This is a genomic window from Paenibacillus sp. FSL F4-0097 (assembly GCF_038593125.1).
Lineage (GTDB): Bacteria > Bacillota > Bacilli > Paenibacillales > Paenibacillaceae > Paenibacillus_AQ > Paenibacillus_AQ odorifer.
Map to the genome: position 1 here is coordinate 288,358 of NZ_CP151965.1, position 57,671 is coordinate 346,028.

The 57,671-nt window shown below is 45.9% G+C and carries 47 protein-coding genes and 1 pseudogene (2 of these 48 only partly in view); 31 read left to right on the forward strand and 17 right to left on the reverse strand.

What is annotated here, in order from left to right:
* The 3 genes in view from MHH86_RS01305 to MHH86_RS01315 are tightly spaced (each overlapping or abutting the next) and all read right to left on the reverse strand, a layout consistent with a single transcriptional unit that may run on beyond the window.
* A protein-coding gene (locus tag MHH86_RS01305; RefSeq protein WP_036687254.1) for a sugar isomerase crosses the window boundary here: on the reverse strand, window positions 1–132 show its beginning. The gene continues 1,416 nt to the left of window position 1, outside the view; only the first 132 of its 1,548 coding nucleotides appear in the window; its start codon is at window positions 130–132; its stop codon lies off the left edge, out of view.
* Window positions 107–1,234 carry a polysaccharide pyruvyl transferase family protein gene (locus MHH86_RS01310; RefSeq protein WP_036687256.1) on the reverse strand — a complete coding sequence of 376 codons (1,128 nt, stop codon included), beginning with the start codon at window positions 1,232–1,234 and terminating at the stop codon, window positions 107–109. The genes MHH86_RS01305 and MHH86_RS01310 overlap by 26 nt, the downstream gene beginning before the upstream one ends.
* Window positions 1,231–2,289, reverse strand: a complete 1,059-nt coding sequence (locus MHH86_RS01315) for a glycosyltransferase family 2 protein (RefSeq protein WP_036687258.1) — start codon at window positions 2,287–2,289, stop codon at window positions 1,231–1,233. Before MHH86_RS01315 ends, MHH86_RS01310 begins: the two co-directional genes overlap by 4 nt.
* A 220-nt stretch (window positions 2,290–2,509) precedes the next feature.
* Between MHH86_RS01315 and MHH86_RS01320 the strand changes: the two genes are divergently transcribed.
* The 4 genes from MHH86_RS01320 to MHH86_RS01335 all read left to right on the forward strand — a co-directional run bounded on the left by MHH86_RS01320 (window position 2,510) and on the right by MHH86_RS01335 (window position 7,980).
* Window positions 2,510–3,736, forward strand: coding sequence for a Zn-dependent hydrolase (locus MHH86_RS01320; protein ID WP_038568219.1), 1,227 nt, complete (start codon window positions 2,510–2,512; stop codon window positions 3,734–3,736).
* A 281-nt stretch (window positions 3,737–4,017) separates the two neighbouring features.
* Window positions 4,018–5,151, forward strand: coding sequence for an alanine dehydrogenase (gene ald / locus MHH86_RS01325; protein ID WP_076107330.1), 1,134 nt, complete (start codon window positions 4,018–4,020; stop codon window positions 5,149–5,151).
* 762 nt (window positions 5,152–5,913) lie between these two features.
* Complete coding sequence (locus MHH86_RS01330; protein WP_076147606.1) at window positions 5,914–7,176, forward strand: helix-turn-helix domain-containing protein; 1,263 nt, start codon at window positions 5,914–5,916, stop codon at window positions 7,174–7,176.
* A 75-nt stretch (window positions 7,177–7,251) separates the two neighbouring features.
* Window positions 7,252–7,980 (forward strand): protein-glutamine gamma-glutamyltransferase, encoded by a 729-nt coding sequence (locus tag MHH86_RS01335; protein ID WP_342479596.1) that lies wholly within the window; start codon window positions 7,252–7,254, stop codon window positions 7,978–7,980.
* A gap of 156 nt (window positions 7,981–8,136) precedes the next feature.
* Here MHH86_RS01335 and hflX read toward each other — a convergent pair whose 3' ends face one another.
* Window positions 8,137–9,402 carry a GTPase HflX gene (hflX, locus tag MHH86_RS01340; protein ID WP_036687269.1) on the reverse strand — a complete coding sequence of 422 codons (1,266 nt, stop codon included), beginning with the start codon at window positions 9,400–9,402 and terminating at the stop codon, window positions 8,137–8,139.
* A 527-nt stretch (window positions 9,403–9,929) separates the two neighbouring features.
* Between hflX and MHH86_RS01345 the strand changes: the two genes are divergently transcribed.
* A complete protein-coding gene (locus tag MHH86_RS01345; protein ID WP_038568234.1) occupies window positions 9,930–10,730 on the forward strand; it encodes a hypothetical protein in 801 nt (266 codons plus the stop codon).
* Between the two features lie 49 nt (window positions 10,731–10,779).
* Here the strand turns inward: MHH86_RS01345 and MHH86_RS01350 are convergent, their stop codons facing one another.
* Both MHH86_RS01350 and MHH86_RS01355 read right to left on the reverse strand, forming a co-directional pair.
* On the reverse strand, window positions 10,780–13,800 hold the full coding sequence (locus MHH86_RS01350; RefSeq protein ID WP_342479597.1) for a DEAD/DEAH box helicase: 3,021 nt from the start codon (window positions 13,798–13,800) through the stop codon (window positions 10,780–10,782).
* Window positions 13,797–15,443 (reverse strand): SWIM zinc finger family protein, encoded by a 1,647-nt coding sequence (locus MHH86_RS01355; protein WP_342479598.1) that lies wholly within the window; start codon window positions 15,441–15,443, stop codon window positions 13,797–13,799. The genes MHH86_RS01350 and MHH86_RS01355 overlap by 4 nt, the downstream gene beginning before the upstream one ends.
* A 409-nt stretch (window positions 15,444–15,852) precedes the next feature.
* Here MHH86_RS01355 and MHH86_RS01360 point away from each other — a divergent pair, with 409 nt between their 5' ends.
* Window positions 15,853–16,326, forward strand: a complete 474-nt coding sequence (locus tag MHH86_RS01360) for an Hsp20/alpha crystallin family protein (protein ID WP_076101144.1) — start codon at window positions 15,853–15,855, stop codon at window positions 16,324–16,326.
* Window positions 16,327–16,502: 176 nt separating this feature from the next.
* Window positions 16,503–17,507, forward strand: a complete 1,005-nt coding sequence (locus MHH86_RS01365) for a J domain-containing protein (protein ID WP_341032339.1) — start codon at window positions 16,503–16,505, stop codon at window positions 17,505–17,507.
* Between the two features lie 709 nt (window positions 17,508–18,216).
* On the opposite strand, the gene MHH86_RS01370 is transcribed toward MHH86_RS01365, so the two are convergent.
* Window positions 18,217–18,519 carry a hypothetical protein gene (locus MHH86_RS01370; RefSeq protein WP_342479599.1) on the reverse strand — a complete coding sequence of 101 codons (303 nt, stop codon included), beginning with the start codon at window positions 18,517–18,519 and terminating at the stop codon, window positions 18,217–18,219.
* A 162-nt stretch (window positions 18,520–18,681) separates the two neighbouring features.
* Between MHH86_RS01370 and clpB the strand changes: the two genes are divergently transcribed.
* On the forward strand, window positions 18,682–21,336 hold the full coding sequence (gene clpB, locus MHH86_RS01375) for an ATP-dependent chaperone ClpB (protein ID WP_342479600.1): 2,655 nt from the start codon (window positions 18,682–18,684) through the stop codon (window positions 21,334–21,336).
* Window positions 21,337–21,391: 55 nt separating this feature from the next.
* Here clpB and MHH86_RS01380 read toward each other — a convergent pair whose 3' ends face one another.
* Window positions 21,392–22,969, reverse strand: a complete 1,578-nt coding sequence (locus MHH86_RS01380; protein WP_342479601.1) for a glycosyltransferase — start codon at window positions 22,967–22,969, stop codon at window positions 21,392–21,394.
* Between the two features lie 434 nt (window positions 22,970–23,403).
* Here MHH86_RS01380 and MHH86_RS01385 point away from each other — a divergent pair.
* The 7 genes and pseudogenes from MHH86_RS01385 to MHH86_RS01415 form a co-directional block, all read left to right on the forward strand.
* Window positions 23,404–23,564: pseudogene (locus MHH86_RS01385) on the forward strand (peptidylprolyl isomerase); the annotation flags it as partial.
* Between the two features lie 127 nt (window positions 23,565–23,691).
* Window positions 23,692–25,308 (forward strand): ABC transporter substrate-binding protein, encoded by a 1,617-nt coding sequence (locus tag MHH86_RS01390; RefSeq protein ID WP_076141416.1) that lies wholly within the window; start codon window positions 23,692–23,694, stop codon window positions 25,306–25,308.
* 69 nt (window positions 25,309–25,377) lie between these two features.
* Complete coding sequence (locus MHH86_RS01395; protein ID WP_036687292.1) at window positions 25,378–26,328, forward strand: ABC transporter permease; 951 nt, start codon at window positions 25,378–25,380, stop codon at window positions 26,326–26,328.
* Window positions 26,329–26,332: 4 nt separating this feature from the next.
* Window positions 26,333–27,178: an ABC transporter permease gene (locus MHH86_RS01400; RefSeq protein WP_036687295.1), complete on the forward strand. Its 846-nt coding sequence runs from the start codon at window positions 26,333–26,335 to the stop codon at window positions 27,176–27,178.
* Window positions 27,179–27,193: 15 nt separating this feature from the next.
* Window positions 27,194–28,213: an ABC transporter ATP-binding protein gene (locus MHH86_RS01405; protein ID WP_076215534.1), complete on the forward strand. Its 1,020-nt coding sequence runs from the start codon at window positions 27,194–27,196 to the stop codon at window positions 28,211–28,213.
* Window positions 28,206–29,123, forward strand: coding sequence for an ATP-binding cassette domain-containing protein (locus MHH86_RS01410; RefSeq protein WP_280513446.1), 918 nt, complete (start codon window positions 28,206–28,208; stop codon window positions 29,121–29,123). The genes MHH86_RS01405 and MHH86_RS01410 overlap by 8 nt, the downstream gene beginning before the upstream one ends.
* A 33-nt stretch (window positions 29,124–29,156) precedes the next feature.
* Entirely contained in the window at window positions 29,157–29,606 is a 450-nt protein-coding gene (locus tag MHH86_RS01415; RefSeq protein WP_036687301.1) for a hypothetical protein, read from the forward strand.
* A gap of 94 nt (window positions 29,607–29,700) precedes the next feature.
* Here the strand turns inward: MHH86_RS01415 and MHH86_RS01420 are convergent, their stop codons facing one another.
* Genes MHH86_RS01420 through MHH86_RS01445 form a run of 6 tightly spaced genes read right to left on the reverse strand, consistent with a single transcriptional unit; the run spans window position 29,701 to window position 34,922 of the window.
* Window positions 29,701–30,570, reverse strand: a complete 870-nt coding sequence (locus tag MHH86_RS01420; RefSeq protein WP_036687304.1) for a metallophosphoesterase — start codon at window positions 30,568–30,570, stop codon at window positions 29,701–29,703.
* A 51-nt stretch (window positions 30,571–30,621) separates the two neighbouring features.
* Window positions 30,622–30,948 carry a multidrug efflux SMR transporter gene (locus tag MHH86_RS01425; RefSeq protein ID WP_038574002.1) on the reverse strand — a complete coding sequence of 109 codons (327 nt, stop codon included), beginning with the start codon at window positions 30,946–30,948 and terminating at the stop codon, window positions 30,622–30,624.
* An 11-nt stretch (window positions 30,949–30,959) separates the two neighbouring features.
* On the reverse strand, window positions 30,960–31,748 hold the full coding sequence (locus MHH86_RS01430; protein ID WP_036687306.1) for an HAD family hydrolase: 789 nt from the start codon (window positions 31,746–31,748) through the stop codon (window positions 30,960–30,962).
* A 15-nt stretch (window positions 31,749–31,763) separates the two neighbouring features.
* Complete coding sequence (locus MHH86_RS01435; protein ID WP_081389413.1) at window positions 31,764–33,110, reverse strand: ABC transporter substrate-binding protein; 1,347 nt, start codon at window positions 33,108–33,110, stop codon at window positions 31,764–31,766.
* 35 nt (window positions 33,111–33,145) lie between these two features.
* Window positions 33,146–33,991, reverse strand: coding sequence for a carbohydrate ABC transporter permease (locus MHH86_RS01440; RefSeq protein ID WP_051491496.1), 846 nt, complete (start codon window positions 33,989–33,991; stop codon window positions 33,146–33,148).
* A gap of 25 nt (window positions 33,992–34,016) precedes the next feature.
* On the reverse strand, window positions 34,017–34,922 hold the full coding sequence (locus tag MHH86_RS01445; protein WP_212592207.1) for a sugar ABC transporter permease: 906 nt from the start codon (window positions 34,920–34,922) through the stop codon (window positions 34,017–34,019).
* A 195-nt stretch (window positions 34,923–35,117) separates the two neighbouring features.
* On the opposite strand from MHH86_RS01445, the gene MHH86_RS01450 reads away from it, so the two are divergent.
* The 3 genes from MHH86_RS01450 (at window position 35,118) to MHH86_RS01460 (ending at window position 38,227) form a co-directional block, all read left to right on the forward strand.
* Window positions 35,118–35,675 (forward strand): transcriptional regulator, encoded by a 558-nt coding sequence (locus tag MHH86_RS01450; RefSeq protein ID WP_036687313.1) that lies wholly within the window; start codon window positions 35,118–35,120, stop codon window positions 35,673–35,675.
* Between the two features lie 210 nt (window positions 35,676–35,885).
* Window positions 35,886–37,070 (forward strand): polysaccharide deacetylase family protein, encoded by a 1,185-nt coding sequence (locus tag MHH86_RS01455; RefSeq protein ID WP_081384015.1) that lies wholly within the window; start codon window positions 35,886–35,888, stop codon window positions 37,068–37,070.
* Between the two features lie 140 nt (window positions 37,071–37,210).
* Window positions 37,211–38,227 (forward strand): AI-2E family transporter, encoded by a 1,017-nt coding sequence (locus MHH86_RS01460; protein ID WP_076101160.1) that lies wholly within the window; start codon window positions 37,211–37,213, stop codon window positions 38,225–38,227.
* 105 nt (window positions 38,228–38,332) lie between these two features.
* Here the strand turns inward: MHH86_RS01460 and MHH86_RS01465 are convergent, their stop codons facing one another.
* Window positions 38,333–38,719: a hypothetical protein gene (locus tag MHH86_RS01465; protein WP_038568262.1), complete on the reverse strand. Its 387-nt coding sequence runs from the start codon at window positions 38,717–38,719 to the stop codon at window positions 38,333–38,335.
* Window positions 38,720–38,975: 256 nt separating this feature from the next.
* Between MHH86_RS01465 and MHH86_RS01470 the strand changes: the two genes are divergently transcribed.
* From MHH86_RS01470 to MHH86_RS01495, 6 genes are all read left to right on the forward strand, one after another.
* Window positions 38,976–44,867, forward strand: a complete 5,892-nt coding sequence (locus MHH86_RS01470) for an S-layer homology domain-containing protein (RefSeq protein ID WP_342479602.1) — start codon at window positions 38,976–38,978, stop codon at window positions 44,865–44,867.
* A 526-nt stretch (window positions 44,868–45,393) separates the two neighbouring features.
* Window positions 45,394–45,933 carry a MarR family transcriptional regulator gene (locus MHH86_RS01475; protein ID WP_036687318.1) on the forward strand — a complete coding sequence of 180 codons (540 nt, stop codon included), beginning with the start codon at window positions 45,394–45,396 and terminating at the stop codon, window positions 45,931–45,933.
* A gap of 25 nt (window positions 45,934–45,958) precedes the next feature.
* Window positions 45,959–47,413: an aryl-sulfate sulfotransferase gene (locus MHH86_RS01480; protein ID WP_076107352.1), complete on the forward strand. Its 1,455-nt coding sequence runs from the start codon at window positions 45,959–45,961 to the stop codon at window positions 47,411–47,413.
* 22 nt (window positions 47,414–47,435) lie between these two features.
* Entirely contained in the window at window positions 47,436–48,476 is a 1,041-nt protein-coding gene (locus tag MHH86_RS01485) for an ABC transporter substrate-binding protein (RefSeq protein ID WP_036687322.1), read from the forward strand.
* A 12-nt stretch (window positions 48,477–48,488) separates the two neighbouring features.
* Entirely contained in the window at window positions 48,489–49,265 is a 777-nt protein-coding gene (locus tag MHH86_RS01490; RefSeq protein ID WP_036687325.1) for an ABC transporter ATP-binding protein, read from the forward strand.
* A gap of 15 nt (window positions 49,266–49,280) precedes the next feature.
* Window positions 49,281–50,060, forward strand: coding sequence for an ABC transporter permease (locus MHH86_RS01495; RefSeq protein ID WP_036687327.1), 780 nt, complete (start codon window positions 49,281–49,283; stop codon window positions 50,058–50,060).
* Window positions 50,061–50,105: 45 nt separating this feature from the next.
* Here the strand turns inward: MHH86_RS01495 and MHH86_RS01500 are convergent, their stop codons facing one another.
* Window positions 50,106–50,873, reverse strand: coding sequence for a hypothetical protein (locus tag MHH86_RS01500; RefSeq protein ID WP_038568271.1), 768 nt, complete (start codon window positions 50,871–50,873; stop codon window positions 50,106–50,108).
* Between the two features lie 279 nt (window positions 50,874–51,152).
* Here MHH86_RS01500 and MHH86_RS01505 point away from each other — a divergent pair, with 279 nt between their 5' ends.
* The 7 genes from MHH86_RS01505 to MHH86_RS01535 all read left to right on the forward strand — a co-directional run bounded on the left by MHH86_RS01505 (window position 51,153) and on the right by MHH86_RS01535 (window position 56,719).
* Window positions 51,153–52,265: an extracellular solute-binding protein gene (locus MHH86_RS01505; RefSeq protein ID WP_342479603.1), complete on the forward strand. Its 1,113-nt coding sequence runs from the start codon at window positions 51,153–51,155 to the stop codon at window positions 52,263–52,265.
* Between the two features lie 91 nt (window positions 52,266–52,356).
* A complete protein-coding gene (locus MHH86_RS01510; RefSeq protein ID WP_342479604.1) occupies window positions 52,357–53,277 on the forward strand; it encodes an ABC transporter permease subunit in 921 nt (306 codons plus the stop codon).
* The gene (locus MHH86_RS01515; RefSeq protein WP_051491499.1) at window positions 53,274–54,077 is read left to right on the forward strand and encodes an ABC transporter permease subunit; all 804 of its coding nucleotides are present in this window, start codon (window positions 53,274–53,276) and stop codon (window positions 54,075–54,077) included. Before MHH86_RS01510 ends, MHH86_RS01515 begins: the two co-directional genes overlap by 4 nt.
* Window positions 54,074–55,117: an ABC transporter ATP-binding protein gene (locus MHH86_RS01520; protein WP_342479605.1), complete on the forward strand. Its 1,044-nt coding sequence runs from the start codon at window positions 54,074–54,076 to the stop codon at window positions 55,115–55,117. The genes MHH86_RS01515 and MHH86_RS01520 overlap by 4 nt, the downstream gene beginning before the upstream one ends.
* A gap of 4 nt (window positions 55,118–55,121) precedes the next feature.
* Window positions 55,122–55,997: an alkaline phosphatase family protein gene (locus MHH86_RS01525; protein ID WP_052096718.1), complete on the forward strand. Its 876-nt coding sequence runs from the start codon at window positions 55,122–55,124 to the stop codon at window positions 55,995–55,997.
* 57 nt (window positions 55,998–56,054) lie between these two features.
* Complete coding sequence (locus tag MHH86_RS01530; protein ID WP_036687337.1) at window positions 56,055–56,372, forward strand: hypothetical protein; 318 nt, start codon at window positions 56,055–56,057, stop codon at window positions 56,370–56,372.
* 110 nt (window positions 56,373–56,482) lie between these two features.
* Window positions 56,483–56,719, forward strand: a complete 237-nt coding sequence (locus MHH86_RS01535; protein ID WP_036687339.1) for a hypothetical protein — start codon at window positions 56,483–56,485, stop codon at window positions 56,717–56,719.
* A gap of 104 nt (window positions 56,720–56,823) precedes the next feature.
* Here MHH86_RS01535 and MHH86_RS01540 read toward each other — a convergent pair whose 3' ends face one another.
* A protein-coding gene (locus MHH86_RS01540; protein WP_036687341.1) for a mannose-1-phosphate guanylyltransferase crosses the window boundary here: on the reverse strand, window positions 56,824–57,671 show its 3' portion. 232 nt of this gene lie beyond the right edge of the window; 848 of the gene's 1,080 nt are visible here — the last part of the coding sequence; the start codon falls outside the window, past its right edge; the stop codon is at window positions 56,824–56,826.

A 57,671-nucleotide genomic window follows, 5' to 3' on the forward strand; every position in this document is an offset into this window, starting at 1 on the left:
AGCGATCAACCCATTGGCCTCAGAGCCATAGTTGACCATTATCAGTCTGGGTATAAAAAAACCGAGGATGATCGTGATGAGTTGACTTCCCAGTCCAAAGGATAAGTTAAGAATGCTCCGCTTGGCTTTCATAACGAATCCCCCTTTCGTAAAGCGATAAATACGTATCTAGGTGCTCGAAATGCCTTTCGGCTTGTTTTGCTTGCAGTGTGACATCCATAGAGCAGGTGATCATACTTTCAAAAATCTGTGCAGGCTGGACCTGTTCCAGCGTATTGAAATCGGCATACAGACCTGTGAACCCAACATCTTTCATTACATTGATCATTTTTTTGCTGTAGGCTACGGGGAATACCGGTTTATTAAATACCCAGCCCAGAATCATTGCATGGAATCTTGAAGCCACAATAGATCTGGCATTAGCTAACACGGACAATACTTCTTCCATGTTCGTTTTATATAAATGCACTTGCATAGCATCCTTGTAGGAGGGACCGATAAGGCGCTGAATCTCTTCAATTGCCAGTTGATCGCCTTCGTGTTCGCAAAATGACATGAAATGAACCGCGTAACCTTTTTCAATGAAATAAATTGCGAGTTCTTTCATTTTTTCATAATAGAGGTTGTCAAAACCGTTCAGACCTTTCGCAGAAGGTTTAATAACGGATAAGACGATGTAATCCTCCGGTTCGTTTGGAATATCTGGCGGGTCTAGCTGAAAAATAATATCTGGGGCTAAGCGGACATTATCCAGATCCTTAAATAAATCATAAGAGTACTGTTCTCTGAAACATATATCTGTATAATCCTTGAAAATCCGCTTGTGCTCATCATAGTATTCTTGATTTGTAAAAGGGCCAAAATTAGATCCTAACAGATAGTAAGGCTTATTTTGATTACGAATGACTTCTGCATTCTTGAAATGCTCTGCCCAGTGGTCTGCCTCCATGAAAATCGAGCCGCCGATATGAACGACGCCATCTGAGTGATCTGCCAGATATTTGTGAGCCACATTATGTATCTTTAGCTTCCTGCAAATATAGCCAATGCCTCTTAGAAGAAGGGAATCGGAAGGATACACTTTGAGGTTAGGGAGCTCTTTGAAACATTGTTTATAGAGGCGTGGTGCGCAAATTCTGAATCTGGTATCCGGATATCTTTCGCATAGCACCTTAATGAATAGATCATCACCCAGATTAAATTCGGTATAGGCGTATATCAGCATCTTTTTCATATTCTAGATTCCTTTCGGGTTCCGTTCCCTTTAAGTAGGTTGCGCTTGAACCTGGATAAGCTTCTCTCCACAGAGATGAATCTGTGATATAGAAGCGGGGAGATTAAAAATGTTCTGATATAAAGGGTTAATCTGCGATTATCTCCTCTATAACGTCTTATGAGTTCATCCATTTCTTGATTGAGCTTGGGATAGGTATGGTTGATGTCACGAAGTAATTCCTGAATGCTTACCCCTTCCGTACCATTTAGACAGGTTTTGAGGTTGAAAAAGTAGTTCTCAATCAGCTCCCGGTTCATTAACAATGGGGAGATCGTATCTAGTTCAGCAAAGGGATAGGTTTTGAAATATTCATCCACCCTTTTAAAAGCATCCACTACATCAAATTTATTCACGTTATAGCTGTTGGAGATGGAGGAGTTTCTCTGTAAATAAAATGATAGTATATCCGGGATTGAGATGACTCTGGCCGCTCTGGACAAGGCTTTGTAGATGAACTCTTGATCCTCTCCATTCACACAGCGTTCTGTATAACCTAGCTCGTGGAGAAGTAGGAATTCTCGCTTATAAGCGATACTCCCTGTCCATATTCGCAAGCTCTTGTTCACGAAAATCCGCGCCAGTGCTTCACTTCCCGTCACGTCGCTGAAATCAGAGGTACAGCTCAATAGAGTTTCTCTGCCTTCGGAGACATGATTATAACCCCAGCAAATAATCTCGGGTTGTTCATCTTGGGTATAAGACTGAAGGGTTGAGACCAAGTCTGCGGAGACATAATCGTCTCCATCTACAAAAAGAACATAATTACCTGTGGCTTCAGCTAAACCCCTATTTCTAGCCGCGCTTACTCCATGATTCTCCGTTCGAATGACTTTACAGAAAAGGCCGGGATTACGCGAAAGAATCTTTTCTATAACGTTGTAAGTGTTATCCGTAGAACCATCATCTACGATGATGACCTCGAAATGCGGATCGCTTTGGTCAAGGAGTGAATTGAACATAGGGGTTATATACTGCTCTATATTGTATACCGGGATCACAAGGCTTAGATTCATGGGCTCGCTCCTTTCCTGTGTAAAACGGGATGATAAGCTATCTTAAGCTTACCCCTCGTATGAAAAGATTGTATATACTACTTTAGTTTACTTATTGCTGGCTCTACTCGTTGTAGCATCATGTGAATAATAATTATTACAATATGTAAAATGAAAATATTATGGTTTGGTTTAACATAGATAGAAAGCCAACAAAACGTTCGAAGCGGAGGGATCTGGGATGCAGCTGCAAAAAATATTCGTGAACGGTGAGAGACTGAAGAATACAATCGAGGCATTTGCCGATTATGGGCGTACAGATAAAAATGGCGTGACCCGATTATCGCTGACCGAAGAGGATATTAAAGTTCGGGAGTATTTTCGTGCCTGTTGTGAAGAGCTCGGAATGTCTGTGAAGATGGATGATATGGGGACGATGTATGCCACATTGGCAGGCGAAACTTCCGGGCCTCCGATTGTGATTGGCTCGCATATGGATACTGTGAAAAAAGGGGGCAGATTCGATGGCGTCCTAGGGGTTATCGCGGGTCTAGAGGTTGTGCGGACGCTTGTAGATCACGGGATTAAGCCGAAGGTTCCGGTGACGATTATGAATTTTACGAATGAAGAGGGGGCACGTTTTGAGCCATCGATGATGGCCTCTGGTGTGCTATCCGGAAAGTTTGATAAAAGTGTTATGTTGAACAAAAAGGATCCAGCGGGCATTAGCTTTGGTGAAGCGCTGGAGAAGAGTGGATATAAGGGAGAAATGAGCAATCGTATCACCGAAGCCACCGCTTATTTGGAGCTTCATATCGAGCAAGGACCTGTTCTTGAAAAAGAGGAGCTGGCGATTGGGCTGGTTAACTGTGTAGTTGGTATGGCCTGTTACGAGATTGAGGTGACGGGAGAATCTGATCATGCGGGCACAACCCCCATGGCGATGCGCAAAGATGCTTTGTTTGCTGCCACAGACCTGATTATTGAGCTGCGGAGCAAGCTGGGGGCGCTCGATTCCGAGCTTGTGTATACCATGGGCAGAATGAATGTGCTTCCTAATATCCATACCGTCATTCCCAATAAAGTGATTTTCACCATTGAAGCCAGACATAAAGATATGGAGATTGTGCGTGAAGTGGAAGCCATTATTAACGGTTTGCCAGAGCAACTGCTGGATTGTGAAGTAAGCAAAACTAAGCTTTGGGGCCGAGATACGGTGTGGTTTGATCAGAATGTGTGTGATTTGGTGGAGCAAGCGGCTCAAACCTTAGGTTATTCCAGTCGAAAGATCGCAAGTGGTGCAGGGCATGATGCACAGTTCGTAGCCAGCTTTCTGCCATCCGCAATGGTGTTCGTGCCTAGCGTGAATGGTAAAAGCCATTGTGAAGAGGAACTAACCTCTTATGAAGACTGCGAAAAAGGGGTAAATGTAGTGTTAGAAACAGTGATGTTGTTATTATCAAGATAGTCCATGTAACTTAATATAACATTATGCGATATGGTAGTCGCTTTAATTTCATACAAAATCGTCAAAAAGGCACTCTATAGGGTGTCTTTTTTTATGAGATAATAAAGATGGTTGTGTTGAGTACCAAAGTGGTTAAAGATTAATGGGCAGTTAAGTCAGATCCTTTGTGTAAAAACACAATCATGGTAGATAATATTTTAATTTTTTAACAAAATGGGAATGCTAATCATATGTTATCATTCTTTACATAAGGGATCTACATTAGATGGGAGAGATGAATGATGATTATCGGAGTACCTAAAGAAATTAAAAACAATGAAAATCGTGTTGCCATAACCCCTGCGGGTGTAGTTAGTTTAATTACTGAAGGTCATCAAGTGCTCGTAGAAGCTGGAGCCGGTGTTGGCAGCGGATTTCCTAACGAAGAGTATGTCTCTGCCGGAGCACAACTGATTGAGGATGCAGCAAAAGTCTGGAGCTCCGCTGAAATGGTGATGAAGGTAAAAGAACCATTGGCAACGGAGTACCCCTATTTCCGTCCAGGCCTTATTCTATTTACGTATCTTCATCTTGCTCCAGAGCCTGCCTTGGCTGCTGCGCTTAAAGACAAAGGTGTCTTTGCGATCGGATATGAGACGGTTGTTCATGGACGCACCTTGCCGCTGTTAACACCGATGAGCGAAGTAGCTGGCCGGATGTCCGTCCAATTGGGAGCGCAGTTCCTGCAAAAGAACTACGGCGGACAAGGTATTCTTCTTTCCGGTGTTCCTGGCGTTAGCCGAGGTAAAGTGAGTATTATTGGCGGCGGTGTAGTAGGTACTAATGCAGCTAAAATGGCTATTGGCTTAGGTGCAGATGTTACGATAGTTGACCTCAGTGCGGAGAGACTACGTCAATTAGATGACATTTTTGGAGCACAGATCAATACGTTGATCTCTAACCGTTATAATATTGCGAAAGCAGTGGCTGAAGCCGATCTGCTGGTAGGTGCCGTGTTAATTCCGGGTGCCAAAGCACCGAAGCTGGTTACCGAAGAAATGGTCAAGACCATGAAGCCGGGATCGGTGATTGTCGACGTGGCCATTGACCAAGGTGGCATTGTAGAAACCATCGACAGAGTGACGACACATGATAATCCCGTGTTTGTGAAACACGGCGTGCTGCATTATTCCGTGGCTAATATGCCGGGCGCTGTTCCTAAGACCTCAACTATTGCCTTAACAAATGTTACAGTTCCATATGCCCTGCAAATTGCCAATAAAGGTGTGATCAAGGCGATTCAGGATAATGACGGCCTAAGAAGCGGCGTGAATGTAGCCAATGGCAGAATCACCTGCCAAGCTGTTGCCGAAGCGTTGGGTGAGACACCTTATTCGGTTGAGCAAGCCATGGAGCAGACATTCACATTGATCTAAAATAGACACGTTCCATAATGGAATGAGCCAAACAGCAAGCTCTCTGCGGGGAGCTTGCTGTTTGGCGTTTCTTGCGGAGGAGATCGGGTGGAAGTTTGTCAGTACGGTGTTAAAGTAAATAGATTGCGTTTCAGTGTGATTAGATACATTAGGTGTTTGCTCGTGTGGTGTGATGGTGGAAAGATTACGTAGTGAAGTTGGCTAGAACAGGCTAGTTTTGATTAGTTTTTGCTTCTGCGATGGTGAAGGCTTTGATGGAGAGATGCTTTAGGGAAATTCTCCCTAAAAAAACGCGAAAATAGCTTATAAATGCTGTTATTAGGGAATTCCTCCCTAAAAAGCGAGGAATACGCCTGTTTATACGCAAAACGGAAGAAAATCAGGGAGGATTTCCCCAATTATGATCGTGTGATGCTTAAAGTGCAGAATATTAGGGAGGATTTCCCTAATTATGACCGTGTGATGATTAAAACACAGAATTTCCGGGGGTTATTCCCTAAAAACCATTTATAACATTCGGTAAACACCAACAACTATTAAACCTTCCCAAACACCCCGACAAAACTCCCCACAAAACTTCCCACACCACCCCCAACAAAACCCCCACCAAACATCCCCGTCCCAAACACCTTCCTCAACTAGCCGATCTCGTCCCTCACCTAAACCAGCTATTTATCTTATAGTCAGTTAGGGGGATGCATACTATAATGAAATCACTCTAGAGTACAGGATTTGGTTATTCTTCAGGTGGGAGTGAAGCTAGTGAAAGATAAAGATCCATTATTTGATCGTTTTTTCGACAGTATGGAATCATTGGCAGATGCGATAAGTGAATCGCTACAGTCTCAAGTTACCATCGAGGACAGCAATCATCATGTGATTGGCTACAGCTCGCATGAATTTGAGAGTGACTCCGCGCGGATTTCAACGATTATCGGGAAGCGTGTACCTAACGCTGTGATTATTGGCTTGCGCAAAAAAGGGATTATGCAGCAGCTGGAGAGCGCGGCACATCCCATTCGAATTCCTGCGGTGCTGGAGGTGGGACTTGGCCCCCGGCTGGCCATTTGTATTAAACATCAGAAGGAAATTCTCGGGTACATATGGGTAGTAGATACAGGCAACCTGGTAGAAGGGCATGCCGAAAATATCGTTGAGAAAGCGGCAGGTATCGTAGGTCGTTATTTACTTAAGCAGCGAGGCTGGAAAACGAAGCAGGACAAAACGCATGAGGATTTTTTCTGGAAGCTGATTACCTCCCACTACGACAACGAAGCAAATATTAAAAAGGATGCGGAATTTTGGTCCATTCTTTTGCCGGAAAAATATTATATTAGCGTGTTTGAGAGTGACAAGGTAATCGATGATCATTTAATACTCCGGTTTCGGCAGGTTATGGCTTCTTATTCCGGTCTACAATTATTATTTCTGACGGCTGAGCATAATCGGCTGATTATTTTGTTTTCCTTCAGCTTTGTGATCGAGGGGGCGGGTGGATTATCTTCATTCCTGCATAAAACAATGGAGGATATGTATAAGAGTGAAGGCTGCGCACTGGCTGCTGGCTGTAGTCTCGATTACACTGAATATATGTCCGCGGCTATTGCCTATTGGGAAGCGGTATCCATTGTGGAGATCAAAAAGCTGCTGCCTTTTCATGGGCGAGAGTTGCTATTGTACGAGGAGATTGGATTTTGGGCATATATACCGGCTATTATGGAGCAAAAGCGCAGTCGAATTCGTAAAAGCCCGTTGCTATATCCGCTAAAAGAACATGATCGCGAGCATAAAAGTGATTTTCTCAAAACCATCGCTGTCTATTTATCATTAAGCGGCAATTTAAAGGAATCCGCGGCTTTTTTACATATACACACTAATACATTGCTTTATAGATTAAACCGAATCGCAGAGATTACGGGCAAAAGCTTGAAGGATACGGGTTATCGGACTTCTATTTTCCTCGATATTTTGACGGAAGAGACACGGCAGCTTAACCAATGGTTTGTCGATGCCTGGGAATCATGAGAATTAAGCACCAACCCGGTGACGAACACGTACAATAACCTATATTTAGAACCTATAACATTGGAGGGACTAAGCATGGTGAAGGAAGTTCGTTCACCCGATGCCCTTGACTTTGAGCGCAAAATGAGAGAAAGCATCGTGGAATCGGCTGAAGCTTTAAATGAAAGTGGAGTGGATTTTGCAACATTTGATGATTCCCGCTGTAATCCGCTGTTTTGGACACGTACGGAGATTGGTGGACTTCAGCTGAACGCTGGCGTGGAACCCACAGTGGGGATTAAAGATATTTTTCGGAATGGACATTTATATGCCTTCGAATGCGCGACAGCCATGGTTATTGTTTTGTATAGGGCGACAATTGAAGCTATAGGTGAAGGAGCCTTTAATAAGTATTTTAAGGACTTGTTCTTATGGGACTGGAATTATGACGAGAATTTACGCTTAATCACAAACTACAACAAGGACCACACGCAGCGGGGAGACGTTGTATATTTCAAGAATCCCGATCATGCTCCGAGCAAGCCAGAATGGCAGGGCGAGAATGCAATTAAGCTTGAAAATGATCTGTTCTACGGCCATGGCATAGGGATTACTACTGGAGAGATCATCATAGACTCTCTGAATCAGGAAAGAGTATATGGGAGTGATATCTCGGCCTATTTAACGGATGAATCGGTGCATCCAGACTTTAATTACTTACAGCGGTTATCTGCAGGAACGGTTTTACCGGCAGCCAACAATAGAGGCTTCCGATACACTGTATGTTCAAGAATAGGGTCTAGAAACTATATTTATAAGATCTAGCGTCTGCCTATTGTATACTTACTGAGCAATGCAAAGAGAGGGCTCTTTTGTATTGTTCATTTTTTTATTCACAAAAGAAAGGGATAGAGCTTCAGATAACTCTAAAAACTCTATCCCTCTTTTTTAATTAAGGACTACCACTTCGTTTCTAATTTGTTATAGCTCAATAAAATCGTTGCGGAATTTCTCGAAATCAGATTTTCTGCATTCCAGCTCAAGGCGTGTGCCTGTTTCTTCATAGCTAGTAGATTGAACATGGGCATGTTCGTTGAAATATGAGACTACATTACCCCGATCAAATGGAACCAGAATCTCACACTGGACATAGTCCGTAAAAACATGGCTGCGGATCAGAGCGGTAAGTTCAGCCATTCCACTATTTTGCTTGGCGGAAAGGTAGACATTGTCACCTTCAATTTGCGGGTAAGGCAAATCAGTCAGATCAGCCTTATTATAGGCATAGATCGTTGGAATCTGGTCAGCGCCGAGTGCTTTAAGCGTCTCATCCGTAACCGCCATATGCTGTTGATGCTGCGGATCGGAAATATCGACTACGTGAATCAATAAGTCCGCTTCGGTAACCTCTTCAAGAGTGGAGCGGAACGCTTTGACCAGATGATGGGGAAGCTGGCTGACGAATCCGACAGTATCTGTTAATAAAAAGGTTTTGTGATCAGGCAGCTCAATGCTGCGAACCGATGTCTCTAGTGTAGCGAACAGCATATCCTTGGCGAATACTTGTTTATTGGAACCTGGATGGTAAGTCTCTACCATGACATTCATTAAGCTGGACTTTCCGGTGTTCGTATAGCCTACAAGGCAGACGACGGGAACTTCATTTTTATGCCGTTGTTTCCGCTGGATTTGACGTCTTGCTACTTGTTGCTGCAGTTCAACCTGTAAAGCAGTGATCCGCTCTTCAATTCTTCTGCGGTCCAGCTCTAGCTTGGTTTCACCCGCACCTCTGTTTTTAAGTCCAGCTCCGCCACCTTGTCTGCCCAGCGACTCACGAAGACCTGTGAGGCGCGGCAGCATATATTGCAGCTTGGCTACTTCAACTTGCAACTGTGCCTCCTTGGTCTTCGCTCTTTCCGCAAAAATATTCAAGATCAGAATGGTCCGGTCAATGACCTGACGGTCCAGTGCGGACTCCAAATTGCGGATCTGTGAAGGTGACAGTTCGTCGTTAAAAATAACAATAGGAGCATCGTGTGCTTCTAAAAGTGCCGATAATTCCTCGATTTTACCTGTCCCGATATAATGGGAGGGGTTAATTCGACTTGCCTTTTGACTAAGCTCTCCTACGACTTCAAGGTCACAGGCAGCTGCCAGATTGCTCAGCTCTTCCATCGAATAGGCGAAATTCGTTTCGTTCTGAAGCTGGACACCGACTATAATTGCTTTTTCTCGTATTTGTTCCATATATTTATTCATCCTCCAATAGTAAATAATAAACGCAAAAAAACACAGGCAATCTGCCTGTGCTTACGGTTCGTTAGAGGACGTCAGAGTTAGGGCCTTCCATAGGTAGAATGAATTAAACAACAGTCCAGTCGCAGGGAAGAGGCACTTTGATCCCTTGCGAGCAGCAGTTGGCTAATCGGCTTCTATGGATGTTCAATTCTTAAAGGAATGGAGGTGAAGAGAATCCTCCCTACACGCTGTTGTTAAATTATCGGGTTACCTTTAAAAATGGGTAGACCAATCCTGAGTCCTCTGCACATGGGCAGAGCTTTAGCGCTATTCAATTAGCCGCGCAAAGTTCTAACTCGGATAAAGTCTATCACACGTAACCCTCCGTTCATAAAAAGTTAAGTCGAGTTTACCACATTCGTTATTTAGTGGCAAATCTCTATTTAGGCTCTGGAACATCTCTTGTATTTTAATTACATCCAATAATTCTAAACAATGTTTACATATCATATATGAATTGATATATAGGAGGTGTGATGACATTGCCTGTTCTGTCCACAAACACCATTATTAATTTACCTGTCGACGGTACTCGGCCAATAGATCAAGTAGTGATCAAAGTTGTTAACAATGGATCGGCTGGCGCGTTTTGTTATATTACGGGCTTATCCAATAGTGTCAGTCCCCAGGCCATTTTTGTTGAAGAGTTATTTGAGCTGCAATATCAGGAGACCTTAAGCAAGACCTATGTCATGGTAGAGGATTTATTCCAATTTAATTTTGTATATTCGCAGGAGCAGATGAAGATTCAGGTTTTTCTTGTTGATGTGGACGGTGTATGGACCGCCGTTGATCTTGAAGTGTTTCAAGTGAGCCGGATAACTTCGGAAATACGTGATAACGTGTCCGTTACATCGACTGACTTCGCAGCAATCAGCTTTATGAGGCGTCCCGGCTTTGCTATTCCACAAGGTCTTGCGGCTGAGATTCGACCGGCGGCTTTAGATGTTATGTCCAAAAGACCAGTGCGCTATATGATCCTTGCAGGCGGGACACTTGATGGGACCTTCGAGAATTATCCTACACCGACTACGAATATTCCTGCCACGGACACGGCACTGCTAGTGAACTATACCTGCACTACGGTCACGGGTGGAAAAGTTATTATGCAAGGTACAGGATCAGGGATTTCTGGTGCGTATGCGAATCTGGCGGTCAATTTGCTTAATGAGCGACTCTCATACGAGTTCCATGATGAACCTGTCACATTGGTGGTAAACTCCCTCTCGGGCGGGGATGATCTCGCAGTCACCTTTAAAATGTCCGAGCAATGGTAATTATTCTTGTGAAAAAGGAACATTCGCATCTACGCGAATGTTCCTTTTGCTAGTCATTTAAGTCTCTACGCAAGGTAAAGAGATCTTTCAGAGCCTCAGTGGACAGCTCGGTAATCCAGCCTTCTGAGCTGGAGATCACATTGTCGCTGAGCTGCTGCTTATTCTCCAGCATTTCATCAATCCGTTCTTCGAGTGTACCCAGGGCGATGAACTTATGCACCTGGACATCACGAGTCTGGCCCATGCGGTAAGCGCGGTCAGTTGCCTGATTCTCCACCGCTGGATTCCACCAGCGGTCGAAGTGGAATACGTGATTAGCTGCAGTTAAGTTAAGGCCAACACCCCCAGCTTTGAGTGAAAGGATGAATACATTCGGCTGATCAGACGGCGGTGCGTCTGGGCGTGTAGACCCATCTTCCGCAGCAGGGGCTGGTGTCTGAAACCGCTCGATCATACGGTCGCGCGCCTGTTTGGAGGTGCTTCCGTTCAAATAAAGGACAGGTTCGCTCAGCTCCTGCTGGAGAACCGCCTGAAGCATTTTTCCCATACCCACATATTGAGTAAAAATCAGGCAGCGCTCGTCTTCCGCGCGCAGCTCCTTGACCATATCCAGCAGTCTTTCGAGTTTGGAGGAACGGTTAATAAGAAAGCTGGTATCCAGCTTGTTGTCCGTATCCAGTTCAGGGATAGCCTCTTTTGTTACAAGCATCGGGTGATCGCATAGCTGCTTAAGCCCGGTCAGAGCTCCAAGAATTGCCCCTTTGCGCTCAATGCCTTCCAGCTTCTTCATCCGTTCCAAGAGTCCGTTTACGGTCTGATCGTAAAGCGCTGCTTGCTCGGCAGTCAGATGAACATAGGTTTTCATTTCGTTTTTATCAGGTAGATCGAGCTGTATATTAGGGTCTTTTTTCTTGCGGCGCAGCATGAAAGGTTTCACTAGATTTTGTAGGTCCGCTGTACGTTTCGCGTCGTGTTCCTTCTCAATAGCATTCGTGAATCGGTCATTAAAGGACTTGGCGCTGCCCAGATAACCTGGGGTTATAAAATCATAAATGGACCACAGCTCGGATAATCTGTTCTCTATAGGCGTCCCTGTTAAGGCAACCCGGTGTAGTGCTGGAAAACTACGTACAGCAGCGGATTGTTTGGTTTGGGCATTTTTAATATTTTGAGCTTCATCCAGGCAGATCGTCGCCCAAGTGAATTCCTTCAACAGCTCCTGGTCAAGCGCGGCAGTCGCATAAGAGGTGAGTACCACATCGGCTTGCGAAGCTGCGCCATAGAAGAATCCTGCGTCCAGACGGCGGCTTCCGTAATGAAGCATAACATTCAACGAAGGCGCGAAGCGTTGCAGCTCCTTCTGCCAATTGCCTAACACGGAGGTCGGGCAGATGATCAATGAAGGCCAACCTGGTGGGTCGGTCTGCCGCCGGGCTGAGCTTGCATCCGTGTTCTCTTGGATGTGTAGCAGATAGGCGATGAGCTGTACTGTTTTGCCTAGTCCCATATCATCGGCTAGGCAGGCCCCCAGCCCAAAGCGGCGCAGAAAGGTCAGCCAAGCGAATCCTTCATGCTGATAGGTGCGCAGCTCCGCCTTAAGGCTTGCAGGTACGGGCGGCTTAGGCCATTCTGAGCGCTGGCCCAGCTGACCGATAAGGCTGATCAAATGCTCGTTCAGCTCTACCTCCAGACGCAGACGCGCGGCATCCTCTTGCAGCTGCTCTTCCGTAGCTTCAGCGTCTGCCTCTTCACCAGCTCCTAGCAAGTGGAGCTGAAGCACGTCTTGGAAGGACAAGCCTTGCGACTTGTCCATTCCCGCCATGGCTCTTTGGATTTGCGCCAGCAGAGCCGGATCGAGTGAGACCCATTTGCCCTTGAAGCGGACGAGCCGCTCCCCTCTTGCGACCAGCTCGGCAAATTCGGCCTCAGTGAGATCCGCGTCGCCGATGGAGATTCGCCAATCGAAATCGATGATCGAATCGAGACCGAACAGCGACTCACCGCCGCTGCGTTTGTCTTCGCCGGAGCTGATCTTTGCGCGCAGGCGCGGCTTTTTCCGGCTGGCGGCTTCCCACCACGCCGGCAGCAGCACTTGCCAGCCTGCTTCCAGCAGCCGCTGGCTCTCGGCCGTCAAGAACCGCCAGGCGATGGCATCGCTGAGCGGCTCGGCCAGCACATCGCCGCCCGCCGCGAAGCGCTCGGGCGGCAGACTGCCGCGGAGGCCCTCCAGCCATCCCGCGGCCCGTTCATGCACGTGAGCCGACCACGCGGCCGGCCACAAGCCGTACGGCTCGCCGTTATCGGCGAGCCTGATGGGAACAAGCGCGGATTCATCGCGCTTGTCCTGAAGGATCAGCTGCAGCCGCCAATAGGATTCATCCTCATCGGGCTCCAGCAGCTGTAGAGCGGGCCGGAAAGGCGCGGTGTCCGCCTTCCAGCCAATGGCGATAAGCCACGCGGCGGTATCCATGCCCGCTGCAAGTGCTCCGCTTCTATCGAAGAGAAGCGGGAATTCGCTGCGGAGGTCGCCGGCCTCGGCCTCCGTGCTGTAATAGCGCTGCGATACGGCGGCAGAGAACGCCGCACGTAATCCGCGGCTAAATTCGCTGCCGCCATTTAGCGCCTCAAGGGCTCCCTTAGCAGTGTCACTGTCCACTGCCACCTGCGCAAGAGCCCCTTCGTCCCAAGTCCATTGCAGCCTCCCGGCGCGGTAGGCTGAGATGTCGGGAATATACTGTTTGTGCTCCAGACATATTGCCAAAAGTGGCGCCAGTTCTGTGAGCTGGGCGGCATCGCCCTCCCAGCTCCATTCGATATGCGCCAGAAGCTTCTGCTCGGCAAAGAAGGGGATGACCTGCTCAGCAGGAAGAATCACTAGCTCCACGCCTTCGCCAGCTGGCTGCACGGTTAACTCCGTACCATAAAAAGACGCTTCATGCCAGGCGAAAAGCCGCTGCTTAAGCTGCAAGCCCGGCACGAGATCTTCGCGCTCATTCATTCCAAATATTAAAGCATCGCCATACTGGCTTAATGCAAGCCGGATGGTCAGCGTGCGTAAATGCATGTTCATGGTATTAGCTTTCCTTTCCGAAGCTCCTCTTGCAGCGCACGGAGCCTGCTATGCCTAATGGCGAAGGCAGTGAGGAACTCTTCCCAGCGTTCTTCTTGTTTCAGCTTTTTATACAGCTTGGATAATCGTTTCAATAATTTCACAGCCGCTTTGTAGCTATGTCTGTTCTTATCCAGCACAAATCTTTCGGCGGCCTGATGGTAAAAGGGCAGCAGAACCTCAGGCGCATTCTTTTCCACCGGTTGGAGGTCTTTGACACGAAATTCGGAGGGCTGTTTACCGATGGACAGCTGATAATCCATCCAGGTCTGCCATTTCTCATAGGTGATTAGCTTCTCTTCATAGACTTCGCCAGAGATAGGTAACATGGTGGCTAGTGTATCCCACATTTGCGGCTCAGCTTCAGGCAGGTGGCGAACAGCTTCTTCCCAACTGGTTGAATAGCTATTGAGATTATAGAGTCTGCTGCTCAGCAGTGGACCGATTTGAGCAAGCCAACCCACCAAACGGGACCAGTCCCCTGCAGCCAGCAGCGGAAAGGTGAAGCTCATGAGCTCATCGGGATGGAGACCCGGGCGCTCGGCCGCTTTATTCAATAAGTCCCAAGCCTTCTGGTCATCCATCAGATAGTAATACATACGGCTCTGAGCTAACAGCCACGCATGTTGTGAAAGGGAAGCACCTAATTCACCTTCTGCTTGCTGCAGCTGTTCGATTTCATTCAGGTAAAGCTTAGTTCCACCTATATTCGGATAAATCCAATTTCTCCACAGCAGATCATAGCTAAGAGAAAAAGAGGGTTGATCCCGTGAGCGATCCCGTGACTCCGTCAACATCTCGCGCCGCAGATAAGATAAAGTATCGATGACGTATGGCCATAGATCCTGCTCTTGCTCGGGGGACAGCGGAAGTGTCTTTTTTAAAAGACCTGTGATTACTTCCTGTAGCTCTGAGACCGCTACCTGTGTGTAATAACCAAGAGAAGGGGCGTAAGCGGCCTGACCGACGGATTGCGCAGAAGGCTTAGCAAGCTTTTCCAAAAGGAAAAGATGAGCATGCAGAGTGAACAGCTTCTCCGTTTCCGGAAGCATTTTCGGTTTGAATTTATTGATTGCAGACAAGGCCCGACTCACATATTCAGGATTTCGGGTGGTATGGGCTAAAGGGGAGACACAGAATTCAAAATACTCCCGCCACTCCGTGATTTTTCCGCCAGCAATGCGGTTGGCCATCTCTTTCATTTGCTGCTGACGAGTTGCATCGGCTCCAATAGAGGCATTTGTTGCTGTGCTTGATATTTTGGGCAAAAAGGATGCAGCTTTAGCGTTGGCCAGAACCTGTAGAGATCTATTCTGTTGTTCGGCATAATTCAGCAGCACAGCAGCCATATGTTTGCAATGACCTGATACTGGACAATTACAATGACAATTGGTGAAGCCGTCGAGATCAATGGTGACGCGGTAATCCTCTCTACCTTCAACTAGAGCGTTAATCTTACGAGGCTCCGTCATGGTAAACGGCTGCACTCGATTTTGTTTATAATATTGGAACCCTCGCTTGAGGGTAAGATCGTCGAAATAATAGGCGACATTTTGGATGAGCTTACTCCACTGCGTATCATCCATAGCATAGGTTGGTTGCATACAATTGGTCTCCTGTAACGAAAATGGTCTTTATTTGTCTTTCATTATATCACTTCTGCAGGCTTCATCTTTAAATCGTTAAATTTTGATAGCTCGTAAGGAAACTCCGTTTAAAAGCTGGCGTGGAGATGATTAGAAGCTAATGGCTTGTATTGAACGGAAGGTCTGAACATATAATAATCGTACTGCAAGTTGGGTCATGATTATATAGGTGTCATTTACGAAAGATCAAACAAAGGTCAAAATTGGTCAAATAAATAAAAAGAACTAATTTTCTCGTGTGAAATCAGTTAATTCGCCTGAATTTGAGCGATAATCGGCTTAAATCGGTTTTGTTATTCCTCAGTTAGGGGACTATAATAAGGTCATAGGTCAAATAAAGTCAAAGTCAATGAGAGGAGAATGGATAATGTTTGATATGGTTCCTTTTGGTAAACGTAGAGATGATGCTTTTGGTATGCTGGCTAAGTCTTTGAATGATGTTTTTAATGATGATTTTTTTGCACCGATTAAGAGTTCCACGATGTCCTTCAGAACAGATATTCATGAGAGTGAGCAGGCTTACCTGATTGAAGCTGAACTTCCTGGTTTGAAAAAAGAAGAAATCGACATTGATTATGCCAGTCCTTATTTGACGATAAAAGCGGTACGTAAGGAAGAAAATGCCGAGGAGAACAATGAACATCAGATTGTACGCAGAGAACGCCGATATGGTGAATATGTGCGCAGATTCTATGTTCAAGATATTGCCGAGGAAGAAATTCGCGCGTCTTTGAAAGATGGAGTGCTGAAGCTGGAAGTTCCCAAACGGCAAAAAATGCAAGGTAAACGCATCGAGATTCAAGACGGAGATTCTAATTCTACCGGTTCGCAGTCTGAATAAGCATAAATTAAGCGGAATGGACTTCCGCTCAGTCTTCTAGAGATGGCAGCGGGCTTTTAATATAGTGTTATGAAATAGAAGGCGCATTGTAGTGGAGGATTCCGGCTATGGTGCGTCTTTTCTCGGAGTGCAATGGTGGTCGGTATGAGATTAGGTATGGAAAGGAGGAAGCACGAGTGGCTAGTAAAAGCTATTATGATGCTTTGGGCGTGAGCAAAAAAGCTACTAAACAAGAAATTAAAAAGGCTTATCAGAAGCTTGCCAAGAAGTGGCATCCCGATGTTAACAAAGCCCCTGAGGCAGAGGCGAAATTCAAAGAAGCAGCTGAAGCCTATGAAGTACTTGGTAATGAGGATAAACGAAAACTCTACGATGAAGAGCTGCTTTATGGAGCTCAACGTGGCAGAGCTAGTGGAGGGGCGGCGAGTGGAGCCTCCTCTTGGGATTCAAAATTTGGTGGAAGTGGAAGTGGAAGCTGGAACGGTGGGACTTATTCAACGGGAGGTTCTGGTATTTCGGAGGAAGATTTATTCGGGATGTTTTTTGGAAATCGGGGCTCGGCGGATCGGGCTGGCTTTGATTTTTTCTCGGGAAGTGGAACGGGGCGTGCGAATGGCAATCCGTGGGGCGAGGCCCGCAGTACTATGCAGGCGCAGCTGGATATTACCTTGGAGCAGGCTTATAAGGGCGCCACTGTAAGAGTACAGGTCAGCGACAAAACGGTGGATGTGAACATTCCGCCCAGATCCCATGAGGGTACAATTATTAAAATCGCGGGAAACACTCCGGGTGGCGATGTGCTGCTGGCACTTCATATTCTTCCTCATGATATTTATGAGATTCGCGATGGTGACTTATATGGCATGGTTGAAATTGCTCCTTGGCAAGCGGTATTGGGCGGAGAAGTGAAGGTTCCATTACCGGGTGGCGGCGCCGTGAAATTGAAGATTCCAGCAGGAATTCAGAGCGGTAAAACGCTACGCATCCCCGGCAAGGGCTTAAAACGTGAGAATGGTGCGAACGGCGATATTTTATTTGGTATTGAGATTGTTATCCCTGAACCCACCAGCGAAGCGGAGAAAAATCTGTACCGAAAGCTGGCAGACTCCAGCCCTTTCGAAGCCAGAGCTAAACGTCAAAACACTGGCACCCAGCGGCAGAAGGCGAAAGTGGGTAATTAATAGATAGGTAGAAGAGGTAGAGGTGAGGTGATTTCACTCGTTTGTGATCAACTCTGATTGGTGAAAGGCTGAATTGAATGCTAGTTGCAGAACAGTAACTTATTTAGCCACTAACTATAAATGAACGTTTCGCTCAAACGGTGAAAGTCGGCACTATGGTGGGAAAAGAGAGTCAAAAGTGTACTAGAAAGCGCTAGATGAGGCTCGTTGGTCGAAAAGAAAGGCAAAAGTGCCTTAGAAAGTGCCGAATCAGGCTCGTTGTTCGAAAAGAAAGTCAAAAGTGCCTTAGAATGTGACGAATGGGGCTCGTCTGGCGAAAAGAGAGGCAAAAGTGCCTTAGAGTGCGTCGAATGGGGCTCGATGTGCGAAAAGAACGGTATAAATCCCGTAGAATGAGCACAAACCAGCCAGTTACTCGAAAAGAGCGGCAAAAATCCCGTAGATTGGGCGCAAAGCGTTCAGTTACTCGAAAAGAACGGCAAAAATCCCGTAGAATGAGAGCAAACCAGCCAGTTACTCGAAAAGAACGGTAAAAATCCCGTAGAATGAGCACAAAACGGCCAGTTACTCGAAAAGAACGGCAAAAATCCCGCAGAATGAGCGCAAATCAGCTAGTTACTCGAAAAGAGCGGTAAAAATCCCGTAGAATGAGAGCAAACCAGCTAGTTATAAGAAAAGAACGGTAAAAATCCCGCAGAATGAGCGCAAATCAGCCAGTTACTCGAAAAGAACGGTATAAATCCCGTAGATTGAGTACAAAACGGCTAGTTACTCGAAAAGAGCGGTAAAAATCCCGCAGAATGAGAGCAAACCAGCTAGTTACTCGAAAAGAGCGGTAAAAATCCCGCAGAATGAGCGCAAATCGGCTAGTTACTCGAAAAGAGCGGTAAAAATCCCGCAGAATGAGAGCAAACCAGCTAGTTACTCGAAAAGAACGGTAAAAATCCCGCAGAATGAGAGCAAACCAGCTAGTTACTCGAAAAGAGCGGTATAAATCCCGTAGATTGAGCACAAAACGGCTAGTTACTCGAAAAGAACGGTATAAATCCCGCAGAATGAGCGCAAAACGGCTAGTTACTCGAAATAAGCGGGATAAATCCCGCTAAATTAACCTATCCCCGGCCAAAAAGGCCGATTTAATATAATCACTCTTAAATAGAAAGGTGAGAGAGCTATGGATTTCAATAAATTAACTCAAAAGCTGCAGGAAGCAGTGGCTGCGGCGCAGTCGCTGGCATCAGACAGCGGTCATCAGGAGATCGATAATCTCCATCTGTTAAAAGCGTTGCTTCAGCAGCAAGAAGGTTTGCTGCCAAGATTGCTGCAAAAGATGAATATCCCTGTGGCTGAGCTGATGCGCAGCACGGATGAATTGCTTCAACGCAAGCCGAGCATCAGCGGGTCAGGAGCAAGCACGGTACGGCGTTACGCCTCGCAATCGCTGATTCATCTGCTGGAGCAGGCGGAGAAGGAAGCGGCGAAGATGCAGGATGAGTTTGTTTCTGTGGAGCATGCTGTGCTGGCCATGGTGTCAGATTCGAGCGGGGAGAATCGTGAGCTAAGGGATCTTTTTGTCCGCCGTGGGCTGACCCGTGAGAAGCTGATGTCGGTGCTTGCTGAGATTCGTGGACATCAGCGGGTAACCAGCCGGGAGCCAGAAGCTACTTATGAGGTGCTGGAGAAATACGGCCGTGATCTTGTAGCTGAGGTTCGCGCGGGCAAGATTGATCCAGTCATTGGTCGTGATGGCGAGATCCGCCGAGTAATCCGGATTTTGTCCCGTAAAACGAAAAATAACCCTGTGCTGATCGGTGAACCAGGTGTAGGGAAAACAGCCATTGTAGAAGGCTTGGCACACCGGATTGTACGCAAAGACGTACCGGAGGGTCTGAAGGATAAGACGATTTTTTCACTGGATATGAGTTCACTTGTGGCAGGCGCGAAGTTTCGTGGTGAATTCGAAGAACGCCTGCAGGCGGTATTGAGAGAGGTTCGCGAAAGCAACGGCCGCATTATTCTTTTTATTGATGAGCTGCATACGATTGTGGGCGCAGGTAAAACCGAAGGCTCGATGGATGCGGGTAATATGCTGAAGCCGATGTTGGCCCGGGGTGAGCTGCATTGTATCGGTGCCACAACGCTCGATGAATATCGCAAATATATAGAGAAGGACCCTGCGCTGGAACGCCGTTTCCAACAGGTGCTCGTGAGCGAACCCGATGTAGAGGATACGATCTCCATTTTGCGTGGTCTGAAGGAGCGGTTTGAAGTCCACCACGGGGTCAAAATCCATGACAGCGCCCTGGTAGCCGCAGGGGTATTGTCCAATCGTTATATTACGGATCGATTTTTACCGGATAAGGCGATTGACCTAGTGGACGAGGCTTGCGCCATGATCCGCACAGAGATAGACTCCATGCCGGGTGAGATGGATGAAGTGACCCGCCGCCTGATGCAGATGGAGATTGAAGAAGCGGCGCTTAAAAAAGAAACTGATGACGCCAGCAAACGCCGACTCGAAATATTGCAGCGCGAGCTCGCTGACCTGAAGGAGAAGCAGCTAGGGATGACGGCGCGCTGGGAGAAAGAGAAGTCGGCCATCCAAGGGATTCGCGATCTCAAAAAACGGCTGGAGCAAGCACGTAAGGATCTGGTCGATGCACAGGAGGAATATGATCTTAATAAGTCAGCCGAACTGAGCTACGGCATTATTCCTGATCTGGAGCGTCAGTTGAAAGCAGCGGAAGAAGCGGCACAGCAGGATCAGGATACAAGATTGCTACGTGAGGCTGTTACTGAAGAGGAAATCGCAGATATTGTCTCCCGCTGGACCGGCGTTCCGGTTAGCCGACTGGTAGAAGGCGAACGGGATAAGCTGCTGCGTCTGGAGGATACGCTGCATGAACGGGTAGTGGGCCAAGACGAAGCCGTCAGCTTGGTGGCCGATGCGGTGCTTCGGGCAAGAGCAGGAATCAAAGATCCGAATCGCCCGATTGGTTCATTCCTGTTCCTTGGCCCGACGGGTGTAGGGAAGACTGAGCTGGCTAAGTCGCTTGCGGTATCTCTTTTTGACCGCGAAGATGGCATGATCCGTATAGATATGTCGGAGTATATGGAAAAGCATAGTGTCTCCCGTCTCGTCGGCGCACCTCCAGGATATGTTGGATATGAGGAAGGCGGGCAGCTCACGGAAGCTGTGCGGCGTCAGCCTTATACTGTAGTGCTGCTCGATGAAGTGGAGAAGGCGCATCCCGATGTGTTTAACATTCTGCTGCAGCTGCTTGATGATGGACGGCTGACTGATTCACAAGGCCGAATGGTTGACTTCAAGAATACAATCATCATTATGACTTCCAATATCGGTTCACCGCATCTGATTCAAGGCACCGATGAAAAAGGTCAGCTTACGGAAGCTGCCAAGGATAGAGTGATGAAGGAACTGAGTGGTCGTTTCCGTCCAGAGTTCCTGAACCGGGTGGATGACATTGTAATGTTCAAGCCGCTGACACTGGGTGAGATCGAGAAAATTGTGGACAAACTGGTGGATGGATTGCGTCTACGTCTGGCAGAACGGGAGATCGGGCTGGCATTAACTGAATCGGCGGTGCGTTTTATCGCTAAGGAAGGTTTTGATCCTGTGTATGGGGCAAGACCGTTGAAAAGATTCATCCAGCGCAGCTTGGAGACACGTGTGGCACGTGCGATTATTGCTGGTGAAGCCGCAGAGGGATCAGTTATTCAGGTAGATGAATCCGGCAACGAGCTTGCGGTAACCATTCTGAAGCCAGAAGTCGATGGGCCACAGAGTTCTGAATTGAGTTCTGAATAAAAAAAGCGTCCACAAAACCGTAACGGCTTTGTGGACGTCCTTTTTATTGTAAGCCTCACTCCACCCAAGGGATTAGATGAGGCTGTTCATCCAAGATGGACATATATTGCTCTTTCCAGCCGTATTTGCCGTCGGGGTCGAGGAGCATATAACGCAGATATTTTTCGAGCCGGAACTCGGCTTTGGACCAACCGAGATGCTTGAGCCGCAGGTTGCTTAGCTGATGAGACAGCTCGAAGATATTTTCCGGGAATCGCCCACAGTGCTGTGGGGATTCATTCCATACATAGTTGAAGTCTTCTTTATAGCGAAGCAAAAAAGGGCGGTAGTTCAGATGAGAGCGCCAGTAGGTATCCTCCCTGTAATGGTTCGCGTTCCATAAATCGTAAAGGCGGAAGCAGAACAGATCGACCCCATCAGCAAACAGCAAGGTATCTATATTTTCCGCGAAGCTGGCTTCAAAGATCTCATCCGCATCCAGACTCAGAATCCACTCGGGATTTGTCTTTAGGACTTCCTCCCACTGCTGTTTTCGCAGCTCAATTTCATTGCTGAACTTGGATTCGGTATTATGCACGAGATGAACGGGAATGCCGTCAAGTGCTTCCAGACAGACAGCTGCTGTATTGTCTGTGCTGCCGTCATCAATAATGACAGCCTCATCGATATATTTGCGGTGTTCCTCCAGAACCTGTCGCAGGAAGCGCCCGCTTTCATTTTTTACAACCATGGTAAGGGTTAGCTTGGGGCGCTTTTTGGTTATAGGAGCAGCTGCAGCCTCATTGAAATTTTCCTCGATGGGTGTGGGTGCCGATTCAGCTTTTACCCCTGTTGTTTCTCTGATGAAATCTTCAACCTTGCTCAAATCACTATCTCTGTACAAATGAAGGGCAGGATAATGGGTATCAACAAATAGTGGAATGCCAAGGGCCGCGGCACGAATGCAGAAATGGCGATCCTCGCCCCAGTATGAAATGTTCCGGATCTGATTGTAGCTTACCCCGGCTTTTAACGCATGCTGGCTAATCAATGTACAAGCGCCGAGACCCCCCACTTCATAGATTCCAGGATTGCGGAGTTTGGCTATGAATTCATGAAATCTGCGGTTGATCTCCTCGGGTTGCAGTTTTTCGCCGGGAAGTATCTCCCACTGATTGTATTCGTCATGCATCCAGACCTGCGGCTGAAACATGGTATCTGGCTGCCACTGTGTCCAAAATACTTCTGAAATAATATCTTTGTTCGTCCCTATTAAATGTCTTAGCGTATCTGGGTGGAGGATGAGGTCAGAGTCGATCAGGAAGAGGTAGTCATAGTTCAGGGTTTGCGCTCGGTTAATCATGAGGTTTTTGAAGTTGGCGACTTTCCAGACTAAATCAGAATTCCAAAAGTGGGTCGTATCATTGCGAATGTACGCATCGTGAAAGCCGGAGCTTTGAATAAAAATATGCTCACCCTTGCTTTTGAATTCCTGGAGCAACCGGCTGGACGCTTCATCATCATTGTCATCAATCAGATGGAAATCCAGTTCGATTTGCTCGATATTCAGGCGCAGCAGGGAATTCAGAAATTCTCGCAACACATTGGGCTTTTGATGGATCGGGCTGCCGATTAATACGCGTGTCTTATTCATTGCGGCCTCCTTGGGGGACTCTCCCTTTCTTCCGAGAGGTATAGGTATGTTCTCAATATATTTACAGTTAGATAGTAATAATCCTTATTTCGCAAAGTTCTTATAGTAAATGAGAAATGAGAGTTGGATAAATTGAACTTTTTAGATATATTAATTTTTATGGATCTGCTGTACAATTACCGGATAATTAGATAAGAATGCCAGCCAGATGAGCACAGGAATGAGACTATGGATAAATCACCACTAAAAGCTCAGTAGTTAATCAATCTGTTACTGGCCATGAATCCTCGTGCGGATGTGTTCTGGTATGATGCAAAGGTAAATACCGACCTCTACTGGATGGGGATGTTGAGGAAATATACGTACCGGAAGAGACAGCGAAGACTGAAGCTCATATTGGTGGCTGAACAGAGTTTAGGAGAGTAGTCACGATGAAGCTGGTCCATCAAGGTTTTTATAACGGTCTGACTTTCCAACGTGTGGTTCGTGGATTTATTGTCCAAGGGGGTATTGCGACCCTTGGCATACTGTATTCGGAAGAGTCATTTCAGGTATGGACCATGTGGATACTTTAAAGCGTGGGGATGAGTCATGAAAAAGGTCGGAATTTTCAGTTCCCTCAATATTACATTAATGTGAAATGCTATCCATTGTAATTCCTAGTATCCCGATATACAATATAAAAAACAAACAAAGACAATATAGACACGGGGGAGAAACTTATGCGTAAAGGATTATCTGGAGTTATTACTTTGGTTTTGTTAACATTTTTGATTAGCGCGTGCTCCGGGGGAAATAACGCCGCTTCCACAAATACAAATCAGACGCCTACGGCTACTGAAGGATCGACAGCAAGCACTGAACCAAAAGATGGTGGCAACTTAATTATTGGGGTCGCTGCAGATCCTGTCATTCTAAATCCGAACTATGCTGGTGATCGTGTCAGTCTGACGATTGACCAAGCGCTCTACGCGCCATTGTTCCAAGTGAATAACGGAGAGAAGACCTTCTACTTGGCAGACAGCCTGACACTTTCCGAAGATAACCTGACTTATACATTGAAACTGAAAAGTGGACTAACTTGGCATGACGGAGAAAAGCTTACAGCTGACGATGTCGTGTTCACGATTGATAGCATCCTCGATGAGAAGCAAAACAGCATGTTGAGAGCGAACTTATTCATCGGTGATAAACCCGTTAAGGCAGTTAAGGTGGATGATCTGACTGTAGAGTTCAAGCTTCCGCAGGTCAGCCCAGCTTTTGAAGCTACACTAGTGCAAGTATTTCCGATTCCAAAGCATATTTTTGAGAATGAGACGGATCTAGAGAAAAGCACCAAGAATGCTGCTCCGGTTGGATCTGGCCCATTTAAATTTAAAGAATACAAAGCAGGCGAATATGTTACGCTCGAGAGATTTGATAACTACTTTGGTGGCAAACCACATCTTGATTCTATAACGTACCGGATTGCTAAAGATACGAATGCTGCGAATCTCGCACTTCAGAATGGTGAGATCAACATTAAATATCTAGATCCACAGGATGTTGGAACGATTGAGGCTTCGAACAATTTCGAAATCCTGCCTTATAGTGAAGGCCGATTGTCCTACCTGTTGTTCAATGCAAACAGTGATAGAGGTGCTCTTGCTAAAAAAGAAGTTCGTCAAGCCTTGTCTCTAGCCCTAAGTCGTGATGAAATCATTCAGGCTGCTTATACTTCTAACGAGTATGCAGACCCGGCGAAGTCCTTTTTGACTCCGGATGCATTGTTCTATACTAATGACGTACCTTCTTTTGATAATGATGTAGAAAAAGCCAAAGAGCTTCTGCAATCGGCAGGGGTTAGCGATCTGAAATTGAGATTGATTGTATCGAGCGGTAATAAAGCTCAGGAAGCCATTTCACTATACGTGCAGCAAAAGCTAAAGGCCATTGGCGCTGAAGTTGAACTGCAAAATATGGATGCCTCGGCATATGGTCAGAAATTCAGTGATATGAATTCAACAGATTTTGAACTTGCGATTGCAGGTTATATTATGGGTTACGATCCTGATGCTTACAGAATTTTGTATACATCTACTGCAGACTCTAACTACTCGCATTATAATAATGCTGAAGTCGATAAGTTGTTCAATGATGGTGCAGGAGAAGCAGATGTGACTAAACGTGGTGAGATCTATAAGAAGATCCAAGAGATCATTGCTGATGATGCACCGATTTATCCAATTGCTAATACTAAGACTATTGTAGCTGTCTCCAAGAACTACGGCGGTCTAGAAGAAGCAGTCTTGAAGCCTGTCGTTATTTTTGAAGATTTATCGAAAATCTACCTTAAATAAGAACGGGAAAAAATAAGCTGGTCAATCCAGCTTATTTTTTTACCGATATAGAACTGGGAGAATATACGTATGAGACAACTTATCGTCCGAAGATTACTGCAAACCCTGCCGATGCTGTTTTTTGTCTCGGTTGTGTGCTTTGCGATGATTAAGCTGGCTCCGGGGGATCCGGTACTATCCTTCGTTACGCCGAATATGCACGCGGATGATATTGAGCGCATCCGGCATAACCTTGGGCTGGATAAGCCAGCCTACATTCAATATTTTATATGGATCAAAGAAGTACTGCAGGGCAATTTCGGTTATTCCCTTGTGAATCATCAGCCTGTATTGGAGCAAATTCTAGAACGTTTACCTGCAACAGCAGGTTTGATGGGCAGTGCAATCGGCTTAGCCGTTCTGTTGGCGATCCCGATGGGTCTGCTTGCTGGAGCTAACCGGAACCGCTGGGTGGATAAACTAATTAACTTTTTATCCTATATCGGAATTTCAGTACCTTTATTTTGGCTGGCCATATTACTTATGTACTTATTTGCAATTAAGCTGCACCTGCTGCCTATTATGGGGATGCGAACCATTGGTGTGGAATCAGCGGTTGATGTATTGAAGCATGGTATTCTGCCTTGCGCCGTATTGGCTTTTGGATTTCTGGCCGGTTACGTACGATACATCCGCTCTAGTACGATTGGACAGCTAAAAGAAGAGTATGTGCAGATTCAATATGCTTTTGGATCCAGCAAGACAACGATTCTGTTCCGTCACGTGCTTAAGCATGTACTGTTGCCAGTAATTACATTGCTCGGGATGTCGATGGGTGATCTGGTGGCGGGTGCAATTGTAACGGAGACGGTATTTTCATGGCCGGGTATTGGCTCTTTAGGGATGACTGCGGTTAAAGGGATGGATTATCCCGTAATTATGGGAATAACTTTGTTCTCTTCTTTAATGCTGATCATCGGCAATCTGGTCGCGGATATTCTATATAGCTTCGTGGACCCACGAATTAAATTAACGAGGTGACCTCATGAATCGCAGTAAATGGAAAAGTGTTGGAGATGAGCTATTTACGAATAAATTGGGTGTCGCAGCCCTCATTACTTTAATCGTCTTCACACTAGGCTCTATATTTGCTTTTTTGTCCGGACATGATCCGAATGCAATGGATGTTTTGGCACGTTTGAAAGCGCCCGGAGCGGATCATTGGTTTGGTACGGATGATTACGGCCGGGATTATTTTGCCCGAGCTTTGTATGGTGGCCGGGTATCTTTGCTAGTTGGTTTTGCTTCAATGATCATTGCCACGGGTATAGGTGTGACGGTGGGCGTAATCAGTGGATATTTTGGCGGATGGATTGATAATCTATTGATGCGGATGCTTGATGTAGTGATGTCCATTCCATCTTTCCTTGTGCTGCTGCTGCTCAGCGTATTTCTGAAGCCGAGTGTAGGAAACATCATTTTAATTATTGCTCTATTAATGTGGATGAACATTGCCCGTGTGATTCGTGCGGAGACGATGACGATTAAAGAACGGGAATATGTACTATATGCAAAAGCTTCCGGCCAGAGCAACTTCGGAATTATCTGGCGTCATATTCTTCCGGGGCTAGTACCTGTTGTGATTGTAGGTGCGACGAATAATATCGCTTCCGCGATTATGATGGAGTCGTCCCTAAGCTTCCTTGGGTTCGGGGTACAACCTCCGAATGCCACTTGGGGCAGTATGCTTAACAATGCACAGGGATATATCGCTCAGGCACCTTATTTGGCATTGTTCCCGGGGTTATTGATACTACTAACGGTTCTGAGCTTTAATGTTCTGGGCGATATTTTGCGGGTTGGCTTTGAACCGAAGCTGATCCGAAGATAGGAGTGTGAAGACATCATGACGGAACGGCTATTGTCTGTTGAGAATTTGAAGGTTTCCTTCCAAACTCGAGATGGGGAGAATCAGGCAGTTCGTGGCGTTAGCTTTCATATAGATGCTGGAGAAACGGTAGGGATTGTTGGTGAATCCGGAAGCGGGAAAAGTGTAACTGCGAAGGCGATTATGTCGTTGATTACACCTCCGGGTAAAATTATCGCTGGAAATATCAATTTTCGTGGTGAGAATTTATCTAACCTTTCGGAAAAAGAGTGGAGAAAACTGCGTGGCAACCGCATAGCGATGGTGTTTCAGGATCCCATGACCTCTCTTAATCCTGTGAAAAAAATCGGCCAGCAGCTTACGGAGGTCATCCGGCGGCATCGCGGCTTAAATAAGGAAGAAGCGTTCAAAGAAGCAGCAAGTATCCTGCGGCAGGTGGGTATAAATAATCCTGAGCAGCGGCTGCAGCAGTATCCGCATGAATTCAGCGGCGGGATGCGGCAGCGGGTCATGATCGCCATGGCTCTTTCCTGCCAGCCAGAGCTATTGATTGCGGATGAGCCGACAACTGCGCTTGATGTAACGATACAGGCCCAAATTCTTGAACTTTTTAAAGAGCTAAAAAATAATACCAGTACAGCTATAGCACTGATCACCCATGATTTGGGTGTGGTGGCTCAGGTATGTACACGGGTTATCGTAATGTATGGTGGACTAGTGATGGAGGAAGGTACGGTGGAGGATATTTTTTACCGCCCACAGCATCCTTACACGAAAGGTCTGCTTCGCTCGATTCCGAAACGTGACGGCAAATCGCGTGAACGTCTAATTCCAATCGAAGGCACACCTCCGGATTTGTTGAATCCTCCTTCTGGCTGTCCCTTTATGGAGCGTTGCCCTAATGCTTTTGCCCGTTGCAGCGAACGTCCTCCGGTAATCGAATTATCGCCCGGTCACCGTTCGATGTGCTGGTTAGCAGATGGTGTGCAGGAGACTCCAGCCGTAGCTGGCGTTGAAGGGAGCGGTTCGGTTGAGTGACAATAAGATTCTAGTGGACGTAAATAATCTCAAAAAACATTTCTCCAAAGGTAAGGATATGTGGGGACGCGATACATCGGTGCTTAAGGCAGTAGATGGCGTAAGCTTTCAGATTCGTCAGGGAGAGACCTTTGGGCTGGTTGGAGAGTCAGGAAGCGGCAAGTCCACGGTTGGACGCTGCTTGCTGCGCTTATATGATTACACAGACGGTGAAGTGTCTTTTGACGGGCAGCCGCTGAGCAAGCTTGGAGAGAAGCAGTTAAAACCTTTTCGCAGACGCATTCAGTCGATCTTCCAAGATCCCTATTCTTCACTTAATCCAAGCTTAAATGTGCTTGATCTGATCAGTGAGCCTATGAAAATCCACGGCATCCACGAAGGTGAAGAACGCAAAGAAGCTGTTGCGGCATTGCTGGAAAAGGTAGGTTTAAAAAGAGAACATCTCTACCGCTTCCCGCATGAATTCAGCGGTGGACAACGCCAGCGGATTTCGATTGCCAGAGCATTGTCCGTAAGACCTGAGTTTGTCGTGTGTGATGAGCCGATCTCAGCGCTGGACGTGTCTGTCCAGGCCCAGGTAGTGAACATGCTGGAGGATTTGCAGTCCGAATTTGGCTTGACCTATCTCTTTGTCGCACATGATCTGTCGATGGTACGGCATATTTCTGACCGGATCGGCGTGATGTATGGCGGTCGACTAGTAGAGGTAGCCGAAAGTGATGAGCTGTACGATAATCCTATTCATCCTTATACAAAGGCGCTGCTGTCTTCCATCTTGGAGACGGATCCCCGGCGGGCCAATCAGAGAATTATTTTAGACGGATACTCGCAAGAGTACGGCAGAGCTGAGACTTCTACACTACAGGAAGTAAGCCCGGGCCATTATGTTGCTTATGATTTTACGGTATGATTAGACTCTATATATAGATTGGGAGGGATCAGAATGTCAGAGAACTTAAACCGGGTAAAGTTATCCCAGTGGGATGCGTTATTGGTGGAATCACTCCGCTCCTTGGGGTGGTCTGATGAGGATATTCTTCGTAAAGTGGCAGAGGGCGATTTGCCCGTTGACGAGAGCGAATACCAATTTGATTATAAGCAGCTGACCGCGTTGCAGTCAGAGCAGCCGGAGTTGTTCGGGCAAGCGGTGAAGACAGGCTATCAGATCAAATACAATACGATTCGTGGGATTCGCAGCTGGATATGGGTAGCTCTGGGCAAAGAAGCGGCTCTGGAGCTTGAGGAAGGTAAAGAAGCCGCTGAGGTGGCTTTAACCTTGGCCGAGAAGGAACGTTTGGCCTCTGTGTTGTCCTTCGGTTGGCAGATCGAGAGCGATACGAAGGCAGCGGATGGAGATACAGCTGTCTACCGGATTGCGCCCATTGGACGATAAGCTGAATAGCTACAGTAAAAAACGATTGTTGCGGGGAAGGACTCCCTGTGCACAATCGTTTTTTTTGTTATATTTCTCGCTTAAATGCTTATCATTAATATACGCTTACCGCTGGGTAAGCTACCTCATATTGTGCAGCCTCAATCCAGCTTCCTGTCTTAAAATCTCTGCCCCGGACAAGCACTTTATCGCTATACACTTCCACATAGAAGCCTTGGCTGCCCGTCTTATGTTTATCTTCATTAGTCCAAAGATAGGCGACAGAAGCAGCATTAAACATCGTTGCGATCTCTCCATGGCCAGGGAACATAGTGTTGTTTACCTCCAGCTCCCAATGGGTATGTCCAGTGAATAACAAGGTCTGGGGATATCTCGACAGAATTTCTTTTAATTCCTTATCTTGTGTGACACCATACCAATCTTGCGATTCCAGTGATCCGGCTACGGTGTCTTTAAGCGGTTGATGCAGGAAGAGAAAGATAGGCTGCTCTGGTGAAGCTTGCTCTCCAAGCTTATGCTCCAGCCAATCAAGCTGCTCAGAGGAGAGATCACAGAACTTGGGCAATCCTTGCTCCGTCCCTAGCAAAATAAAATGATAGCCATTGATCCAGTGATCATGATAGGGTCCGGACATTCCGGTCTGTGACGTATACATTCCTAAACGTGATTCCCAATTTCCGAGCCCCACATCATGATTGCCTAAGGTAAAGGTAATCTCGGGCAGGTCGGTTTTATATTGTTTGAGGATACGAAGCATTTCTTCGTATTCAGCAGGGAAGCCGTGGTCTGTGACATCACCGATATGCATAATCCCGCTGCTGCCTTCCCCATGCGCTGCTATATCACGGAGTGCCAGCTCGAAGTTAAGATTGTACTCATGATTGCGGTCAGCAGTGACATGGGTATCCGTAATGATCTGAAAGGTGATAACTGGTTTATCTTCAGGTGATGTGTTCGTACTCATGTTTGGGCATCCTCCTTCATCTATGAACCTATCCAATACTGTTGCTGTTCGCTAATGCGTCTTGCCGCTAATGTTCAGTCCTATGATCCCGACAATGATGACGGCTATCCATAGTAGTGAGGATAGGGTTAGCTTTTCTTCAAAGAACAGGGTTCCTATGAAGGAAATCAGGATGATTCCCGCTCCTGACCATATCGCATAAGCTACGCCTACCTTAATCGAGGTGAGAGCATAATTCAGGGAGGTGAAGCTGGCCCCATAGAACAGGAACATAAGCACGGAAGGCCAGAGCTGGGTGAACCCCTGAGATATTTTCATTGAGATGGTCCCTGAGAGTTCGAACACAATAGCCAGCGTCAGAAACATCCATGCCCACATTCCTTCTATTCTCACAGGGAAGTAACCTCAATTCTGAGCTCAGCATAAGATTGTACAATGAGATCTGCATCCGGGAGAATATGTGTTGAAGCACTAGTACCTTCGCTTTCTGCTAGGCCGATAGCTACCTGTACACCCGCTGCTTTAGCCATTCGCATATCCCCGTTAGTATCGCCGATAACCGCTGTGTACGCGGGTTCCACGGCTAACCTTTTGCAGGCCAACTGCACCATGTCGGGGAAAGGTTTACCCTGATCCACAAGATCTGTTCCAATTACTTCGGAGAAATAATGCCGTATGCCCAGCCATTGGAGATGTTTGTCTGCGGCCTCTGTTTCATCTGCGGTCACCACGGCGAGAGGGATGCCTGCACTCACGCACTCATCAAGAAAACGATGAAGTCCCGGAAGGGTGTGAACAGGGCGTTTCTCTTCTAACATAACATCCGCTTCGAGACGGCATTGATGGACGAGCTCCATGGACTCCGCCCAAGATAAACCTTGCAGATAACCCTGCCATGACAGAATGGCATAAAGATCACTCATAGTCCCCATAGCCAGCGGTCCGTTGCGATCATAATCGGTAATGCTCCCCTGGGCATTGTGTATAGTTCCCATTAATGCAGGGAGCTGCTCTTCTGCAATCTGTAGTCCTTTTTCCTTCATATACTTCGTGAATCTCTCTAAAAAACATTCGCCCCAGCTGCCCCAGAGGGATACGAACTGGAGCAGCGTACCATCCTTATCGAATAGAATAGCTGCTACAGTGTATCTGCCTTGCGGAGTGATGAGCTCAGACATGAAGTCCACCGCCCTTTATTTTAATTTATCAAGCGCTGCTTGTGCCGTTTCTTGTGCTTCCTTAAGTGCTTGTGCTGCTGGGATATTCTCAATTTGCACCTTATCTGCGGCGATTGTCAACGCATCGTTAATTTTGCCGCCAGTTGGGTCTTGGAAAGGTGCAGAACCATGAGAAGCTTGCATCAATGGGACCTTAATCTGTGGATTGCTTTCGCTGAATGACACAAATGCCGGGTCTTGCAATGCGGATTGGCGCACCGAAATATATCCCGTATTAATGGACCAGGACGCAGTATTCTCAGCATTTGTGAAGTAGGTTAGCCATTTCATAGCTGCTTCCTTTTCACTGTCGTTAGCTTTGGATAGAATGCCGGCCATAAGTGCTTGGGCTACGGGTTTGCCCTCACCGATCCCTGCCCAGCCTGGCTGCTCCATAGCCGAAACAATGCTGAAGTCCAAGTCGCCCTGATCGCCGCTGGAGCCGGTGTAGCCTGCGGATTGACCCTTCATTACATCGTCAATCGTCTTGTACCAATACTCCCAGCCTTGACCGCCGGAATGAATTCGCATGATCTTATCCTCGTGAATCCACTTGCGGAACAAATCCCAGGTTTCAATCCACTCTTTAGAGTCGACCATAACTTGTTTTCCATCCTCACTAAGGATAGTGCCTCCTTTGCTGAGTACGGCATCAATCATGTTCCCTGAACCCCACATAGGCTCCCAACCATAAAGGGTGGTTTTGCCGCCGTCCTTCACTGTCATTTTCGCAGCTGCGGCAGCTAGATCTTCCCAAGTCTTTAGTGTGCTCGCATCAATCCCATTCTTCTCAAAAACATCTTTGCGATAGTACATGACCTGCGTTGTTCCATACATCGGCAGGAAGTATTGCTTACCATCAACCTGGCCCTGATTTAGAAAGGTTTGGACAAAATCCTCTTTATTAAAATCTGGCTGCAGTGCCATAAGCTCGTCTATCGGAGCGAAATATCCTTTACGGGCCCAATCTACATTGGAGGAGAGAGCAGCCGCAGGCACTTTCCCTGTAGCGATAGCTGCTTGCAGCTTCTGTTCGGTTTCAGTGTAGTCTGCCTGCGCGATACCTTTGACGATGACCTCTTGCTGAGAGGTATTAAATTTCTGAATCAGTGCCTCCATATTCTCACCAAGCTTGCCGCCGAGACCATACCAGAATTCAATCGTTACCGGCGCATTTTGTGTGGGTGCAGCCTCTGTGGAGGGGGAGGAAGAAGCTCCATTTGCCGCTGTAACATTGCCTGTATTCGCATTTCCTCCGCAAGCTGTTAACATTGTAAATCCGGCAACCAAAGACAGGGTGGACAGTCTCTTCAATACGTTCATCATCATTCTCCTCTTATTAAAATAGAATTGTTAGCTTATCCTTTGCTGGAACCAGCGGTCATGTTGACACTTTGCATGATCGTTTTCTGAGCTAGTAGAAATACTAGCAGCAACGGGGCGATGGTGAATGCGCTAGCGGCCATGATCAGCGGCCATTTTAATCCGTAAGCACCTCCTTGAGTAAAGAAACTACGCAGACCCGCCGAGACTAGCTGGAGATTAGGGTCTTTGGTGATCAGCATCGGCCAGAAATAGTTATTGTACTGATCAATGAAGGTGATCAGGGCTAGCACAGCAAAGGAAGAACGTGTAATGGGGACAAGAATGGTCCACAGAATCCGCATATGTGAGGAACCGTCCACTTCTCCAGCCTCCACCAGCTCATGGGGAACCTGAAGGAAGGCCTGGCGAATTAGAAAAATGGAGAAGACACTTACACAGTTGGATAGAATTAATCCGGCATATGAATCCAGTAGATGGAGCTGGGACAATACCAAATATCCGGGAAGATAAACAGCGGTGGCTGGAACCATGTAGCCGAAAAGAATAACGCCTGAGAACAGCCCTCTGAAGCGGAATTTCATATGCGTAAGCGCATAGGCCATCATCCCGGAATTTATTACCTGCAAAATAACAATCGACACAGCGACAAATATGCTATTGCCCATATATCTGAAGAAAGGGGCTTCGTGCCAGGCGGCTGAAAAATTACTCCACAGCGGATCCTTAGGCCAGATTGTGGGCGGAGACTGCCAGATTTCATCATTGGTTTTTAAGGCGCTGGTGACCATCCAATAGAAGGGGAAGGCCATGATCAGTGCAATAGCTGTAAAAAATAGATGGCGGGTCAGCTTGCCCACGCGTACGATCGTTGCATTCATCAGTCGTTCTCCTTTACAGCAGTTGTTATTGATAATGGGTTGTCCGTTTACTAACCTCTAGCGAGACTACGGATAGCAGCATACATATAAATACCAGAACCATTGCGACACTAGAGGCTTCTCCAATCTGGAAGGCTTCAAAAGCAGACTGATAATACATATAGAGCAAGGTGCGTGTTGATCCTGAGGGTCCACCTTGTGTAAGTACGTTAATCTGGTCGTAAGCCTGTAACGCCCCGATGATCTGTACGATGAACAGAAACAGTGTCGTTGGTGAGATAAGCGGTAAGGTAATGCGGATGAACTTTTGAACAGCATTTGCTCCATCCAGTTGAGCAGCTTCCAGCAGATCCGTAGGGACATTGCGTAGTGCTACCAAGTAAAAGATCATCGCCCAGCCTACCGATTTCCATATCGTCACGAGCAGAACGCCGAGCAGCGCCCATTTAGGATCTTGAAGCCAGCCGATTTTTTCTAGACCTAATAGATCAAGTACAGTATTGGCAAGGCCGATTTCGGGTTCATAGATCCAGGACCACACAATGGATACAGCCACGGTCGGCGTGACCCAAGGGGAGAACAGCAATACCTGATAGAGGGTGGAGCCTTTCAGCTTCCCGTTCATCAGGAGTGCTAGTCCAAGTCCGATCAGAATAACGGGCAGCACACTTCCCGCACAGAATAACAGAGTCACTCTAAGTGCTTTATAGAAGGCAGGATTGCTGAACAGATCCAGATAGTTGGTTAGTCCGACAAAGGTTTTCTCGGGGCTCATGAAGTCCCATTCGGTAAAGCTGAGATAAAATACATAAAGTAATGGCGCTAGCCAAAATACAACGAATGGAATCATTGCCGGCAAGGTGAAGAGCACCGGTTTCAACTCCTCTATAAATCTCGAACGTTTCATTATTCTGTCGATACCCCATTCCATCTTCTGTTTTTTGCGGTATAATTCTGAGGAAAGCTCTTCCGTTCAAAAAAAATTGTACACTCATCGAGCAGCTGCGTGGTCAAGTGGACGTAAAGATCGATGCGAGATTATGTAAAAATTTAAGAGATTAGCGCAGGTAGTTGCTATTTTGTGTAAAATAGAAGGGTAGATTATAAGTGGAATGAAGGTGCAGCTATGAAACAGGTAGCCTTTGGTGAAGAGAATAAAGACTTATCTCCACGCGAGCAGCTGCTGCGTCCGATGATCGATGCGATTGCTCAGACGATGGACCTATATGGTGCGAATTATTCATTCGGGCAGCTGTATGGAATTATGTTCTTTGAAGACCGTCCGATGACGCTTGAAGAGATGAAGAATGTGATGAATATGAGCAAGAGTAATATGAGCTATGGGGTCCGTTCTTTGATGGCTTCCAAGATGGTCACTAAGCTGGAGGAGAAGCGGGACCGAAAGGATCTGTATGCAGTGGAAACAGATTTCTTTCAGACCTTTAAGAACTTTTTTGGGATGAAGCTGCAGCGGGAGATTGATGTCATGAAGCAAGCCTTGGACGTTGTCATTCCTGAGCTGGAGGGACTGGTTCAAGCCGTGGATACGTCTGAGGAGGAGCGGCAATTCTGCCTGAAGGATCTGGAGAAGCTGGAGCATGCCGTTCAATATTATCATTGGCTGCAGCAGTTCGTGGACGAGCTTGGGGAAGAGAATTACTTCGCAGATAAGAGAAGGTCCTAGACCGTCTACAATCACATATAGATGTACATAATTGTATATAGATCTCCATTTTTGCGGGGTGTTCCTTAAGCCGGTTCAGGCTTGAGGTTCGCCCTCTTTTTTATGATAAAGAAACAAAAATAAGAAGAAAATGTAACCAATAGCAGGTGGAACTTCCATAAAATATATAGTTACATAGGGACAAGAAATGTTGTTAAGGAGATTCTGAGATTGAAAACGAAAAAAAATATGCTGCTTGTTATCATAGTTCTACTGTTAAGCCTTGCTGCTATTTTGAATACACAACGTGAACCTTCAACAATTACTATTAACGTAAATGGTCAAATGATAAAGACGATAGCTGCCAACCCAGCCTCGTCTGATGATCTTATGATCCCGAAGGCAGTAGCTGAACAGGCACTAAATACACAAATCGGCTGGCAGAAATCCGGACCGCTTCCGAAAGGCATTTACTACAGAGATCAGGTGGCTGTGCTGATGTATCATCATCTTTCCGAGAAGCCCATGCCACAGTTTCCTTGGGTGTTATCGGTTGATCGGTTTGACGATCAAATGAATCTGCTGAAGCAGGAAGGTTTTCATGTGATCACCATGGCGGAATACCGCGAATTTATGCTGAATAACGGCGCAGTTCCGGACAATGCAGTGCTGCTGACCTTTGATGATGGATATGAAAGTTTTTATGAATTGGCGTTCCCCGTTTTGCAAAAATACGGATATACAGCCGTCAATTTTGTTATCGTATCTACAATTGATCACCCAGATCCGAATAGCGTGCCGAAGCTCACTTGGGAGCAAATGCGGGAAATGAAGCATGCTGGGATGGGATTTTATAGTCATACCTATGATTTACACCATTATGGGATTGTGGATGCCGAGGGCGGGCAGCGGCCAGCTGCAAGTGCTTTGTTATATGTTGATGATGAGAACAGGAATGAGATGAATGTTGAATACTACAGCAGAGTTACACGTGATCTGGCCAAGGCGGAGCAAAGGCTGAAAGAAGAATTGGGCAATACGGATTCGGCAATTGCTTTTCCTTATGGGTCCTACAATGACAGATTGCTGGCTGTTTGTGATTCGCTGGGGATTTCACTGACCTTCAAAATTGAGGATGGGATTAACACTAGAGCGGATCGGAATGCCGCACGAATTAACGGGGGAAGTGAGACACTTACCGCTGCGTTGACGCTTGATCAGATGAAGCATATCGATTTGCCCATGGAATTGACCTTGAACAACCAAAAGGTGAATATGGTAAGGAATTCTCCTGAAATGAGGAAGGGAACCTTGATGGTTCCGTTTCATCAATTATGCAAAGATCTGCATATAGATATGAAATATGATCCGAAACGCCGAATCGTTGAATTGACTCATATGGATGCAGGAGCATGAAAAGTGTCACTTTTATTGATGATGAGATTACAAAAAGTGAGTAATTTCGTCATTTTAGGCGAATCACTAGTTGCTATAAGTGAATTCCTTACTGTAGACTATAAACAGAGTACTAATTGGTAGGCGAATGGAGAGAACTGATGGAATTGTTTAAGCGTTATTACGCAAATTTAACGGTCCGGCGTTTTTTGATTTTAGGATTGGTTGCTCTGCTGCTATTCAGCATTAGAGATATGCTTAATTTGGTACTGTTGACGTTTTTGATTGCGTATGTAATGAATAGCTTTCAAGTGCTGCTCACGAAACGCATTAACAAATATGTAGCAGTTAACAGCAAAGTGATTATTGTTATTCTATACCTTGCCTTAATCGCTGTAGTTGTCATAACCCTCGTTAATTATCTGCCTAAGGTTTTCATACAGATTAAACAGTTAACGAATTTTTTGACCAATTTGACCCCTGAGAACATCCCGCAGAATGATATAGTGCAGTATATATTCGCCCAGCTTAAGGATTTGAACTATCAGTCGTACATGAAAGACGGTATTGAATATGTCTTGAAAATAAGCAATTGGGGCACCAGCTTTGTTTTATCAACCATTTTGAGCTTTGTATTTATACTTGAGAAGAACAGGATCGTTAGTTTCACTTCCCGCCTTAAAGAGAGCAAAATTTCTTGGTTCTATGTAGAGCTTGAGTATTTTGGCAGAAAATTTATTTCCTCTTTCGGAAAAGTGATCGAAGCACAAATTCTGATCGCGTTGTTTAATACATGCTTTACGGTGATCGGACTCTGGATTTTAGGTTTTCCTTACCTTTTCGCATTATCCATTATGATCTTCTTGCTCAGTTTAATTCCGGTAGTAGGTTTTGTTATCTCGCTAATCCCACTTTGTATTATTGGTTACAATATTGGTGGCCTAGTCATGACGATATACGTACTGGCAATGATTGCCGTACTGCATTTTGTAGAAGGCTACTTCCTAAATCCTAAACTGATGTCATCCAAAATGAATTTGCCTATGTTCTATACGTTTATCGTGTTGTTATTCTCTGAGCATTATCTCGGGGTATGGGGTCTGATTCTGGGGATTCCGATCTTTGTATTCTTCCTTGATATTCTGGAGATTAATAGAGAGAACAAGATAGGAACTTAGGGATTCTGTTATAAAATAAATATTAAACATACAAAACCCGGCTAAATGGAAGGTCCATCTAGCCGGGTTTTTTGTGTATGTTACAGCGTCGCTGTATGTATTCCCTTAACCGAAGGAAGTATGGACACTATCTGAAACGATGTCCCTCAGCTCCGCTTTATATGCCGCATACTGCTCGGTTGTTATGCTTCCAGCGGCTAACCGTGAATCCAGTTGATCCGTTAGCTGGGCAACTTGTAGATCGATTACAGCTTCAATATCTTGGCCTTGTTCTGATGCAATATCTTGAAGTGACTTACCGTCATATATGGCCTCGTATAGATCCTCGTCCGTTGGCTGGTTAAGTACCTCCAATAATTCGTCTTGATCCGCGACCTCTGCGGTGGACCATTTTACAGGCGAACTTGCATTAGCGGTAAGACTAGTCCAAGCATTTCCAAAAGACATCACTACAACTACCGTTCCGACTATGATCACTCTTTTTATATCCATTAGAGTCCTCTTTTCTTGTTCTGCAATAACTTATCTTGCTTAAGCATCCGTCTAAAGTATCGTTTAAAATGGGTTCTAACTAGTTATATTGTAACCCGTGAAGCTGAACTGAAGCTTAAGCAATATTAAAAATAACCTAAAGATTTAACACGGCTATGATATAGCGATAATACACCACAGGTATACTTTCCAGATGAGCTTCAATGCATATTTATGCATTGAATCACAATCAAACAAATGGGGAGTGTTCGGAGTTTTGAGAATAACAGCAAAAGCTAAACGTTTTCTATCCAGCGTAATTGCCAGCAGTCTGATGTTTGGAATCATGGTTCCAGCAGGATATGCCGAGGAGCAGCAGCTGGAGATGGAGCAGACATCTTCCGAATTAGAGGCGCATTTTGATGAACAGGTTGAGCTCGACACGCTTTTAAGTCAACCGACTGTAATGGCAGATGTGTACGCGGTACCTAACCATCCAGGAGCATTACTGATTACAGAAGTTGTTCCGGATACTAAAAATGTAAAAGGGACAGATGGAACCTCTGTAGATGGTTACGAGTTTGTTGAGATCTACAATAATACGGACAAGCCGGTTAATTTTAAGGATTATTATTTCTTTTATAATGACAAAGATACATGGGCACCTAATGGTGATGCTGTAATACCGGCGCATGGAAATATTGTTTTCTGGATTATGAACGGCAATAATCTGAATGTTCCTACGGAGGATTTCATCAAAAACTTTAGTCCTTCTGCAGCTTTGCAGGAAGGAGTGAATCTGTTCCGGATCAACGGTGGCGGGGGGATGGCTAATACTTCTGCGCGTAATTTACAAATTAAAAGCAATGCAGGAGATACGTTAATTGTTTCTGCTTCCTATGGAAAAGAACAGGTGAAGGAGAATAACGGGATCTTCTATCAATATTTGCAGGCAGATAGCTCTGTTATGAACCTCATGGCGAATTCGGGAACGGTTGTGGCTACGCCTGGAACCGTAGAGGCAGAACAAGTGCCTGAGCTAGTTCCTGGGGACAAGCAGCCAGTGATTGAACATATCGCACAGAGTAGTGTTGATCCAGCCGATCTTCCTATCAGTGCGAAGATTACTAATCTGGAAAGCGGGGCAGATGGATCACTACCCGTAGTGAAGCTACAGTATGGCTCTCCTTCTCAGGTGAAAGATACGGTAATCACCATGACCTCAAAAGGTGGGGACGATTATGCGGCAATGATTCCTGCAGCTGCGCTGGAAGAGCCGGAGCTGCATTACAGCATCCGCGTTAACAATGTGACAGAGAGTTATTCTGTTCATGTGAATCTGCCGGCGTTCGATCCGAACAATGTGCCACCGTTGTTAATCACAGAGCTACTGCCAAACTCGACGAATGTAAAAGGAACGAGCAGCGACGCTTTTGAATTCATTGAGGTCTATAACAATACCGATGCACCAGTTAATTTCAAGGACTACAAGGTCTATTATCGTTATCCTGATAAAGGTAACGCTTCTGATGTGAAGTGGCCTTCGACACCAGAGAACTTTCTGATTCCTGCACAGCAGTCCGTGGTGTTTTGGGTTATTAATAGTGCAAATAGCACTTACACTGCTAATGATTTCAATACAGAATTCAACACAAACTTAATTGAAGGCACCAATCTCTTTTTGATCAAAAGCGATGGTATGGCGAACTCAGGCCGCCGGGCAGTCGTAATCAAAAGTAACACGGAGAAAGAAATTTCCTCCGCGTATTATGATGCAGACCTCACCTACGATGGTGGAGCTAAAGGTGACGATACTAAAGAAAATAAAGCCCTTCTATACAAGTATCCTGTCAATGGACTAAGCAAAATGCTCAAGATCAGTACGGGCTCAGCCGTTCCGTCACCAGGCCATACGGATGTAACACAACTTCCAAACACGCCGATCCATGTGGAGCCGGATACAGAGAAACCATCAGTAGAAGATCTGACGGGCGTAACGGAGATTGACCAGTCGATGGGTCTCGATTTGAAGGCTTTTGCTGATGACAATAAAGCTGTTACTTCTGTGGAGGTTAGAGTATCTTCGGACAAGCAGCCGGAGGCTGTTAGCCACAATCTATCCCAAGACTTCAACGACAGCTTGTATCACTTTAAATTGACCTCTGCTGATTTGATTGGCAGAAATGAAATTCAATATTACTTTGTCGTTTCTGATGGAACGAATGAAACACAATCTCCAGTAATAAAAGTAAAAGTTACAGGAGGACAGGATCAATCCCCACTTCGTTTGAACGTGAAGGAGGGGCAATTGATCAATGGTTCTGTGACCGTAAAAGGAACCTCTGCCACCGCTAAGGCTGATGATTTAGGCTTGAGCATCGACAGTTTGCTACGGGGCAATAACGAGGCATATACTGCCCTTGAGAATGATGCCTACTTTGTATTTGAAGCCAAAAATGTGGACTATTATTTTAAAAATGCCATCACGATGGGACCGGAAGAACTAGGAGATGCCAGTATTCTGTATACCTTTATGGACCCGATTACTACGTATACTACATTGACTTTTCCTATTTCTTCTGCCGCTTTACAAGTGGGCGCGGATAATGTGATTTACATTCGGGCGGGCTCTAAATCATCCCCCTTTGACCCTCGTCCTGAGGAGAATAAGGATGATTTTGAAGTGAAAAATGTTCGTCTCCTGCTGGCAGACGGTACCGAAATTTGGGATCCGGCTTATGCAGAACGTGATAAGGAAATCAAGATGGGGGACAGCGCAGGTAAGCACGAATCCCTCGGCTTCCAGTTCGATCTGAAAGCGGATTTGTTCCGTTCAAAGGCGTATAACTGGAATACTAAAGAAGTACCTGACGGAGAACATAAAGTAACGCTTACCGAAGGTGGAACGAAAGTATCATCAAACGTGATTGTCGATAACACGCCACCATCCATTAAAGCATCGATAGAAGAAGGACAAACTTACCGTGGCAATTTTGAAATTGCTGCTGAAGTTAAGGATACCTATGCGGGTGTAGATAAGGTCAGTGTGAAGCTGGACGGTAATGTCATTGAACTGCCCTATGCTACTTCATCCGGGAAGTTATCCGCTGGGGATCATACGCTTTCTATCACAGCCTTGGATAAGATCGGCAATCAGGCAGAAAAGGTAATTGCATTCCATGTGCCGAATGAGAATCCATTTGCACCACTGCTTATTTCTCCTACGAACTGGGAGACTGCTGTAGGTACTAATCCGACTTTAAAGGTTAAGGTTGAAGATCCTAATCAGGATAAGATAAACGTTACCTTCTTTAGAGGATTCAAGTACGATGCTAACCATCCAGAGCACGGCTTTGCTGGGTTTATAAACGCATCCGATACAGAGCCGCCGAAACAATCCGAACCTGCGGGCGAACAAGCGCTTAGCGGTGACGACTACAGTAAAATAAGTGCGGTGGACGGACAATATTTAATTAATGATGCTGTTGATCAATTCCCTTATCAGCGTTATGAAATTAAGCTGGATGAGTCGGTTAAGGCGTCAGATCGTGTAGATATTGAATGGAGAGGGAATTCGTTGCCGGGACGTAAAGTAAGTCTCTACGCTTGGAGCCCTGCTCAACAAAAATGGGTACAGCTGGATCATTTAATCGCTGGAACAGAGGATTTTGAGCTGAAATCCACGGTTACAGCTGGAGCATATGCTAATGGAAATAGCATTGCTGTAATGGTTCAGGACGAAATTGCTTCTGTAGCTAAGACAGCACCTACAGTAACACAAGATACGTATGACTTCTCTTTTGTATGGATGTCTGATACACAATATTATTCACAGAGCTACCCTTACATTTACCGTAAAAATGTAGAATGGATAGCTGACAACAAAGAGAGCTTGAACCTGAAATATGTAATCCATACAGGAGATGTCGTGGATAAATCCTATCAGGAGTATGAGTGGAAGGAAGCTGACCGGAACATGAAGGTTCTGGAGGAAGCTAACATTCCTTATGGTGTTCTTGCGGGTAATCATGACGTAGGCCATCAAACCGGGGATTACACGAAGTTCTGGGAGTATTTTGGGGAGTGGAGATTCAAGAATATGCCGACCTTCGGTGGCTCTTATGACAACAACAGGGGCCATTACGATTTAGTGTCTGCGAACGGAAATGATTTTGTTATTGTATACATGGGCTGGGGATTGGCTGAGGAAGAAATCGAATGGATGAATGAGATCGTTGCCCGTTATCCAGAGCGTAAAGCGATTCTTTGTCTCCATGAATATTTGCTGGTTTCTAATAACCGTGCACCTATTGCGGATAAGATTTTTGAGATGGTTGTGAAACCTAACAAAAACGTAATCGCAGCACTGTCCGGCCATTATCATGATGCTGAGCTTAAGGTGGACGAGCTGGATGATAACGGTGACGGTATTCCAGACCGCAGTGTCTATCAAATGCTGGCAGATTATCAAGGTGCTGAAGAAGGAGGCCTTGGCTATATCCGTCTGCTTCAGTTCGATGTTGCTAATAACAAACTTCGCGTGAAGACTTATTCGCCTTATTTGGATGATTATAACTACTATGATGAAGACGAATATCCAGGCAAAGATGAGTTCGTTCTGGATCTGGATCTACAGCCTGTGACTAAACGTGTGGCTACCGACTATATCGGAGTCAAGGTTTACAGCGATCAGGAAATTTCGGCCAATCAACAAGTAGAGAGTGGCGCGGAGACTCAGGTCATTTGGAGTAAGCTAAATCCGGATAGCTACTACCAATGGTACACAAAGGTTGAGGATGATCACTCCGGCAGTGTGCTTTCAGATATCTGGGGCTTTTACACTGGAAAAGAGGATGTGACGCCGACACCAGAGGTGACACCAACACCGTCGCCAGAGGTAACGCCGACACCTGAGGTATCGCCATCGCCAGAAGTGACGCCGACACCAACACCTGAGGTGACAACGGCACCTCCAGTAGTTTCACCAGTGCCAATAGTGACTCCAACGCCTACCACCACACCGGTAGCGGAAAAAGGAAACATTGAACTTACATTAGGAAGTAATGGAACGTATACAGCTGATCCGTCAGCCTTGAAGAAGCGGATAGAAGAAGCTGCTACAGGGGGAAGCCTAAAGATTAGCGTAGGCGGAGCCGCTTCGGCTCAAGATCAGATTAGAATTGCTCTTGATGCAGCGAGTATACAACAGGCTATCGGTAAGAAGCTGAACCTGAATATTGTGTCTTCTAACGTTACATTGAGCGTACCGACAAGCTCCTTACCAGCCATCCCGGCAGGCAGTGATCTGCTGCTACTAAGCATTGATATGAGTATGATTTCTGTACAGGCCAATGTCGCTGGAATGGGTCCAGCTAGAGCTACCGTTACGATGAACCTCAGTACATCAGCAGGCGGCAAAGAAACAGCTATCCATCAGCTTAAAGGTACTGTTACGGTTACCTTGACGCTGACTAAGGAACAGCTTGCTAAGCTCGATACGGATTTTGCGGGTGTCTATTATGTAAATGGCAGCACGTTGGAATATTTGGGTGGAGTGTTTAAGGATAATACCGTTACCTTCACAACAAATCACTTTTCCTCCTTTGCGGTGCTGGAATACCATAAGCAATTTAGGGATACTGCTGGCCACTGGGCAGAGTTGTATATTTCCAAGCTGACGGCTAAGCATGTGATTAAAGGGATTGACGATACGCATTATGGACCACAGGCGAATGTAACCCGCGCAGACTTTGTTACACTGGCCATTCGTTCTCTCGGATTGGATGAGGCAAGTGGAGCTATCGCCCAGAGTGCTTTCGCAGATGTATCTAAAGATGCTTATTATGCACAGTCGATAGACAAAGCTGTCCAGCTTGGATTGATCCAAGGCAGTGATGGCAAGTTCCGCCCTAAAGATGCAATTACCCGTGAGGAAGCGGCAGTTGTCTTGCAGAAACTGATGCAGTATAAAGCTGGATCGCAAGCTTCCGTTGCTGCTACTGCAAGCTTCAAGGATATGAATAGCGTATCTGAGTGGGCGAAGCAAGCAGTCATTGATTTACAGGCTAAGGGAATCCTTGACGGCAAGGGCAACAATAACTTTGACCCTCGTGGTAAAGTAACCCGCGCTGAAATCGCAAAACTGTTATATGGAATAATTAATTTATAAGATTGGATGGCAAAGGCAGGCAGAGGTGACTCTGGTCTGCTTTTTGTCATTTTTGGCGTGTAGTCTTCATGTTCTTCTATGAAAAAAGGAAATTCTCACTACTCATATGATTTTTCATATATAATATTTTGGATTAATTTTTAAAATTAAATATCTCCAATCTGCCACTTCAGGAATCGGGTAAAATATATTTACCGGTTAGAGCGTTATTTACCGGCCGTATAATCTTTTATGCAGGTTTATGATGAAGACAGTCATGCGCTTGTACTGGAAAGTGGTCAATAAGCTTACAAGTTGGAGTGCACCTTTGTGAGTGCTCTTTTTTTGAATTCTTAAAAATACGCACTTGACAGGTAGGAATAAAGGGGTATATGATATCACCAATACTTAAACAGTAATTAAATGAACAGTGAAATAATTCAACCGAGCTGATTGGACCACCAAAGGCTCCCGTACTTTTCCCTTGTCAGGGGTAGGTGCTGGGAGTCTTTTTTTATGGGCTGATTGGGAGAAAGCAGAGGTAAGCATGAGCGAACAATATTGGAGACAGCTGGAGGAGACAGATTGGGCATTTCGCAAGGCGGTTCGCAGATTCGTGAAAGAGCGGGATAAGGTCGCCGTAGCAGGCATCTCCTTACCAGGCATGCTGATTCTGCACAAAATCATTCGCGATGGTGAGCAAAGGCTAGGAGACTTAGCGGATGAACTAGACTTCACCTCAGGTGCGATTACCGCATTGAGCGATAAGCTTGAGGCGGGTGGATATACCGTGCGCAGACGTAAAGAAGGCGACCGTAGAACGGTAATGCTGGATATTACGGATAAAGGCCGCAAGCTGGCGGAGCAGAACAGCAACATCGGAGAACGATGTATTTCGCTTTTGTTTGAGGGGTTTACAGAGGAGGAATTGGCGCAGCAAAATGACTTTTATCAGCGGATCATTAGCAATTTAGAAGGATTCTCGGATATCCTGCTGAAGCTCGCCAAGGAGAATGCAGAGACCTCTCCAACCCTTGAACAGAAGCCACGAACAACCACCAAAAAAAGTAATTATCTTAGCTACTAAAAATTGAAAATAGGAGAGATGAACGATGGGACATTCAACCATTTATCCAACTGGAGCAACCGTATATAACCCTGACAAAGCCTGGAGTGGCTATACTGTATTTCAAGCTGGTGAAGAAGGTGTTGTACTGATAGATATGAACGGTAAAGAGGTACATTTGTGGAAGGGGCTGCTTGGATTTCCGGCTAAAATCTTCCCGGGTGGTTATGTGCTGGGCAGCACAGGAAGAAGAGATCCCAAATTCGGCATACAGGATAATGTAGATCTGGTACAGGTGGACTGGGATGGGAACATCGTGTGGAAATATAACAGCTATGAACATATAGAAGATCCGGGTTATGAACCCCTCTGGTATGCCCGCCAGCATCATGACTATCAGCGCGAAGGCAATCCGGTCGGATATTTTGCACCAGGGCTTGAACCCAAGGTAGACAGTGGCAAAACGCTAATTCTTGCTCACAAAAATATCTACAATCCTCAGATCTCCGACAAACAATTGCTTGATGACACGATCCTTGAGGTGGACTGGGAGGGGAATATCGTCTGGGAGTGGGCTCCAAATGAACATTTTGATGAGCTAGGCTTTGATGAAGCTGCCAAAAATGTACTATTCCGTGATCCTAACTCACGCTCTTTCGGAAATCTAGGTGGCGGTGTTGGGGACTGGCTGCATATCAATTCGGCTTCTTATGTAGGACCCAATAAGTTTTACGATGCAGGTGACGAGCGTTTCCATCCGGATAACGTGATCTGGGATGCGCGGGAAGCAAATATTATTGCGATAACGGATAAGCGTACCGGAGCCATCGTTTGGAGAATCGGTCCGGATTACTCGCTGCCAGAAGTGAAGCATATCGACTGGATCATTGGCCAGCATCATGCGCACATCATTCCGAAAGGTTTGCCGGGAGAAGGTAACTTACTTGTATTCGATAACGGGGGCTGGGGCGGTTATGGTCTTCCAAATCCATCTTCTCCTTTTGGGCAAAAAAATGCACTCCGCGACCACTCGCGAATTCTGGAGATTAATCCCGTGACTCTTGAGATTGAGTGGCAATATACAGCGGCAGAAGCTGGTTTCTCTGTCCCAACCGATTCTTATAAATTCTACAGTCCATATATCAGCTCAGCTCAACGGCTTCCGAATGGCAATACCTTAATTACAGAAGGTTCTAACGGCAGACTCTTTGAGGTTACGCCAGAACATGAACTGGTATGGGAATATATCTCGCCATTTACGGACTCCAGAAATACCAACATGGTCTATCGTTCCTACCGTGTGCCTTATGCCTGGGTACCACAGTTGGAAGCGCCAGTTGAACAAGCGATTGAGCCAATAGACGTAACACAGTTCAGAGTCCCGGGGGCTGCACCTAAAGGATCGGATTCTGTGGTAAGTGTGGCGACAACCCTGCCCTTTGTTGAAGGAGCTGCTTGTGTGGCGACGACGGATGAAGGCAGCAGCCGCAAGGTAAATTAACAAATTTGAGGAGATGTGTCGGTTGAAAAAATCATGGATCAGCTCAAGCTTTCTGCTCTTATCTTTATCAGTGGTTATCCTTTTATCGGGCTGCAGCTCCAAGGGCGATGCGGCTGCCTCTAATGCCTCTAAAGAGGGAGCGGCGAACAGCAAAGATGAGATATTAAAGATAAAAATTGCTGACATCAATACGAATCCCACTTTTCGGGTGGCATTAGATAAAGGCATCTTTGCCAAACACGGGATTGACGCTGAACTAGTCAACTTTGGTTCCCCTGCGGAAGGTGTAAATGCCCTTTTTATTAAACAGGTGGATGTGGCTTTCGGGGCAGACTTCCCCTTGCTGAACGCAGTGGCGAAGGGCGATTATGCTATTATCGCCTCGGCGGGATTAGCGACTGATGAAGCGTCCACTGAATGGAAATTGTTCGTACAGGACGATATTCAGAAGGCTGAAGACTTGAAGGGAAAGAAGCTGAGTTTCATACGCGGCACCTTCATTCCGTACCTTTGGGATGAATATTTGAAAGAGCATAATGCCGCTCTCAGTGATGTGGAGTTAATAGGACAGGGTGCCTTTGATGAAGCTTATATCGCTTTGAAGCAAGGTGCTGTGGATGGAGCATGGTTTTATGGTTCGGTTCTGAATGATAAGCTCTATGCGCTTAAAGGTGTTCATGAACTGACGGATATGTCTAAAACCACGGTTCGATTGGGGATGGGGATTGTAACGGGAAATGATTTTGCGGCTAAGAATCCGCAAGGTATAGCGAATTTCCTAGCAGCGGTGGATGAAGCTGGAGCCTATGCTCAGGCTCACCCAGATGAGGTTGCTGATCTGATGTATAAGGAAGTGAAGCAGCCTAAGGAATCTACGATAAAAGACCTGCCGAATAATCCGTGGGCACTAGGATTTACTCAAGCAGCGTATGACAGTTTGACCAAGCAGAAGAAATATATGGTCGACAACGGAATCATCGAGAAGGATTTCGATCTGGATAGCAAGCTGAATCTTGAGCCGCTGGCGAAGGCATTGCCAGAAGAGGTTACGTACAAGAAATAGGGGGAGTTCAGAATGTCATTACCTGCTAAGCAGCATACCATTCATATTGAGCAGCTCCGTAAAAGCTACAGCGAACCAACTGCTGGGGACATTCACTACATTATAAAAGATGTAGATCTCGTAATTAAAGGTGGGGAATTCTTCGTTCTGCTTGGGCCGAGTGGTTGCGGGAAATCAACACTGCTGAATATGATCGCCGGGTTTGTCTCCAAATCTGGTGGGCATCTACGGGTGGATAATGTAGAGGTGAATAAGCCCGGCAGAGATCGGGCGGTTGTGTTCCAGCAGGCGGATTCCTCCTTATTCCCTTGGTTAACCGTCCGGCAGAATGTGGAGTTCGGATTGCGGATGAAGAAAATCGCAAAGGCGGAACGGCACACAATATCGGATAGGTTCATCGGGCTTGTTGGGCTGAACGGGCATGAGGAGAAGTTCCCGAAGGAGCTGTCTGGGGGTATGAAGCAGCGTGTTCAGCTGGCTCGGGTGCTGGCGAATGATCCAGCGATTCTGCTAATGGATGAGCCATTTGGTGCGCTGGATGCGATGACGCGCCGAACGATGCAGAAGGAATTGGTCAACATTTGGCGCCAGACACATAAGACGGTGATTTTTGTAACTCATGATATTCAGGAGGCGTTATTGCTGGGAGAACGAATTGGCATTATGTCAGTAGGACCGTCCTCTAATATTACAGATATTTATGACAATACACTGGCGTATCCGCGGGACGTAACCTCACCGGAATTCTACTCGTTATACAATCAAATTCAAGGTCATTTCGAAGAATAGGATAGGGTGAGACAGATGAGGAAATGGGTGGAGAAGAAGTGGGTTTCCGTAACCCTTCTATGGATTACCGCGCTCTGCGTCTGGCAGCTTGGAGCTGTAATCTATGGCCCCGATGTGATCCCCGGACCATGGAGTACACTTAAGGGCGGACGGGAGCTGCTGGAAGACGGAACCTTGCTGCAATATATAGGGATTAGCTTTTATCGGGTGCTCATTGGTTGGGTACTCGGCAGTTTACTGGCGATTCCCGTAGGACTAATCATTGGGAAGGTGAACTTGATCCGTATTTTTGCGGAGCCTTTCCTGAACTTTATCCGTTTTATCCCGCCGATTGCATTCATTACTTTGTTCCTAGTATGGTTTGGTATTGGGGAGCAGTCGAAGATTGCGTTAATTATGTACGCCACCTTTTTTATCGTGGTGCTGAATACTTTAACCGGTGTGATGTCCGTGGAAGAGGACAAAATCCGCTCAGCCCGCAGTATGGGCGCCAGTGAGTGGCAAATTCTGATTCATGTGGTCGTTCCGGCGACGATTCCTTATATTTTTACGGGTATCCGCTTAGCGATGGGCACCTCATATATGGCGATTATCGGCGCGGAAATGATTGCTTCGAACGAAGGCGTAGGTTATCTGATCTGGAATTCCCGGTTGTTTTTCCGTACGGATTGGATCTTTGTCGGGTTGTTCTGCCTTGGCTTTATGGGCTTCTTTACGGATCGGCTTTTTGGCTGGTTCGGTAAGAAGGTGCTTTACAGATACGGTGTTGTCAGTGTGGCAGCGCGTAGACGGTAGTTATATTCATACATGTAAAACTGCCTGGAAATGTCGGGCAGTTTTTTACTTGGACTGAAGTTTATACGAATATTTCTTGTCATTGTAAGTAAATTGGATGGAATCCAGTGATGAGGGATTAAGAGAATAATCATTTATTTTTTCTTTGTTGCCAGTCAGAAGATTATAAATATAAACTTCGTAACTATAGCTACCATCTGCGTTTCCAGGAAGTATGGAAACCGATAGATAAAGTTTTTCTTTTTCATCAACTGCATAACTATAAAATTTACCTCCAGATGAATGGAATTGAGCAATTTCTTTATTAGATGTTGGATCGTCTACTTTCATCACCCAAGCTTGTTCTCGTATCGGCTGAGCTCCATCAGTGAAAATGGAAAAGGTATGATAGAGGATATAATCATCTAATCCAAAAACGCCGCTAACCACCAGAACAGCATCGCCATCATTTAAAGGTAACGTCAATAGCTTCTTGGACTTTTCTACAGCTAGTGATTTTTCATTAGGAGAACTTAAATAGAAAGTGAATGGCTCTGTTGGAAAATAAAATGGATTTGCTTCTGTTCCAGGGGCAATGCTCATTTTTGGAGCTGGCAACCATGCGATACCGGCAGAGGTTTTGACAGCGTAGTTGTATTGTTCTGTATTCTGATCACGTAATGGGAGGGTGTAAAGATCACTGTTTATTTGAATGATTTTATTACTTGTATCTGGCGTGTTATTTTTAGGAGGAGTAGCTGCATTGTTGCAAGCTGAGATAAGCAAAGTACATAGAAATAAACCTGTTACCATCTGAATTTTTGTAAACGGCATTTTTCAAGCTCCTCTGAGGGTCATTTCTTATTATGAATAAATACTACTATACATCAGTAAAGTTCTATTTTAGTGTAATTAATGTAATTATTTTCATAAAAATATTTCTAAGGGAAACGGCGGTCATCTAAAAAGACGACAGGTCGTTTCTTTTTATTTACAAATATTCCTATTCTCCTTAATGCCGCGAAAATAGTACACGCCTATACTGCAATTGAGTGCCTAACAGTTGGGGCATAAAGAAGCCCGCAAATAAGAAATAGGAGTGAAGGGGAAATCATGAAAAAAGGGATCAAAAATCAATTATCGATGGGTCTAATGTTATCCTTGCTCGTCCTGTTGCTTGCTGCTTGTGGAAATTCGGCCAAGGCTGAAGAAACAACGAATGGAAAGGCTGGCACCAAAGAATTAAGTCTGACTGAGATCGAAAGTAAAGCTAAAGAAGAGGGCAGTATCGTCAGTGTGGGGATGCCGGATTCCTGGGCGAACTGGAAAGATACATGGAGTGATATGGACAGTAAGTATGGTCTTACACATTCGGATACCGATATGTCGAGCGCGGAGGAAATTGCCAAGTTTGATGCGGAAAAAGACAAACCAACGGCCGACATCGGAGATGTGGGGATTGCGTTTGGATCGGTTGCCGTGGAGAAAGGGGTAACACAGCCTTATAAAACATCCTACTGGGATGAAATCCCCGATTGGGCTAAGGATAAGGACGGAAATTGGATTGTCGGCTACCAAGGCACCATCTCTTTTCTGACTAACACTAAGCTCGTGGCGAATCCGCCGAAGAATTGGGAAGATCTGAAGAACGGCAATTACAAAATCATCGTTGGTGATGTAACCAAAGCTGCTCAAGCACAGATGGCTGTATTGGCCGCAGCGATCGCCTTTGGTGGCGACGAGTCGAACATTGAACCGGGGATTGCTTTTTTCGAGGATTTAGCTAAAAAAGGACGTCTCTCCAATGCAGAAGCTTCCCTTGCCAACATTGAAAAGGGTGAAGTAGAAGTTACCCTGCTGTGGGATTTCAACGCTTTGAACTATAGAGACCAGATCAACAAAGATGGCTTCGCTGTAGCCATTCCACAAGAAGGCAGTGTCGTGAGCGGGTATGCCACGATCATCAACAAATATGCGCCGCATCCTAACGCGGCGAAGCTTACACGCCAATACATCCTTAGTGATGAAGGACAGATTAATCTTGCCAAAGGTTACGCTCGTCCGATCCGTGACAGTGTAACGTTGCCGGATGATGTTGCAGCTAAGCTGCTGCCAAAAGAAGAATATGTCAACGCTAAGCCTGTTGGTGATTACAAGGTATGGGAAGAGACGGCAAAAACCATTCCTCAATTGTGGCAGGAACGTGTGCTTGTGCATTTGAACTAGTATTCATTTCTCTCCAAAAAAGAAGCAGGGCGCCTTCGTCATGATGCCGTAAGGCGCCTTTGTTCTATTCCCGCGACAAGGAGCGAGTAAGATGAAACAAAGAAGCCGCGGTGTGATCCTGGCACTTATTCCATTTGCACTAATGGTGTTAGCCTTTCAACTGGTACCTATAATATCCATGCTGACGGGAAGCTTACGCACAGCGGACGGAACGGGATTTACGTTAGGCAATTATCTGCATGCATTGCAAAGTGCCTATTACATGCAGGCGATTAAGAACAGTCTGCTAATCTCCATAACCTCAAGTCTGATAGGGATCATTATCGGACTTTTTTGTGCTTATTGCATTACCCGGTTTACCCCGAGAGTACGCGATAGACTTCTAATGCTGTCGAATATGACCTCTAATTTCGCAGGTGTTCCGCTGGCGTTTGCTTATATCATTTTGCTCGGAAATAATGGGGTGTTTACACTCTTATTTAAACAGTGGGGCTGGAGTGTTTTTGCCGATTTTGATCTATATAGCTGGTCAGGTCTAATACTGGTGTATGTATACTTTCAGGTTCCGTTAGCCTTATTGCTTTTGTACCCGTCCTTTTACGGAATCCGTGAGCAGTGGAGAGAGGCAGCGTCCTTACTGGGGGCTGGGCCTTGGCAGTTCTGGAAGACGATTGGCCTGCCTATTCTAACTCCAGCGATCTTTGGCACACTTGGAATTCTTTTTGCTAATGCAATGGGGGCTTATGCCACGGCTTACGCATTGGTTGGCGGAAATTACAATCTGTTGGCGGTACGTATCGGTTCACTGGTTGCCGGAGATGTGGTTACACAGCCACAAATGGGGAGTACGCTTGCTGTTCTGCTTGGTCTGACTACGATTTTGGCGGTTTATCTGAACCATTTAATGGTGCGGCGTGCGGAGAGGTTTGGAACGAAAGCACTCAGTAAACCGGATGTGAAAATCAAAGCTTCCCGGCGTTTATGGACAGCTCGTGAGGAGGTAGGGCAATGAATATACGCAAAGCAGGCTTCGCTCCACGCACCTTCATGCTGCTGCTCATGGTGTATTTGCTGCTTCCTCTTTTGGCGACGGGTATTTATGCTTTTGCACAAGACTGGCAGAATACCCTGCTGCCCCGAGCTTGGACCTTGAATTGGTTTGGGGAAATGTTTGAGGATATTCGCTTTCTGGAGGCGCTTTGGACCTCGCTTTATTTATGCCTGATCAGCGTGGTGCTGAGTCTGGCCGTGATGCTGCCAGCTGTTTTTGTCATCACCCTCTATTTTCCGCGCTGGGAGAGCTTTATGAAAGGTATTGTTGTTTTGCCTTATGCGGTGCCTGGTGTTGTGGCTGCGGTAGGTCTTATTCGTACCTATTCCTCTGGTCCTTTTGATATCGCTGGAACAGCGTATTTATTGGTGGGCGCATATTTTGTGGTCATCCTTCCCTATATGTATCAGGGCATTCGCAATAGTCTGTTAACGGTTAATGCCGTAGAACTGCTGCATGCTGCGGAGCTGCTTGGTGCCCGCCGAAGAACGGCCTTCTTGAATGTGATTTTGCCTAATATATGGCCTGGGGTTATCGTCTCTACACTGTTATCATTTTCAGTTCTATTCGGCGAATTTGTTCTTACGAACATGTTAGTTGGCGGACATATTCAGACGATTCAGGTATATCTATATCAAAGGGTTGGTGAAAGTGGACATTTGGCCAGTGCGATTGCGATCTCTTATTTTCTGTTTATTCTAATTCTTTCGATGGTACTAATGAAGCTCGGTAAAAAGATGGGGGGAGGTATTAAGGGATGAATGATTATCTAAAGCTGCAGGGTGTACGCAAAATGTTTGGGAATACCTGTGTGTTAGACAATGTTGATTTGGAGATCCGTGAAGGTGAGCTTGTGACACTGCTAGGCCCCTCCGGTTGTGGAAAAAGCACATTGCTACGCTGCATAGCCGGTCTTTCAGAGCTGGATGGCGGCAGAATTCTTTTGGAAAATAAAGATCTGGGGAGTTTGCCGCCCCGTAAGCGCGAGGTAGGAATGGTGTTTCAGTCTTATGCCTTGTTCCCCAATCTGACGGTGAGCCAAAATATCGAGTATGGAATGAAAATGCGGGGACTATCGAAATCAGCCCGCCATCATCGCTGCGCGGAATTGCTGGCATTGGTCGATCTGGAGGATAGACGGGATGTATATCCGCAGTCCCTCTCTGGTGGACAGCAGCAGCGGGTAGCGCTGGCTCGTTCTCTAGCGGTGCAGCCCAAAGTATTGCTGCTGGATGAACCCTTAAGCGCACTAGATGCTAAGATACGCAAGAATTTACGTGCTGAAATCCGTGATATTCAAAAAAGGTTTAACATGACGACACTATTCGTGACGCATGATCAGGAGGAGGCGCTGATTCTTTCAGACCGCATCTGTATTATGAACGGTGGCCGGATTGTGCAGGATGGCACACCTGAGGGGTTGTACTCCGCACCACGAACAGAGTTCGTTGCCCGGTTTATGGGCAGTTACAATGTATTGACCCGATCAGAAGTGATGACGTTGTTCCGGGGGATAGATAGCACGAAGGACCGATTTGCTATTCGGCCTGAGGCGGTTACGCTGCTGCATGAGGGCGCGGGACTTCACGAGGTTGCTGCCGGACTGCAACTGGTGGATGGCATCATTAAATCTGTCTCCGTATTGGGCAATATTGTTAGGTGTACGGTAGAGGTGGAAGACATTTCTTTAACGGTTGATCTTTTAAATGACGGACGCTGGCTGAGGCTGGTGGAAGGGGCTAACGTCACCTTGGCTCTGAACCCTTCTGAGCTGCTGCATCTGGAACGAGAGGGAGCGTAATAAGATGACTGAAATGAACAATAAACTTATTGTGGTAGTGTTGGACGGACTTAGATATGAGGCCGCACGTGAATATATGGGGTATATGGAGCATCTGGTGGAGCAGGGGAAAATATCATGTCACCGAGTGAAATCGGAATTACCCAGTCTGTCACGCCCGCTTTATGAAGTGCTCTTGACGGGTACACCCGTGTCCAAAAATGGAATTACGGCTAACCATATTGTGAGACCAAGCCATGAAGAGAGCGTATTCCATCTGGCAGTGGGCGCTAATTTGCGCACAGCTGCTGTCGCCTATCATTGGGTCAGTGAGCTTTATAATTCGGCCCCTTTTGATCCGCTTGCTGATCGCCATCAGCACAATGTGATGAAGCCCATTCAGCATGGCAGTTTTTATTTCGAGGATCACTATCCCGACAGTCATGTGTTTGCCGACGCTGTGTATTTACGGAGTGCCTATGATCCGCATTTCCTATACATTCACTCCATGAATATAGATGACGCCGGGCATCGTTATGGCGGAGAGAGCAAGGAATATGAGTTTTCAGTGCGTAATGCTGACGGTCTGTTGGCCACTGTTTTGCCCATTTGGATGGAACAGGGCTATAAGATTATGATTACGGCAGATCACGGAATGAACGCAAATGGGTACCACGGCGGGATAACCCCTTCCGAGCGAGATGTGCCATTATATACGTTTGGGGTAGATGTATTATCTTCGGAAAAAGAGGAAGAAGTACTGCCACAGCTGCGACTGGCTCCTTTAATGTGCCACTGTTTGGGGCTGGCCCCTTCGGCAGCAATGAGTAAGGAGGGCTTGCCTCCACTTGTGCAGAAGCAATCCCATGACAAAGTGGAAGAACCTTTGCCGTTGGTATGAAATAAAATAATTAGCACGAGAAAAATCATATATTTCAACCAATTAGGAGGTTGTCTATTGAGCGCTTCTAAAGCTATGAAATGGATTACGGGTTCCTGTGAAATTATTTTGGCAATTCCAATCCTGGGTGCTGCTATTGTTATTGGCACGGGGTATTCCGTTCTGGGGTTGATGTTTATTCTACATGTGATTACATTGATTTTATCTTCAAGAGACCGTGAGTCTATCTACGGTTCAGTACTAGGAATTATAACTTCTTTATTGGCATGGATTCCTTTTGTGGGCTGGTTCTTGCACTTAATTACTGGGATTCTGTTGATGGTGAGTGGAGGACAGAAGTCCCGTTATCCTTCGAACCATATCTATCCACAGTGATGTAAAATGACTTCAATACAGCCCAATTCGGACGTTTGTCCGGTTGGGCTGTATTCATGTTATAATGAGGGCACATTTTAGCAGTAAGCACAGAGAGGAGGCGCATCCATATGGAAATAACCGCACAAGAAGTAGCAGAATGGATGGTGAAGGAGATTCGTTTTACGGGTACCTTGCATCAGACGGCGGCGATTGAATATGTGAAAGAGAACTTTGGAGAACAATTTGTATTTGTGAATGAGAACGGCAATGCCTCACTCTCCAAAGAAGTGAAGAAAGCTTTCCGGAAACTCCATGGCGGGAGAATTGCTTGGGATCGAGACGGGTTCTTGTGGGCTTGGACCTAAGTTTGGCGCTTACAAAACATGTACAAACTGTTCAACTTATATAATTAGATAAAAAACGGACCATGCATGTACTGCAATGGCCCGTCTTTTTGCATTCTTTTTAGTTAGATATATTCTGTCATTCCCTGTTCCTTTAGAAGTTCCACGATATCTTTGACTGACTGCGCTTTATCCTTGGGACAGATTAACAGTGCATCCCCAGTATCGGCAATGATGAACCCGTCTACACCAATGGTCGTGATAAGTCTGCCATTTCCATAAATGATTGAGTTATGGGTATCTATTCCCACATGATTTGCTTTTATAATGTTGCCTGCATCATCCGGAGGGAAGATTGAACCCAGTGCATCCCAGCTACCGATATCATTCCAGCCAAATTGTCCGGAAAGCACAACAACTTCATCAGAGCGTTCTAAAATGCCGTAATCAATCGAAATATTCTGAAGCGTTGGATAGATGGCATTAATAACTTCCTCTTCCTGATCTGTACCCAAACAATCACTGATGGGCAGCATGGTTTTGTAGAGTCGAGGTAGATAACGTTTGAAATTATCAATAATGACAGAGGTCTGCCAAATAAAAATCCCACTATTCCATAGATAATTACCGGATGCCAGATAACTCTGTGCATTCTGAAAGTTTGGTTTCTCTACAAATTCATCTACATCATATACAGCCACTGGGCTTGTCGCAATCGGCGTCTTATCAAAGGCAATATAGCCGTAGCCAGTAGATGGGAAAGTAGGCTTGATTCCGATGGTTACTATTTTGTCTGACTCCATGGCAACAGTACAGGCTTCGTCTAGTGTAAGACGGAATTGTTCCTCATCCGTTATATAGTGATCGGAAGGAAGGACGACCATTAAAGAATTGCCATGAGACTTCTCTATAGATAATGCTGCAAAAAGAATGCTAGCGGCTGTATTTCGCGCCACAGGTTCAATTAGAATAT

Bases quoted from the DNA above. Each gene is read 5' to 3' on its own strand.
- MHH86_RS01475 (WP_036687318.1), top strand. From the start codon at position 45,394: ATGAGCGAACAATATTGGAGACAGCTGGAGGAGACAGATTGGGCATTT.
- clpB (WP_342479600.1), top strand. From the start codon at position 18,682: ATGGATTTCAATAAATTAACTCAAAAGCTGCAGGAAGCAGTGGCTGCG.
- MHH86_RS01405 (WP_076215534.1), top strand. From the start codon at position 27,194: ATGACGGAACGGCTATTGTCTGTTGAGAATTTGAAGGTTTCCTTCCAA.
- MHH86_RS01430 (WP_036687306.1), bottom strand. From the start codon at position 31,748: ATGTCTGAGCTCATCACTCCGCAAGGCAGATACACTGTAGCAGCTATT.
- ald (WP_076107330.1), top strand. From the start codon at position 4,018: ATGATTATCGGAGTACCTAAAGAAATTAAAAACAATGAAAATCGTGTT.
- MHH86_RS01390 (WP_076141416.1), top strand. From the start codon at position 23,692: ATGCGTAAAGGATTATCTGGAGTTATTACTTTGGTTTTGTTAACATTT.
- MHH86_RS01360 (WP_076101144.1), top strand. From the start codon at position 15,853: ATGTTTGATATGGTTCCTTTTGGTAAACGTAGAGATGATGCTTTTGGT.
- MHH86_RS01450 (WP_036687313.1), top strand. From the start codon at position 35,118: ATGAAACAGGTAGCCTTTGGTGAAGAGAATAAAGACTTATCTCCACGC.
- MHH86_RS01395 (WP_036687292.1), top strand. From the start codon at position 25,378: ATGAGACAACTTATCGTCCGAAGATTACTGCAAACCCTGCCGATGCTG.
- MHH86_RS01380 (WP_342479601.1), bottom strand. From the start codon at position 22,969: ATGAATAAGACACGCGTATTAATCGGCAGCCCGATCCATCAAAAGCCC.
- MHH86_RS01420 (WP_036687304.1), bottom strand. From the start codon at position 30,570: ATGAGTACGAACACATCACCTGAAGATAAACCAGTTATCACCTTTCAG.
- MHH86_RS01335 (WP_342479596.1), top strand. From the start codon at position 7,252: ATGGTGAAGGAAGTTCGTTCACCCGATGCCCTTGACTTTGAGCGCAAA.
- MHH86_RS01490 (WP_036687325.1), top strand. From the start codon at position 48,489: ATGTCATTACCTGCTAAGCAGCATACCATTCATATTGAGCAGCTCCGT.
- MHH86_RS01495 (WP_036687327.1), top strand. From the start codon at position 49,281: ATGAGGAAATGGGTGGAGAAGAAGTGGGTTTCCGTAACCCTTCTATGG.
- MHH86_RS01505 (WP_342479603.1), top strand. From the start codon at position 51,153: ATGAAAAAAGGGATCAAAAATCAATTATCGATGGGTCTAATGTTATCC.
- MHH86_RS01345 (WP_038568234.1), top strand. From the start codon at position 9,930: ATGACATTGCCTGTTCTGTCCACAAACACCATTATTAATTTACCTGTC.
- MHH86_RS01480 (WP_076107352.1), top strand. From the start codon at position 45,959: ATGGGACATTCAACCATTTATCCAACTGGAGCAACCGTATATAACCCT.
- MHH86_RS01465 (WP_038568262.1), bottom strand. From the start codon at position 38,719: ATGGATATAAAAAGAGTGATCATAGTCGGAACGGTAGTTGTAGTGATG.
- MHH86_RS01460 (WP_076101160.1), top strand. From the start codon at position 37,211: ATGGAATTGTTTAAGCGTTATTACGCAAATTTAACGGTCCGGCGTTTT.
- MHH86_RS01320 (WP_038568219.1), top strand. From the start codon at position 2,510: ATGCAGCTGCAAAAAATATTCGTGAACGGTGAGAGACTGAAGAATACA.
- MHH86_RS01445 (WP_212592207.1), bottom strand. From the start codon at position 34,922: ATGGAATGGGGTATCGACAGAATAATGAAACGTTCGAGATTTATAGAG.
- MHH86_RS01515 (WP_051491499.1), top strand. From the start codon at position 53,274: ATGAATATACGCAAAGCAGGCTTCGCTCCACGCACCTTCATGCTGCTG.
- MHH86_RS01315 (WP_036687258.1), bottom strand. From the start codon at position 2,289: ATGAATCTAAGCCTTGTGATCCCGGTATACAATATAGAGCAGTATATA.
- MHH86_RS01350 (WP_342479597.1), bottom strand. From the start codon at position 13,800: ATGAACATGCATTTACGCACGCTGACCATCCGGCTTGCATTAAGCCAG.
- MHH86_RS01425 (WP_038574002.1), bottom strand. From the start codon at position 30,948: ATGTGGGCATGGATGTTTCTGACGCTGGCTATTGTGTTCGAACTCTCA.
- MHH86_RS01525 (WP_052096718.1), top strand. From the start codon at position 55,122: ATGACTGAAATGAACAATAAACTTATTGTGGTAGTGTTGGACGGACTT.
- MHH86_RS01415 (WP_036687301.1), top strand. From the start codon at position 29,157: ATGTCAGAGAACTTAAACCGGGTAAAGTTATCCCAGTGGGATGCGTTA.
- MHH86_RS01535 (WP_036687339.1), top strand. From the start codon at position 56,483: ATGGAAATAACCGCACAAGAAGTAGCAGAATGGATGGTGAAGGAGATT.
- MHH86_RS01400 (WP_036687295.1), top strand. From the start codon at position 26,333: ATGAATCGCAGTAAATGGAAAAGTGTTGGAGATGAGCTATTTACGAAT.
- MHH86_RS01520 (WP_342479605.1), top strand. From the start codon at position 54,074: ATGAATGATTATCTAAAGCTGCAGGGTGTACGCAAAATGTTTGGGAAT.
- MHH86_RS01510 (WP_342479604.1), top strand. From the start codon at position 52,357: ATGAAACAAAGAAGCCGCGGTGTGATCCTGGCACTTATTCCATTTGCA.
- MHH86_RS01355 (WP_342479598.1), bottom strand. From the start codon at position 15,443: ATGCAACCAACCTATGCTATGGATGATACGCAGTGGAGTAAGCTCATC.
- MHH86_RS01440 (WP_051491496.1), bottom strand. From the start codon at position 33,991: ATGAATGCAACGATCGTACGCGTGGGCAAGCTGACCCGCCATCTATTT.
- MHH86_RS01310 (WP_036687256.1), bottom strand. From the start codon at position 1,234: ATGAAAAAGATGCTGATATACGCCTATACCGAATTTAATCTGGGTGAT.
- hflX (WP_036687269.1), bottom strand. From the start codon at position 9,402: ATGGAACAAATACGAGAAAAAGCAATTATAGTCGGTGTCCAGCTTCAG.
- MHH86_RS01500 (WP_038568271.1), bottom strand. From the start codon at position 50,873: ATGCCGTTTACAAAAATTCAGATGGTAACAGGTTTATTTCTATGTACT.
- MHH86_RS01435 (WP_081389413.1), bottom strand. From the start codon at position 33,110: ATGAACGTATTGAAGAGACTGTCCACCCTGTCTTTGGTTGCCGGATTT.